43 protein-coding genes and 14 pseudogenes are annotated in these 56579 nt (G+C 65.5%); 26 read left to right on the forward strand and 31 right to left on the reverse strand.

Annotated features, from left to right (window positions below; genetic code table 11):
* Positions 1-116: 116 nt before the first annotated feature.
* Positions 117-965: an IS5 family transposase gene (locus tag AC07DI_RS36100; protein ID WP_478909121.1), complete on the reverse strand. Its 849-nt coding sequence runs from the start codon at positions 963-965 to the stop codon at positions 117-119.
* A 65-nt stretch (positions 966-1030) separates the two neighbouring features.
* Positions 1031-1186 (reverse strand): annotated as a pseudogene (locus tag AC07DI_RS36105) (ATP-binding protein); the annotation flags it as partial.
* Positions 1187-1688: 502 nt separating this feature from the next.
* Between AC07DI_RS36105 and AC07DI_RS36110 the strand changes: the two are divergent.
* Entirely contained in the window at positions 1689-2102 is a 414-nt protein-coding gene (locus AC07DI_RS36110) for an SsgA family sporulation/cell division regulator (protein ID WP_384259486.1), read from the forward strand.
* Between the two features lie 160 nt (positions 2103-2262).
* Positions 2263-2557: pseudogene (locus tag AC07DI_RS36115) on the forward strand (helix-turn-helix domain-containing protein); the annotation flags it as partial.
* Positions 2558-3219: 662 nt separating this feature from the next.
* Here AC07DI_RS36115 and AC07DI_RS36120 read toward each other — a convergent pair.
* Positions 3220-3474 (reverse strand): annotated as a pseudogene (locus AC07DI_RS36120) (IS630 family transposase); the annotation flags it as partial.
* Positions 3475-3535: 61 nt separating this feature from the next.
* On the opposite strand from AC07DI_RS36120, the gene AC07DI_RS36125 reads away from it, so the two are divergent.
* The gene (locus AC07DI_RS36125; RefSeq protein WP_478909062.1) at positions 3536-5128 is read left to right on the forward strand and encodes an ISL3 family transposase; all 1593 of its coding nucleotides are present in this window, start codon (positions 3536-3538) and stop codon (positions 5126-5128) included.
* Positions 5129-5277: 149 nt separating this feature from the next.
* On the opposite strand, the pseudogene AC07DI_RS36130 reads toward AC07DI_RS36125, so the two are convergent.
* The 4 genes and pseudogenes from AC07DI_RS36130 to AC07DI_RS36145 all read right to left on the reverse strand — a co-directional run.
* Positions 5278-5581 (reverse strand): annotated as a pseudogene (locus tag AC07DI_RS36130) (helix-turn-helix domain-containing protein); the annotation flags it as partial.
* Between the two features lie 231 nt (positions 5582-5812).
* Positions 5813-5941: a hypothetical protein gene (locus AC07DI_RS36135; protein ID WP_478909064.1), complete on the reverse strand. Its 129-nt coding sequence runs from the start codon at positions 5939-5941 to the stop codon at positions 5813-5815.
* Positions 5942-5978: 37 nt separating this feature from the next.
* A pseudogene (locus AC07DI_RS36140) lies at positions 5979-6152 on the reverse strand (IS630 family transposase); the annotation flags it as partial.
* A 317-nt stretch (positions 6153-6469) separates the two neighbouring features.
* Positions 6470-7255 carry a GntR family transcriptional regulator gene (locus AC07DI_RS36145; RefSeq protein ID WP_384259497.1) on the reverse strand — a complete coding sequence of 262 codons (786 nt, stop codon included), beginning with the start codon at positions 7253-7255 and terminating at the stop codon, positions 6470-6472.
* A 122-nt stretch (positions 7256-7377) separates the two neighbouring features.
* On the opposite strand from AC07DI_RS36145, the gene AC07DI_RS36150 reads away from it, so the two are divergent.
* From AC07DI_RS36150 to AC07DI_RS36160, 3 genes are all read left to right on the forward strand, one after another.
* A complete protein-coding gene (locus AC07DI_RS36150; RefSeq protein ID WP_478909066.1) occupies positions 7378-7620 on the forward strand; it encodes a hypothetical protein in 243 nt (80 codons plus the stop codon).
* Between the two features lie 132 nt (positions 7621-7752).
* Entirely contained in the window at positions 7753-7881 is a 129-nt protein-coding gene (locus AC07DI_RS36155; RefSeq protein ID WP_384259502.1) for a hypothetical protein, read from the forward strand.
* A gap of 423 nt (positions 7882-8304) precedes the next feature.
* A complete protein-coding gene (locus tag AC07DI_RS36160) occupies positions 8305-8637 on the forward strand; it encodes a hypothetical protein (protein ID WP_384259504.1) in 333 nt (110 codons plus the stop codon).
* 60 nt (positions 8638-8697) lie between these two features.
* Here the strand turns inward: AC07DI_RS36160 and AC07DI_RS36165 are convergent.
* Both AC07DI_RS36165 and AC07DI_RS36170 read right to left on the reverse strand, forming a co-directional pair.
* Positions 8698-9611 (reverse strand): annotated as a pseudogene (locus tag AC07DI_RS36165) (transposase).
* Positions 9612-9849: 238 nt separating this feature from the next.
* Positions 9850-11024, reverse strand: a pseudogene (locus tag AC07DI_RS36170) (IS701 family transposase); the annotation flags it as partial.
* A gap of 182 nt (positions 11025-11206) precedes the next feature.
* On the opposite strand from AC07DI_RS36170, the gene AC07DI_RS36175 reads away from it, so the two are divergent.
* The 5 genes and pseudogenes from AC07DI_RS36175 (at position 11207) to AC07DI_RS36195 (ending at position 15086) form a co-directional block, all read left to right on the forward strand.
* A complete protein-coding gene (locus tag AC07DI_RS36175; RefSeq protein ID WP_478909068.1) occupies positions 11207-11638 on the forward strand; it encodes a hypothetical protein in 432 nt (143 codons plus the stop codon).
* A gap of 218 nt (positions 11639-11856) precedes the next feature.
* A pseudogene (gene tgmA, locus AC07DI_RS36180) lies at positions 11857-12075 on the forward strand (putative ATP-grasp-modified RiPP); the annotation flags it as partial.
* A 3-nt stretch (positions 12076-12078) separates the two neighbouring features.
* Positions 12079-13026: pseudogene (tgmB, locus tag AC07DI_RS36185) on the forward strand (ATP-grasp ribosomal peptide maturase).
* A pseudogene (gene tgmC, locus AC07DI_RS36190) lies at positions 13023-14223 on the forward strand (ATP-grasp peptide maturase system methyltransferase). Before tgmB ends, tgmC begins: the two co-directional pseudogenes overlap by 4 nt.
* Positions 14224-14636: 413 nt before the next feature.
* Positions 14637-15086, forward strand: a complete 450-nt coding sequence (locus tag AC07DI_RS36195) for an SMI1/KNR4 family protein (protein ID WP_478909069.1) — start codon at positions 14637-14639, stop codon at positions 15084-15086.
* Positions 15087-15413: 327 nt separating this feature from the next.
* On the opposite strand, the gene AC07DI_RS36200 is transcribed toward AC07DI_RS36195, so the two are convergent.
* A complete protein-coding gene (locus tag AC07DI_RS36200; protein WP_478909071.1) occupies positions 15414-15635 on the reverse strand; it encodes a helix-turn-helix domain-containing protein in 222 nt (73 codons plus the stop codon).
* 252 nt (positions 15636-15887) lie between these two features.
* Positions 15888-16537: pseudogene (locus AC07DI_RS36205) on the reverse strand (IS3 family transposase); the annotation flags it as partial.
* A 378-nt stretch (positions 16538-16915) separates the two neighbouring features.
* Here AC07DI_RS36205 and AC07DI_RS36210 point away from each other — a divergent pair.
* The 6 genes and pseudogenes from AC07DI_RS36210 to AC07DI_RS36235 form a co-directional block, all read left to right on the forward strand.
* Complete coding sequence (locus tag AC07DI_RS36210) at positions 16916-17002, forward strand: putative leader peptide (RefSeq protein WP_361161080.1); 87 nt, start codon at positions 16916-16918, stop codon at positions 17000-17002.
* A gap of 267 nt (positions 17003-17269) precedes the next feature.
* The gene (gene sfnG / locus AC07DI_RS36215) at positions 17270-18406 is read left to right on the forward strand and encodes a dimethylsulfone monooxygenase SfnG (RefSeq protein WP_384258741.1); all 1137 of its coding nucleotides are present in this window, start codon (positions 17270-17272) and stop codon (positions 18404-18406) included.
* Between the two features lie 67 nt (positions 18407-18473).
* Positions 18474-19028 (forward strand): NADPH-dependent FMN reductase, encoded by a 555-nt coding sequence (gene ssuE / locus AC07DI_RS36220; protein ID WP_478909073.1) that lies wholly within the window; start codon positions 18474-18476, stop codon positions 19026-19028.
* A gap of 23 nt (positions 19029-19051) precedes the next feature.
* Positions 19052-20287, forward strand: a complete 1236-nt coding sequence (locus AC07DI_RS36225) for an SfnB family sulfur acquisition oxidoreductase (RefSeq protein WP_478909075.1) — start codon at positions 19052-19054, stop codon at positions 20285-20287.
* A gap of 49 nt (positions 20288-20336) precedes the next feature.
* Positions 20337-21491 (forward strand): LLM class flavin-dependent oxidoreductase, encoded by a 1155-nt coding sequence (locus AC07DI_RS36230; RefSeq protein WP_478909076.1) that lies wholly within the window; start codon positions 20337-20339, stop codon positions 21489-21491.
* Positions 21492-22735: 1244 nt separating this feature from the next.
* Positions 22736-22927 (forward strand): annotated as a pseudogene (locus AC07DI_RS36235) (helix-turn-helix domain-containing protein); the annotation flags it as partial.
* Between the two features lie 4 nt (positions 22928-22931).
* Here AC07DI_RS36235 and AC07DI_RS36240 read toward each other — a convergent pair.
* Positions 22932-23681: a transposase gene (locus AC07DI_RS36240; protein ID WP_478909078.1), complete on the reverse strand. Its 750-nt coding sequence runs from the start codon at positions 23679-23681 to the stop codon at positions 22932-22934.
* 127 nt (positions 23682-23808) lie between these two features.
* Between AC07DI_RS36240 and AC07DI_RS36245 the strand changes: the two are divergent.
* Positions 23809-24686, forward strand: a pseudogene (locus tag AC07DI_RS36245) (IS630 family transposase); the annotation flags it as partial.
* Between the two features lie 19 nt (positions 24687-24705).
* On the opposite strand, the gene AC07DI_RS36250 reads toward AC07DI_RS36245, so the two are convergent.
* A complete protein-coding gene (locus AC07DI_RS36250; RefSeq protein WP_478909079.1) occupies positions 24706-25179 on the reverse strand; it encodes an ATP-binding protein in 474 nt (157 codons plus the stop codon).
* Positions 25180-25509: 330 nt separating this feature from the next.
* Positions 25510-25734 carry a PLD nuclease N-terminal domain-containing protein gene (locus AC07DI_RS36255; protein ID WP_478909123.1) on the reverse strand — a complete coding sequence of 75 codons (225 nt, stop codon included), beginning with the start codon at positions 25732-25734 and terminating at the stop codon, positions 25510-25512.
* Positions 25735-26100: 366 nt separating this feature from the next.
* Here AC07DI_RS36255 and AC07DI_RS36260 point away from each other — a divergent pair, with 366 nt between their 5' ends.
* Positions 26101-27033, forward strand: a complete 933-nt coding sequence (locus AC07DI_RS36260; protein ID WP_478909081.1) for a LysR family transcriptional regulator — start codon at positions 26101-26103, stop codon at positions 27031-27033.
* 60 nt (positions 27034-27093) lie between these two features.
* On the opposite strand, the gene AC07DI_RS36265 is transcribed toward AC07DI_RS36260, so the two are convergent.
* Positions 27094-27264 (reverse strand): hypothetical protein, encoded by a 171-nt coding sequence (locus tag AC07DI_RS36265; protein ID WP_478909083.1) that lies wholly within the window; start codon positions 27262-27264, stop codon positions 27094-27096.
* 170 nt (positions 27265-27434) lie between these two features.
* Here AC07DI_RS36265 and AC07DI_RS36270 point away from each other — a divergent pair, with 170 nt between their 5' ends.
* Positions 27435-27734, forward strand: a complete 300-nt coding sequence (locus AC07DI_RS36270; RefSeq protein ID WP_478909085.1) for a NucA/NucB deoxyribonuclease domain-containing protein — start codon at positions 27435-27437, stop codon at positions 27732-27734.
* A 12-nt stretch (positions 27735-27746) separates the two neighbouring features.
* A complete protein-coding gene (locus AC07DI_RS36275; protein ID WP_478909087.1) occupies positions 27747-27956 on the forward strand; it encodes a hypothetical protein in 210 nt (69 codons plus the stop codon).
* 138 nt (positions 27957-28094) lie between these two features.
* On the opposite strand, the gene AC07DI_RS36280 is transcribed toward AC07DI_RS36275, so the two are convergent.
* The gene (locus AC07DI_RS36280; RefSeq protein ID WP_478909089.1) at positions 28095-28481 is read right to left on the reverse strand and encodes a DoxX family protein; all 387 of its coding nucleotides are present in this window, start codon (positions 28479-28481) and stop codon (positions 28095-28097) included.
* Positions 28482-28661: 180 nt separating this feature from the next.
* On the opposite strand from AC07DI_RS36280, the gene AC07DI_RS36285 reads away from it, so the two are divergent.
* Together AC07DI_RS36285 and AC07DI_RS36290 are read left to right on the forward strand one after the other, a co-directional pair.
* A complete protein-coding gene (locus tag AC07DI_RS36285) occupies positions 28662-29135 on the forward strand; it encodes a carboxymuconolactone decarboxylase family protein (protein WP_478909091.1) in 474 nt (157 codons plus the stop codon).
* A 143-nt stretch (positions 29136-29278) separates the two neighbouring features.
* Positions 29279-30202 carry an RNA polymerase sigma-70 factor gene (locus AC07DI_RS36290; protein WP_478909093.1) on the forward strand — a complete coding sequence of 308 codons (924 nt, stop codon included), beginning with the start codon at positions 29279-29281 and terminating at the stop codon, positions 30200-30202.
* A 33-nt stretch (positions 30203-30235) separates the two neighbouring features.
* On the opposite strand, the gene AC07DI_RS36295 is transcribed toward AC07DI_RS36290, so the two are convergent.
* On the reverse strand, positions 30236-31003 hold the full coding sequence (locus tag AC07DI_RS36295; RefSeq protein WP_478909095.1) for a transposase: 768 nt from the start codon (positions 31001-31003) through the stop codon (positions 30236-30238).
* Between the two features lie 63 nt (positions 31004-31066).
* On the opposite strand from AC07DI_RS36295, the gene AC07DI_RS36300 reads away from it, so the two are divergent.
* Entirely contained in the window at positions 31067-31237 is a 171-nt protein-coding gene (locus AC07DI_RS36300; RefSeq protein WP_478909096.1) for a hypothetical protein, read from the forward strand.
* A 47-nt stretch (positions 31238-31284) separates the two neighbouring features.
* On the opposite strand, the gene AC07DI_RS36305 is transcribed toward AC07DI_RS36300, so the two are convergent.
* The 13 genes from AC07DI_RS36305 to AC07DI_RS36365 all read right to left on the reverse strand — a co-directional run bounded on the left by AC07DI_RS36305 (position 31285) and on the right by AC07DI_RS36365 (position 53807).
* Positions 31285-32052 (reverse strand): thioesterase II family protein, encoded by a 768-nt coding sequence (locus AC07DI_RS36305; protein WP_478909098.1) that lies wholly within the window; start codon positions 32050-32052, stop codon positions 31285-31287.
* A 2-nt stretch (positions 32053-32054) separates the two neighbouring features.
* Entirely contained in the window at positions 32055-33959 is a 1905-nt protein-coding gene (locus AC07DI_RS36310; RefSeq protein ID WP_478909099.1) for a type I polyketide synthase, read from the reverse strand.
* A 5-nt stretch (positions 33960-33964) separates the two neighbouring features.
* Positions 33965-38734: an amino acid adenylation domain-containing protein gene (locus AC07DI_RS36315; protein WP_478909101.1), complete on the reverse strand. Its 4770-nt coding sequence runs from the start codon at positions 38732-38734 to the stop codon at positions 33965-33967.
* A gap of 29 nt (positions 38735-38763) precedes the next feature.
* Positions 38764-42369 carry an SDR family oxidoreductase gene (locus AC07DI_RS36320; protein ID WP_478909103.1) on the reverse strand — a complete coding sequence of 1202 codons (3606 nt, stop codon included), beginning with the start codon at positions 42367-42369 and terminating at the stop codon, positions 38764-38766.
* Positions 42370-42573: 204 nt separating this feature from the next.
* On the reverse strand, positions 42574-46932 hold the full coding sequence (locus tag AC07DI_RS36325; protein WP_478909104.1) for a type I polyketide synthase: 4359 nt from the start codon (positions 46930-46932) through the stop codon (positions 42574-42576).
* Positions 46933-47080: 148 nt separating this feature from the next.
* Positions 47081-47920, reverse strand: coding sequence for a TauD/TfdA dioxygenase family protein (locus AC07DI_RS36330; RefSeq protein WP_478909106.1), 840 nt, complete (start codon positions 47918-47920; stop codon positions 47081-47083).
* Positions 47904-49094 (reverse strand): MFS transporter, encoded by a 1191-nt coding sequence (locus tag AC07DI_RS36335; protein ID WP_478909107.1) that lies wholly within the window; start codon positions 49092-49094, stop codon positions 47904-47906. The genes AC07DI_RS36330 and AC07DI_RS36335 overlap by 17 nt, the downstream gene beginning before the upstream one ends.
* Positions 49091-50233, reverse strand: coding sequence for a M20/M25/M40 family metallo-hydrolase (locus AC07DI_RS36340; RefSeq protein ID WP_478909109.1), 1143 nt, complete (start codon positions 50231-50233; stop codon positions 49091-49093). The genes AC07DI_RS36335 and AC07DI_RS36340 overlap by 4 nt, the downstream gene beginning before the upstream one ends.
* Positions 50234-50245: 12 nt before the next feature.
* Complete coding sequence (locus AC07DI_RS36345) at positions 50246-51139, reverse strand: GNAT family N-acetyltransferase (protein ID WP_478909110.1); 894 nt, start codon at positions 51137-51139, stop codon at positions 50246-50248.
* A gap of 27 nt (positions 51140-51166) precedes the next feature.
* The gene (locus AC07DI_RS36350; RefSeq protein ID WP_478909112.1) at positions 51167-51598 is read right to left on the reverse strand and encodes a lasso peptide biosynthesis B2 protein; all 432 of its coding nucleotides are present in this window, start codon (positions 51596-51598) and stop codon (positions 51167-51169) included.
* The gene (locus tag AC07DI_RS36355; RefSeq protein WP_478909114.1) at positions 51595-51861 is read right to left on the reverse strand and encodes a lasso peptide biosynthesis PqqD family chaperone; all 267 of its coding nucleotides are present in this window, start codon (positions 51859-51861) and stop codon (positions 51595-51597) included. Before AC07DI_RS36355 ends, AC07DI_RS36350 begins: the two co-directional genes overlap by 4 nt.
* A gap of 15 nt (positions 51862-51876) precedes the next feature.
* Entirely contained in the window at positions 51877-53505 is a 1629-nt protein-coding gene (locus AC07DI_RS36360; RefSeq protein WP_478909115.1) for an asparagine synthase-related protein, read from the reverse strand.
* 173 nt (positions 53506-53678) lie between these two features.
* Positions 53679-53807: a lasso RiPP family leader peptide-containing protein gene (locus AC07DI_RS36365; RefSeq protein ID WP_478909117.1), complete on the reverse strand. Its 129-nt coding sequence runs from the start codon at positions 53805-53807 to the stop codon at positions 53679-53681.
* Positions 53808-54000: 193 nt separating this feature from the next.
* Between AC07DI_RS36365 and AC07DI_RS36370 the strand changes: the two are divergent.
* Positions 54001-54772 (forward strand): annotated as a pseudogene (locus AC07DI_RS36370) (transposase).
* Positions 54773-54923: 151 nt separating this feature from the next.
* On the opposite strand, the gene AC07DI_RS36375 reads toward AC07DI_RS36370, so the two are convergent.
* Positions 54924-56204: an IS701 family transposase gene (locus AC07DI_RS36375; RefSeq protein WP_478909119.1), complete on the reverse strand. Its 1281-nt coding sequence runs from the start codon at positions 56202-56204 to the stop codon at positions 54924-54926.
* 225 nt (positions 56205-56429) lie between these two features.
* Here AC07DI_RS36375 and AC07DI_RS36380 point away from each other — a divergent pair.
* A partial coding sequence (locus tag AC07DI_RS36380; protein WP_478909125.1) for a helix-turn-helix domain-containing protein occupies positions 56430-56579 on the forward strand: 150 nt, incomplete at its 3' end.

Consider the following 56579-nt stretch of genomic DNA (forward strand, 5'->3'; position numbering starts at 1 on the left):
CAACTCCCTATCCACCGACCTACCCACCCCTCCCACGACTTCCGGGCAAAGTACCACCGAGGCACCCTACGGGTGATCGCCAGGACAGCTCCTAGTGGGTGTCTGAGAAGCCCCGTTCAGGGCTGGGTTCTTGCCGCTGTGCGGTGTAGTAGCAGCATGACTGTTGCCAGGTAGATCGCGTTCTCCTGGCTGCTCGCCAGGTACTCGTAGTCCTTGGAGAGCCGTCGGTATCGGCCCAGCCAGGCGAAACTCCGCTCGATGACCCACCGGCGCGGGACCACTGTGAACATCGGCACCACGCGCGGCGGCGCGTCCGCCTTGGCCCAGGTGTGCCGGAACCCACCGTCCTTCCGTTGCACGATCTGGATGGTGATCCCGGTTTCCTCACGGACCCAGTCCAGGAAGTCCCGGCCGCGATACCCCTGATCTGCCCACACGTGCCGGAGCTGCGGGAACTTGCCTGCGCACCGGGCCAGCAGCACGGCGGCACCGTCGCGGTCGCTGACGTTCGCGGGGCTGACACAGACCGCCAGAACCAGGCCGAACGTGTCGACGAGGAGGTGGCGCTTGATGCCCAGCACCTTCTTGCCGCCGTCGTATCCGTGCCAGCCGCCGCGTTCAGTGGCCTTGACGCTCTGGCTGTCCACCACTCCGGCGCTCGGGGTGGGTTCACGGCCCTGGCCAGTACGTTCCCTGGCTCGCAGTGCGGCGAGGATTTCTTCCCAGCGGCTCTCGATCCGCCACTGCCGCCAGTAGTGGTAGACGGTCTGGTACGGCGGAAAGTCGTGCGGCAGCAGTCGCCATGCACAGCCGGCCCGCATCCAGTAGGCCAGGGCGTCGATGATCTCGCGGCGGGGGTGCTTCGACGGTCTCCCGCCTGGTTTGGGCGGCGGCACAAGCGGTGCCAGCACTGCCCACTCCACGTCGGACAGGTCGGTCGGATACGCGCGCCGTTCCCCGGCCATCTCGGTCTCCATCAGCGCAGCGACTACCAACCCGCTTGCCCTGAACGGGGCTTCTCAGACACCCACTAGGCCACTTCGGTTTCCCGCTCGATGGCCTGGAGGCGGTTCTTGAGCCGATAGCTGTTGCCGTTGATCGGAACGACCTCGCAGTGGTGCAGGAGACGGTCAAGGATCGCGGTGGCCAGCACCTCGTCCCCGAAGACCTGGCCCCGCGCCGTGAAAGGTATTACCTATCGCGATATTTGATGTTCGCGGTAGCCCCTGATCGAAAGGCCGCTTAGGATCAGGTTTCGAAAGGCCTGACTGGCCGCCATGGCCCCCTCATCTGCGGCCGGGCCTTCGTTGGCTTGCTCAGAATTAACTAAGTTGACGTGTGGAAGCTGGCGTAGGCCCTGCTCTTGAATCGAGATCGGCGTCCATGTCCTCCGCTCGCTTCTTTGTGGATTCCTTTGGGGTCTCGGCTGCTTGACGATTCGCTCGGTCCGTATCAGTGGAGGCAAGGAATTATTGACGAGGCAGTATGGTGCAGCGCCTTCTTGATTCCACTTCGAGAGTCCCCAACTCTAAGAAGCGAATGTCCAAGTGAAGATCGATGACTGGCGGAAGTCGCATACGTATCTCGGGAAGTCGGTGTAATGCCCCCCCTTTACCGGGGGTCATGAGGCACAGGAGTCACTGCATCCGCATACCGAGTGTAGAAGAGCCAGAAGTGGAGCCCCGCTCATGGTCGTCACCCTCGAACAGCCCGCACGTGCCCGTCTCATCACCCCCGCGGGTCGCGAACGTGCCCTGCCCGTCACCCTGCGCTACTCAGCGGAGGACCCAGTGGCCATCCAGATGGTCTTCCCCTCGCAGGCGTCGCTCGACGGTGCGGAGGTCACCTGGATGTTCGCCCGGCAGCTCCTGGAGGAGGGGATGAGTGCGCCGGCGGGCGGCGGTGACGTGCACATCTGGCCGTGCGGGCGGGCGCGGACGGTCATTGAGTTCCGCTCGCACCAGGGGCTGGCCCTGGTGCAGTTCGACAAGATGGTGCTGTGCCGGTTTCTGGCGCAGTCGTACGCCGTGATGCCCGCAGGTGGCCAGGAGGAGAGCCTCGCCCTCGACCAGGGACTCTCGCGCCTGCTCGGCGGCGCCTGAGGCGGCAGCGACCTGAGCGACCAGCAGCGACAGGGAAGGCAACGGTGAGCACTTGCCAAGTTGGCTGCGCTGATCGCGAGTTGGATCGTCCTGCGTAACGACGAAGCTCCTGGTAGTCGGGTTCTAGACCAAGATCACCCGTGTCCGCCAAGAGCTTCGCATGCGTGCCTACCCGTCCTCGATTGATCTGCCCAGCCACATCTGGCGATTCCTGACTCAGGCAACTGACAGCCCGGCGGCAAGAGATCGGGACGCGGTGGTGGCATCTTCCCGCCGCACGTCAGGTCTTGCTCGCCCTGGCCCACCTAGGGTGCGGTGACACCTACGCCCATCTCGCCGCCGGGTTCGGCATCGGGATCGCGACCGTGTACCGCTACATACGTGCACCCGTCGAGGCCCCGGCCGCCCTCGCCGCTTCCTTGGACGAGGCGATGACGGCGATCCGGGCGAAGTCCCAGACCCTGTGGAGCGCACCCCGGCTGATCTGCGTGGCCGACGACTTCACCCGCTACGACGCGCATGCCGTGCGCGAGCACCGGCGCTCGATCGACCTGGTCCGCTACCGGCACTTCGGCAGCGACCACTTCGGCCTTGAGACCGTGGGTTCCGTGTCGGAGCACCCACCCCGGCAAAGCCGGTACGCCTCCGTGCGGCCGGGGTGCCGGTGCGGAAGCAGGACGGTGCGATGGCCAAGCTGGCCCAGGCGGTCGACGAGGTCCTGGTCGGGCTCGGGGACGGCCTCGCCCGGGTCCAGCGCAAGCAGTACGGTGCCTACCGACGGCTGCGGAACTTCGCCAGCGTCTGTCCGCCGCAGCAGACCAAGATCCTCGTCTACCTCAAGGCCGACCCCAAACGAAGTCGACCTCATCCTTGGCTTCACCCGGGACGTGACGTGGCTCGGCCACCACGGCCCGGGAGACCTGGAACTGCAGCTGCGCACGGAGCGGGACCTGGAGCGCACTCAGGATCTCCTCCTCAGCTACGCCGCGGCATAGAGGTCTCGCCTGGAGGCGCCAACCTCCGCGGGGTGTTGGAGTTGTGGGCTGTCGTCGTGATGCTGCCTTTCGATGCGACGGGCAGGGAATGGCGGTGAACTACTACTGAGATTGAACTCGCAGACGAGCACGATCCGGCCGCCGAGTTGGTGGTGGGCGGCGATCAGCAGGTCGCGGTAGTCGGTCAAGGCGAAGCTCTTGTGTCCGTCGTGCCGACCCTCGTCACGGCGGGGCCGGTAGATCAGCCTGGAGCATTCGCCGGGGTTGTAGCAGGTCAGCGCCGTTATGGAGATGTTGCATCGGGAGCGTCCGCGGGCCCCGATCACGAAGGTGTGCCCGCGCCGGGCCCAGGTGCGGGAGGCGGGCGGCGTCATCGAGCGGCTCTGCCAAGATTTCCGTGAGAGATGACATTGGGTCACTTCGCTGGCATCGTCGAGTGTGTGCGACAACTTGCTTCGTGTGTTGTTCCCGCATCTGGCTGCGGTGCTGGTGGGGAGGGTGTCGTTAGTCGGGTGCGTAGTACGGGTCGATGCGCGTGCCCGTGAAGTTGCGCGTCCATGTCCAGACTGCGGTGCGAATTCCGTTCGTGTGCACAGCTGGTATCAACGAAGTCTGGATGACGCTCCCGTAGGCGGACGCTCCGTGGTTGTTCAACTATCCGTGCGCCGACTTTCCTGCGATGCACTTGAGTGCAGACGCCGGTCCTTTACTGAACAGATTGACGGCCTGACTGTTCCTTACGGACGGCGCACTACCACACTGGCTGCCATGCTTCACGAAATAGCTTTGGCCCTCGCCGGCCGGGCTGGCGCCAGACTGGCAGCGGCACTCCACGTCACCGTCAGCCGAACCACCTTGCTCAACATGGTGATTGCATTGCCTGATCCTCCCTTGCTGGAGCCAAGAGTTCTGGGGGTAGACGATTTCGCGACCAAACGCGGCAGGAAGTACGGGACCGTCCTGGTCAACGCCGAAAGTCACGAGGTCGTGGATCTGCTGCCAGGGCGGGAGAAAGAACTGGTAGCCAGTTGGCTGTCCGAGCATCCGGGTGTCGAAATACTCTGCAGGGACCGGGCAGGCGGCTACGCTGAAGCGGCGAAAGCGGGTGCGCCTCAAGCACTACAAGTAGCTGATCGCTGGCATTTTTGGGACAACCTCGCGCACGCTGTCGAGAGAACCGTCATCGCCCATCGCGCCTGCCTCGTCCCACCGGCGCTGACCGCCCCCTCTACCAGACGCTTGGCCACCGCTCCTCCATCCACGGTCGACCCTGACACCGGCCGTGAGAAGTGGCTCGCGACTCGAACCCGTCAACGCCACCGAGAGGTTCAGCGACTGTTCGCACGGGGCCGTTCAATCAGCGATATCAGCCGGGAACTTGGAATGGGCCGGTCAACAGCACGGCGCTATGCCCGCGCAGAGGTACCGGATGGACTCATCGACGGGGCGATGCGCACAACACCACTGGACGACTACAAGCCTTATCTAATTCGCCGTTGGAACGAAGGCTGCACCAACGCCTCACTCCTGTATCGCGAAATATGCGAGCTAGGCTACCCAGGGCGTACTGCACAAGCAGTTCGGCACTACCTGCATCCCCTTCGGACATCTCTGGGATCGATCCGTTCACCAATACCCGTCCTCAAGCCGCAACAGGTGACCAACTGGATCATGTGGCATCCAGATCGTTTGAACCCGACAGAGAAACAACAACTCGATGAAGCCCTGCACCGCTGCCCGGAGTTGGCAACTGTCCGCGACCACGTCCATACCTTCGCCCGCATGCTTTGCAATCTGTCCGGCGAGAACCTTAAAGAATGGCTCAGTGCCGTCAGTTCCAGCGGGCTTCCCACAATGGTCGCCCTGGCTGACGGATTACGGCGTGACGAGAAAGCTGTCGTTGCTGGACTGGCTCTCTCCTGGAGTTCTGGGCCCGTCGAAGGACACGTAAATCGGATCAAGATGCTCAAGCGTCAGATGTACGGACGAGCCAGCTTCGCGCTGCTCCGGAAGCGGGTACTGCTCGCTTGAGCAAGTGACCCAATGTCACCTCTCACGGAAATCTTGGCAGAGCCCATCGAGCAACCGGACTCGTCCTCAAAGACGATCCGGGCGTCGAGCGCCGCCGCGGTGCTTCCACCTGCGGTCAGGTCTCCTTCCCCCCCAGCCGGTGATGGCCGCCTCGTCACGTTCGACGGCCCGTCTGGCCGGCACCTGGCAGGAAGTACCGTTCCTGATCAACAGCTTGGGCACACCCTGCAGGGTGTAACTCTTATGGCAGCGCCGCCCGATCACGGTCTTGACCCGCGAGAGTGTCCAGCGCTGGGCAGGCCAGCCGTGCGCGACGGGCCCCTTGGCCAGTTCCCGCTCCAATTGGGTGAAATGCACCGCAGCCAGCCGCGGCGTTGAGACCGAGCCGGTCGACTGCAGGGCCCGTGGACCGTCCTTGTCCCACGCCCGTCGCCACCGCTGCACCGACCGGACGATCCGACGCTTGCGCAGTTCGCGGTGGGGGCAGCCCGGGAGTCGCCACCCGATCTACGATGGACGCGGCATCACGCTCGCCGGACGTCCGGTCCACCCCACCGTCGCTCCGAGTCCCTCCTGGGCGACAAGGCGTACAGCCGTCTTGCACGTGCGAGTCCAGTCGAGGTCGCTGGCCGCTCTCAGGTTCGCGAGCAGGACGCGGTGCGACTCGTCGAACACGCCTGCCTGTTACTGGCGTTCCAGATGTCGCCAGCATGTCTGTGCGGAGCCGAAGCCGGGCTTCAAGGGCAACAGTTGCCAGGCGATGTCCTGGTGCCGGACGTACAGGATGCCCTGCAGGCACAGCCGGTCGGCCACAGACTTCGGCCCGGGTGACCGCTCGGGCCAGGGCGGCAGCAACGGAGGGCAGCGGGTAGACGGTGAGCCAGTCGCGGTCGGCGGTGTAGCGGCGCAGGTCGGCTGGCAGGTGAGTGTTGAGGTTGTCCCAGATGAGCACGATCGGGCCGCCGAGCTGCTGGTGGGCGGCCTGGAGCAGGTCTCTGTAGTCGGTCCAGGTGAAGCTTTTGCGTCCGTCGGTGCGGGTGTCGGGGCGCGGTCGACCAAGGAACAGCGGCCACCGAAAGCAGCGAGCGGGGAACCTCTGCACACGGGCACCGAAGGTATCTATTACGTACTTGAGGGAACGAGAAGCTCCTGTTCGCCCCTGTTGCTGAGTTTCGGCGACGTATGCCTCACCCACGTTCCGACTGGGGGTGCCGCGTTCTGGGGCGATGCGATCACCTACTGCCCGCACTGTGTACCGGGCCCAAACGACACCTGGCGCAACTGGTCCGCCGTCCCCCATCGACGTCGGGGGTGGCTGCGCCTCATTGAATGGTGTTTGGTCTATGGCGCGAAGAGCTTGGAGTCCAGCGGGTCGATACTGATCTCGTACGCGACTTCCCAGCGGACGTCTGCGACAGTGATGTCCGCCGTTTCGACCGCGCGTCCGGTGTCGTCGTAGTACGTGCGCTCGATGCTCAGGACCAGGTCACCGAGGTTGATACCCAATAGATTTGCCTGCTCCTGGCTGGCTCGGCACGGACGGGGCACTTCAACGGCTCGCACGATGGTGACGCCGATCGACTGCATTCGCTCCACGATGCCTTTGCCGGCCAGCGGCCCCATCTCAGGGAGAATAATGGGGGATTGGCCGGTGATGGCCATGGGTTCCCAGCTGACCGAGAGCTGGGCGGGGCGCCCGTCGGCGAGGAACTCGTAATCGGTGCGTACGCACAGATCACCTGTCGCGATCCCCAGACGGCGGGCAATGTCGTTGGGGGCCGGCGTACGTACCTTGGTATGGGCTTCCCACGCACCACTGCGGCTGCCTTTGTCCATCTCGGCGAGGAAGGGGCTTCCGCCGCGGTGCTCGCGAGGCCGGGAGCGGACCATGCGGCGCCGCTCGCGCAGCGGAGCGGCGTAGGTGCCCGATCCGGCCCGCCCTTCCAGGACCCCTTCGGTGATCAGGCGTTCCACGGCCTTCTGCAACACGTTGGTACCGACACCGTACTGCTGGGCGAGATGAGCCCGGGACGGCAGGCGGTCGCCGGGCCGCCATTCTGCGGCGGCGAGTCGACGGCGCAGGTCGTCAGCGACTTGCTGGTGCTGCGGCGGCTCGACGAGGCCCATGCGGACTCCCTGTACGGGTGATTCAAGTTCCCTTTCACGCATATCGGTTGACAACCTAATGCATCAGCCCCAATCTAATGCATTAGAAATACGTTGAGTGATGCGACGTGGGTGGGAGAACCGTGAACTCGAAGGCCACCGACATCGTCGCCATGCTCACGGCCACCCTCAACACGCCGCCAAGCCAGAACCGGACCGGTGGGCGGATCCGCATCGAGGCCGAGCTGCCCGCCTCCCTCGCGGACCCCGACCGTCTCAGGCTTCTTCGATTACTCGTCGAAACCGGTGAACAGTTTGGCCACAGCATCCACAAAGACGGCACCGAGACCATATGGGCTGAAGTCGACCTGGTGAGTGAACCGTGACGCCTTCCCGGAAAACGGGGGCCATGTCTTCTCGCCCCGCCACACCCACCGCAACCCCGCAGCGCCGCTCCATCCTGTTCCGCGATTGCCTGCCTGCGTTCGTCCCGGCCCAGCTCGCGCACGGTGAGCGAAGTGCGCACCCACGTCGCCAGCGACATCACCGACTGGGGCATCCCCGATGCTGCACGCACCGACAGGCAGCTCATCGTCAGCAAACTCGCGGCCAACTCCGTGCTCCACGCCCTAGGCAAGACCCGGTAAGTCGAGATCGTCCTCACCGTGACGCACTCCGAGGGCGCACTGCGGCTCCCATCCCCCCTCGCAGACACACAAGGCCGGACGGGACGACAGCGTGGACGAGGCATGCAACTCGTCGCCCCTTGCCGGCCTGTTGTTGCCGCCGTCCGGCCGACGACGACACCACCTCGAAGCTTTGCCACCCTGCCGAGCACCGGGAGCTGCCAGCCTCCCCGCCCTGTGAGGACATCGCCGATGACCCCCGACAGCACCCCTGAAGGCCGCGCGCTCCACGCGGAGTTGTCCCCCAGCTTAGAGCGCCCCTGGCCGCCCGACCTGGTAAGGCTGCCGCCACACGGCCGCCTGCGCCCCGTCCGGAAACCCATGCAGACAATCTGGACGCTGCCCGCTGCAGACGCCGAACTCCCGCTACAGGTCCGTCTGACTGTGCAGCAGTCTCTGATCGGGTGGGGTGTCAGCCTGCCCGACGCTGTCCTGGCCGGCTCCAAGGCGCGTTGGCTCTGCGAGGCCGCCACCGTGTACTGCGGCGCGCGACGGGCCGTTGTCCTCGCACTGAACGGAGTCCGGCTCACCCTCGGCGTCCTCACCCTCACCCAACAGATCCTTGACCGCCACGGCGACCTCCAGGACCCCGGCCTCACGGATGCCGTGTGCGACCGTCCCACCGGCTCAGGCATCCTTCGACTGCCCGCCGGACCCGCCCTGTACGCCGTGAGAACGGTGGCTCTTACGGCGTCCGTCCCCGTTGGACAGAGCTGAGGCTAACGAGTTGGTGCGTGATAGCGGGTGAGGTGTGTTCGGCTGTGCCGTGGCCGGTTTTCAGATGTTGGCGGTGCGGTCGGAGACGAGACCGGTGATGGCGCGGTAGGTGTCGGGCAGGACATCTCGCTGGTGTGTCCAGCGGGTCAGTTGCTTCCAGCGTTTGTGATCGGCAAGGGCGTGTTCGACGGTGATGCGGTCGGACGAGTGCCCGTGGCGGTCCCGTTCCCACTGCTCGGCTCTGCCGGGCAATGCTCCCGGCCACGGTTTTCTGGGCGGTGCGATCGCCTGGCCACGGTGGTCGCGGCTCAGGCCGAGGTAGCCTCGTCCGGGAGGACTTCGACGTCGGGGAAGTGCCGGAAGCAGACGCAGATGCCTTCGTCGCGGGCGGCCGTGGCGTCGTGCATACGCCCAGGTCGCAGGGCATCGGCCCATAACGTGCGGCCTCGCCAGTCGGCAATCACGGTGGCCTTCATCGTGTTCTGCTTCTTCTTGCCCGAGACGAAGGCACGACGTCCGCCGCGGCCGGCCGGTGGTCGGCGGACCTGGATCTCGGTGGCGTCCAGCCGCAGCTCGATGCCTTCGGCCTGGGTAGAGGCAAATACATCCGTCAGCGTCCGAAGCCGCAGGCCGGGACGGTCGGGAACCGCGCACCCCCGCTCCGCCAGGAGCGTGCGCACCTCTCCGATCGCCCGGGTGACCGTGGAACGGTCGACACCGAACAGCAAGCCCAGCACCGAGTGCGGCAGGTCGTGCCGCAGATGGATCAGTGTGGCCACCAGCCTGTCGACGAACACCAGCTGATGGCGGGCGCCGGCACCCGCGGCCCGCTTCCTGGCCCCGCCCCGCGTCGCATGCCGACGACCTTCGACCCCGGCCTGCCACGGCTCGGCCAACTCTTCGACCAGACAGGCAAGATGAGACCGAGAGATCCCCGTGAACAGCCGATGCGCCAGCACCGCCCGATTGACCATGATCGCCACAGCGGGATCATGCCATCCACCTGGCACGACACCTCACCCGCTATCACGCACCAACTCGTAATACTGCAACGGTGCTTGTTCTGATTGCTGGGCAGTTGTCATGGTCTGTGTCCGCGTCGTTTGTAGTGACTGATGCGGGCTTGGTGTCGTCGTCTGCGGCGCCATGTCGACCAGTGCAGGATGTGGTGGGTCGGGGTGGGTCGGCGGTTGGTGAGGCGGGTGATCGGGCGTCGGATTTCGGCGAGGCTGAGGTGGATGAGCTGGGAGGATCCGTTTCTGCTTTCTCCGTGTCCATCTGGCGGGCCCGCAGGACACTCAGGCAGGCGTGGGCGGCTATGGCGAGGGTCATGTGGCGGTGCCAGCCTGGGTAGCGGCGGACTTGGTAGTCGTCCAGGCCACACTCCTGTTTTGCACACTGGAAGCACTCTTCGACCGCCCAGCGGCTGTCTGCGATGCGGATGAGCTCGTCCAGCGTGGTGTCGGCGGGGCAGTAGGCGATGTGGTTGGAGATCTCCTCGGGGCGGCTCACACTGCGGCCAGCACCCAGTGCCGACGGTCGGGCCGGTGCCAGGGACGGACTTCGACGCGGGCCCAGTCGTAGATCCGCCGGCCGTGGGCTCCCTCACCGCAGGAACGCCGTTTCCACTTCTGCCGTTGCAGGCCGGGAAACAGGTCGTGGACGGGGTGGTCGATCGCCCAGCGGGTGACGACGGTGTCGTGCCGGGTGGTGGCCATGACGTGGAAGACGTCGGCCTGCTCGAGCTCGAAACGCCAGCCTTTACTGAAGCCGTAAGCGGCATCTGCAGTCACCCAGCCGAACGGAATCCGGTCGTCGATCGCTCGGCGGACCATCACCTTGGCCATCGCTACTTTCGTGGCGAAGGCGACCGTGTCGTCGATGCCTGCCCCTCGGCACCGCTCGCGGTCGTCCGTCCAGGACGTGGGCAGATACAACCTGCGGTCGATCAGTGTGCGGCCGCGGTCGGTTGCGTAGGCGAGGAAGACTCCGATCTGGCTGTTCTCAGTGCGGCCCGCGGTGCCGGAGTACTGCCGCTGGACCCCGGCCGAGCGGATGCCCTTCTTCAAAAAGCCGGTGTCATCGATGATCACAACGGCGTCCGGGTCACCGAGGTGTTCCACGACGTAGTCACGCACGTCGTCCAGGACCTCATCGGCGTCCCACTCGATCCGGTTCAGCAGCCGGTGGATGCGATCAGGACCTCTATGCCCGGCTTCCTCCGCCAGCGTCCAGCCGTTCTTGCGCCCCAGCGGAGCAACCAGGCCCCGCATATAGGCCAGCGTCGACTGGCGCGGCTCCTCCCGGTTGAACCGGTGCACGAACTGCTCGTGCACCGCTTCGAGTTCACCCGCCCACAACCTGACATCAGCAAGGTCCCCACCCATACCCAGACCAACGACCGAACTGGCCAGCAGTCACGGCAAGCACCGTTGTAGTACTAAAGCTCGGTGCCCCCGACTCGTTCCACGGCCAGGCCCGCCTCGACCTGGTCGACGCCGGCACCGCGAAGGCAGCGACCCATGTCGCCTACGACGGGGGCGAGGGCCACCCCTGGTATCCGCCGGAGGTGGTGCTGATCGGCAACCGCGCCGCCGTCACGCCCCACGAGGCGGTGGCCGGACCCGGGTCCGGCCCGGACGGCGAATACCGCACTGAGCCCGAGGCGACCGCGGCAGCCGAGGACGACGCCGACGTCCACGCCGCCCTGGAGACCCGCTGGCTGGCCCAGCCCGCCCACATCGAGGCGCTCCTCGACGGCGCCACCGGCGTGCGCGCCGAACAGGACGGCGGCACCCGCACCCTCACCGGCAGCACCCCGCTGCGCGCCCTGGCAGCCGACCCGGCCGTCGGCGCCCTCTACCTCCCCTACGCGACCGACCGCCCAGCAGCACCGTCCGCTTCACCCTGGTCGTCACCGCGCGTGACCTGCCCAAGAGCCTCAAGACCCGGGTGCCTACGGCGGCCGACACGGCGACCAGCGACGAGTCCTTCCAGGTGAAGTACCACGACTGGGCCGAAGGCGAGCCGATCACCACCCGCCCCGGCCCCACACCTGCACCCCAGTGGACCGCCACCGACTGAGGCGGGCCGACTCGTGCGGCTGCGAGCCGCACGAGCAGGACGTCAGCTCGGCCAGACAGCGGTTCTCGCGCGTGTCATCAGCAGCGTCGACGCACCCGCACCACAAGGCCCCGGGAGACCGCCGTCCGTCCCTGGGGCGCTGGTCGGCTCGCTCCGTACCCGGCCGTCACACACCGGCCCCATACGTTGGTCACGTTCGACCCCGCCACTCAGCTCGGCGTCTACACCGACCGCACCGGCCAGGTGATCGAGATGGGCAAGCACGGCACCAGCAGTGCCACCGAGACGCAAACGACCACGAACTCCGACTCCGCGCCTGACCAGGGGCACGACCAGGACGACGAGCAGGACTGACCTGTGGCCGGAGACAAGTCGGCGCTCGTGGCCACTGAAGCGGACGATGCCACCGCCGACATGGTGATCACCGGGCTGAACCGGCGAAACGTGCCGGTGGCCAAGTTCAATCCCGCCGGCATCGGCGAGAACCTGACGCTGTCGGTTCGGTACCTCCGTGGCCGGATGGCTCCGCACCCCATCGCGGGCCGTGGACCTGACCCAGATCCGGTCGGTGTACTGGCGCCGCCCGGTGTGGCCCGCCTTCGACCAGCTCGCTCCTGACGATGCGCGTTTTGCAACCGCCCAGGTCCGCTACGGGCTCGGCGGCACCCTGTATGTTCTCGACGGCCCGCTGTGGGTCAACCACCCGCTGCACAACGCCGCCGCCAACTACAAGCCCGCCCAGCTCGCCGTTGCTCAGCGGCTGGGCTTCACGCTGCCAGCGACCCTGGTGACGAATGACCCGGACGAGGCGCGCGCCTTCATCGACTGCCACGATCGAATGCTCTTTAAGACGCTCCGGTGGACGCCTTACCAGCGAGAGGGCGTTCCCGTTACGGGATGGGCCGACCCGGTCGCCGCGGCAGAGATCGACGAAAGCGTGCAAATGGTGCCGCACCTGTTCCAGGCCGTGGTGGACAAGGTGGCCGACCTGCGCGTCCTGGTGGTCGGCCGCAACGTGTTCACCGTACGGATCGACTCGGGGATGCTGGACTGGCGCAAGGACTACTCGGCCCTGTCCTACAGCGTGGTGGACCTGCCCGACCGCATGAAGAAGGCCCTCTGCGCGTACCTGGACCACTTCGGGCTGGCCTCGGGGAGCTTCGCGACCTCGCCGTGGATGGGGCCGGCGGCCTGTGGTGGCTGGAGCTGAACCCCAATGGACAGTGGGGCTGGCTGGAGGAGGCCACCGGTCTTGCCATGTCCACCGCATTCGCTGAACTGCTGAGGCAAGGAGCCACCCCATGACCGACACCGCCACACAGCGGCGCGCCCTCGCCGAGCGACTCACGCAAGCCGGCGTGCTCACCAGTCCCCACTGGCGGGCAGCGGTCGAGGCCGTCCCCCGAGAGCTGTTCCTGCACCCCGGGGTCTTCCTGCCCGCAGAGGGCAGCCGGTGGAAGCCCGTCACGGCCGAGGCGAGCGACCCCGATGAATGGATGGAGATCGCCTACCGCGATGAGTCTTTGACCACCCAGCTCGACGGGTACCTCACTGCGGATCAGACCAGTGACCTGGTGTCGGGTTCCCCGACATCGTCGTCCACCACACCGGTCACCGTTGTGGACATGCTGGAAAAGCTGGAGGTCGAAGACGGTCACCAGGTGCTGGAAATCGGTACAGGCACCGGCTACTCCGCTGCCTTGCTGTGCTTCCGGCTCGGGGAGGACAACGTCACCACGATCGAGGTGGACCCAAACGTCTCGGCCCGTGCGGATGCGGCGCTGGAGAGGGCCGGGTTCTCGACGTGGACCGTCACCGCAGACGGCCTGCTCGGCCACCCCCGCCGCGCCCCCCTACGACCGCGTCATCTCTACCTGCGCGGTGCGCCGCATCCCGTACGCCTGGATCAGACAGACCAAGCCGGGCGGTATCGTCCTTGCCACGGTCGGCGGGTCCTGGCACTACGGCACCGGCCTGGCGCAGGTCACCGTCGGCGAAGACGGCACCGCCGAAGGGCGGATCATCGGCCGCTCCTCGTTCATGCAGGCCCGCTCCCAGGCGGAAGTACCGATCACCGGTGACTTGTCCGCCCGTACCGCCTACGCCGACAGCGAGCGCGCCTGCAAGATGTCACCGCTGCTGCTGCAGGAGTAGATGCCGGCCTTCATCGCACAACTTGCCGCTCCCAGAGCCCAGTTCCTCCGCGCCACGTCGCTGGACGGGAAGCGGCTGCTGCACCTCTTCGACCCGGACCGCGAGTCATTCGCGAGTTTCACGGAGACCAGTGGAACCTGGGCAGTCCGCCAAGGCGGCCCGCTGCCCCTGTGGGACACCATCGAACAGGCCCTCACCGCCTGGCAGGACGCAGGCACCCCCGACATCACCACAGTGCAGCTGCGCATCACGAAAGAGACCCACACCTACTGGATCGACAGTCACCCCCCGCTCCGCTGGCAACACCACCTCCTGAGAGGTGTCAGTGTCACATCCCTTGATCGGTGACGTGCTGTAACGGATGGGTGTGCCGGTTCGTTGAGTACCGGGACAGCTTAGAGTGGCAACGTGGGGGGGGAGGCCCGCCGCCGCCATGCGCTTCTTGAGAGATGTGCTCGACCTCGTCGTCCAGAAGGTCTGTGCCGGAGCCGTGGTGGCGGTGTCGCCGTCCTTGTGGACGCGTCGCGAGCAGTGGCCGGAGGGTGGAGCTGGCGCTTTGGACCAGGCATCAATACCGCCTGACCGGGAACGGACTGTGCTTCAAGTGCTGGTGGCGCGAGGCAGGGGACTACATCCGCGCCTGCGAGGGCGGCGGGTGCCCCAACTTCGGCCGGCTCCTCGAAGAGCCGTCGCCGCGGCTGTGACCTGATGGGCTCGTGCCTGTGAGCCCGTCCAGAGGCCTGGGCTGGAATGATTCCCGGATGACTTCGTCGGTGGCCCAGTCCTGGACCCGTATCGAGATGTGGCTCGTCCGGCACGTTCGCGGCTCTGGAGCCTCCGGCGCAAGTCTCAGCCATCGCAGCGGCTGGGGAGGTCTCATCGCCCAGTCGCTTCCCGAGCCGCTGCTGCGGCACATCGGCACGGGCGATGACGATCTGCTGCCCCCGTTCTGGAGGCTGCTCAGCGTGCGGAACATCGCCAGCGAATGGCAGCTGGGCCTGAGGATCTACCGCGATGTATTCGAAGGCACCGAGGAGAACGACCCCGACCAGGACTTCGGACCGTGGTGGCACTGCCACTGGATCCACTTCGCCGGTGACGGCGGCGGCGACAGTCTCATCATCGACCAGCGTCCGCACCATCACCGCCGCGGACGGATCGGCGAGGCCGACCACGAGCAGGGGACCCGCTTCGGCTCACACTCCATGTGACCGTCACTGCCGGCGCTCCTGGACGCGACAGTCACGGCCCTGGAGACAGGTATGGCGGTCGATGGTTACTGCTAGATTCCTCAAACGGTGTACGTATATCGGCGCCGTAGTTGGCGGGTTGGAGGTGCGGGTCTGCCCCAGACCCAGGGGCTGGCACGGGAATTGAGCTGGCTGGTTGCGAGGGCGGTGGCGTATGCAATGTCGTCGGGGTTGGCGAACGACCGGCCGGCGAGGGCGGCCTTGCGGAAGATGCGCCACCAGCCTTCTTGCAGGTTGAGCCAACAAGCGCCGACGGGGATGAAGACGTGGTGGATGCGGGGATGGTCTTCAAGCCAGGTCGCCTTTGACCAGGGAGATGATTCTCGACCGCTCCTCCTCGGTGATCCGCCGCTTGCGGCCCTGCCCGCCCAGATCGTCCAGTCCCTGCAGGCCTGAGCGGTTGAAGCGGTGCAGCCAGCAACGGACCGTCCTCTGGCTGCAGTCCAGCTCCGCGGCGATGGCAGGCACCCGCAGCCCCGACCAGCTCAGCTCGATCATCCGGGCCCGCATGACCGCATCACGCGGAGCCCTCCGTGCCCGCGACAACCGGCGAACGACGGTCCGCTCATCCTCGTCACGCCCCGCTCGCGCCCGTAAAACCATCGTCCAGCACCCGCCCCCGAGTACCACCAACGTCCCCGCCACCCGGACATATACCCAGCGAAAGAGGAATCCAGCAGTAACTGCCTGTCATGGTCGACGAGACCGAACTGGGATGGGAGATCGGGCCTTCCCCCGTGAAGGTGGGCACGCGGTTATTGATCACGCGGCGAGCGTGAGTTCAGCGGTGTGGTGTCGGTGTTCGTATTCGTTGGGGCTGAGGTGGCTGTTGGCGGAATGCCGGCGACGGGTGTTGTAGCGGGTCAGCCAGGCGAAGACGGTCCTGCGGCAGGTGGCGGCGTCACCGTAGTCGCGGGCGCCCTGGAGAGTCTCGCGTTTCAGGGACGCGTGGAAGCTCTCGCAGGCCGCGTTGTCGGCGCTGGTGCCGACCGCGCCCATCGACCGGGTGACCCCGAACTGGTCGCAGAGATCGGCGAAGGGCCGGGATCCGTACTGGGCCCCGTGGTCGGAGTGGAACACAGCGCCGTCCAGGCCGCCGCGGGTTGCGGCTGCCATCTGCAGGGCGTCGGCGACCAGTCCGGTGCGCATGTGGTCGGCGATGGACCAGCCGACGGCCTTGCGGCTGAAGCAGTCCAGCACGGTCGCGAGATAGAGGAACTCCACGTTTTCCAGGGGGAGATAGGTGATATCGCCCATGTATTTCAGGCCGGTTAGGTGGCGGTGAAGTCCCGCTGGAACAGGTCCGCAACCGGTGAGGTGGCCGGGTCCGGGAGGGTGGTACGCACGCGTCTGCGCAGGCGGATTCCGGTGATGGAGAACGCCCGCATAACGCGGGCGACGCGTTTCTCGTGTGGACTCGTACAGGGCCACGGCATCGGCCCTGAACTCGTCCGAGTAGTCCTTCATCGCCATCGGCGGTCTTCTCGCTTCCTCCGGATCAATCAGATCCAGCATCAGCGTGTCTACCACCCACAGGGGAGGCCCATTCCCGCCAACGAGTTCATCATATCGCTTTCCTCGCCCGGCATCCATCCAACCAAGATCACAGATATTTCGGGCGGGGTCCGGTGCATTCCCCGCTCACGCACGGTGGAAGGGGAACCCTATCGCCGTATCGTGAACGAGTTGCCCACCTGGGAGGCATTCTGGGTAAGCTCCTCCTTCGTGGCGGGTAACAGCTGACCAGAAGTGCCCGCAGTGCCCAATTGTTGCGAGGAGGTGACGTGTTGATGAAGAAGCCCGAACGGCTCACGCAACGGCGTCATGTGGACCTCGTACGTGTCTCCAGCGCCCTGTGTCGGCGCGCCGGCCGGTAGCTACGTCACCGACCCCGCTTTTCCCGAGAAACCTGGTTTCTCCTTTTCTGGCTCGCCCATTGCCTGACGCAATCCCGCTGCCTCAGCTTCGGAAGGGTTGTCTCAAGGCTTGGCCCGTGCGCTGCTTTCGTGTGCTGGTTTCTCCGATCCCGGAGGTGTGCCGAACATGCGTGGACAGGTGCCGTATTCGCTTGTTCTTTCCGCGGAAGCGGCCGTGTGCCCCTACGGGCGTCGGCCCCGTTCTCACAGACCCACTGGGAGCACCTCATGCCCGTCTCCTCCCCCTCTGATCCGCTGCGCTTCGCCTACTGGGTGCCCAACGTCAGTGGCGGCCTGGTCACCAGCGCCGTCGAGCAGCGCACCGACTGGGGCTACGACTACAACCGCGAACTCGCTGTCATGGCCGAGAACAACGGTTTCGACTACGCGCTCACCCAGGTCCGTTACATGGCCAGTTACGGCGCCGAGTACCAGCACGAATCCACCTCCTTCAGTCTGGCGCTGCTGCTTGCCACCGAGCGGCTGAAGGTCATCGCCGCCGTCCTCCCCGGCCTCTGGAACCCCGGCGTGCTGGCCAAATTCGGAGCCACTGCGGACCAGCTGTCCGGCGGCCGGTTCGCGGTCAACGTCGTCAGCGGCTGGTTCAAGGGTGAGTTCACCGCGCTCGGTGAGCCCTGGCTGGAGCACGACGAACGCTACCGGCGGGCCGAGGAATTCATCACCGCACTGCGCAGCATCTGGACTGAGGACCATGCGCGGTTGGCCGGCGACTTCTACCGGATCCGCGACTTCTCGCTCAAGCCAAAGCCGGTCACCTCTCCACTGCGCCTGCACCCGGAAATCTTCCAAGGCGGCAACTCCACCGCCGCCCGCGCCATGGCCGGACGGGTCTCCGATTGGTACTTCAGCAACGGCAAAGACTTCGACGGGGTCACCGAACAGCTCACTGACGTGAGGGCCTCGGCCGAGTCGGCCGGGCGGCCCGCGCCCCGCTTCGGACTGAACGGCTTCCTGATCGCACGGGACACCGAGGCAGAAGCACGCGAGGTGCTGCGGGAGATCGTCGCCAAGGCGGATACCGAGGCCGTAAGCGGCTTCGGGGCAGCCGTGAAGCAGGCGGGCCAGTCCACCGCCGACGGCAAGGGAATGTGGCAGGACTCCTCGTTCGAGGACCTCATCCAGTACAACGACGGATTCCGTACGGGGTTGATCGGCACTCCGGAGCAGATCGCCGAACGCATCGTCGCCTATAAACGTCTCGGCGTGGACCTCTTCCTCCTTGGGTTCCTGCACTACCTGGAAGAGGTCGAGTATTTCGGCAAGCGCGTGCTGCCGCTCGTACGCGAGCTGGAGGCCCAATTGCCCAACGAACAGACGCGGCCCTCAGCCCCGGCTGTGGTCTGAACCGAGCGGCCTGGCCCGCTGGCCAATCCGCCTTGCACCGCCGCCCCTTCGAACCAAGGTCACCGCCATGCCCACCATTCTGTCCGTCTCCGGAAGCCCGTCCGCCACCTCCCGTACCGCCCGCTTGCTGCGACACCTGGACACCAGGCTCACTGCTGAGGGCCACCGAGTCGTGGAACTCGACGTCCGCACGCTGTCCGCCCAGGCGCTGCTCGGCGCCGACTTCCAGCACCCCGACATCGTCACCGTCACCGAGCTGTTCGCGCAGGCCGACGGCGTGATCATCGGCACGCCCGTCTACAAGGCCGCCTACTCCGGACTCCTGAAGTCATTGCTCGACCTGCTGCCCCAGCACGCGCTGGCGGGCAAGACAGTGCTGCCACTGGCCACCGGCGGCAGCACGGCCCACGTGCTGGCCATCGACTACGCGCTGCGACCGGTGCTCTCCTCCATGGGCGCCGCGCACATCGTCCAGGGCTGGTTCGTCCTGGACCGACACCTAGGCCTGCGCGAGGACGGCTCGCTCGTCATCGACTCGGGTACCGACGAAGCCCTCCACCGGGTCCTCGACCACTTCTCCGGCGCCCTCGACCGGGCCCCGCTACTCGCTGCGGCGAACTGAGGCCACCACCGTAAGGAACCTCCATGACCACCTCCTCCCCCACTACAGCAGCGCAACCGGACCAGCCCACACCCGACCACGTCCACGTCATCGCCGACGACGCCGAAGCACTCGCAGTGGCGGCCGCACTGGCGGATGCCTTCCGCCCTGGTGCGGCGGAACGGGACGCCCGGCGCCAGCTGCCACACGCCGAAATCGACCAGCTCTCGTCAAGCGGCCTCCTCGGCATCACCGTGCCTCGCGCACACGGTGGCGCCGACGTCACCGCCGGAACGCTGGCCGAAGTCTTCCGACTGCTGGCCACCGCCGACCCCAGCATCGCCCAAATTCCGCAGAGCCACTTCGTGTATGTCAACGTCTTGCGCGCCCAAGGGAGCTCGGGCCAGCAGGAGTTCTTGTTCCGCGAGGTGCTGACCGGGCGCCGCCTCGGCAACGCGCAGGCGGAGGCGGGCACCCGGCATGCCCAGGACATCCGCACCCGCCTGGAGCCGGACGGCAACGGCGGCTACACGCTGACCGGAACCAAGCACTACTGCACCGGTGCTCTGTTCGCCCACTGGATCCCGGTGCTGGCCCGCGGCGCCGAGGACAAGCTGTACGTCGCGTACGTACCCCGTGGTGCGCCCGGCGTGGCGGTCGTCGACGACTGGGACGGTATGGGGCAGCGCACCACCGCCAGCGGCACGGTGCGCCTGCAGGGAGTCGCCGTACCGGCCGACCTCGTCGTGCCGCACCACCGCACCTTCGAGGGCCCGCAACTGCACGGTGCATTTGCCCAGTTGTTGCACGGGGCCATCGACAGCGGTGTGGCTCGGGCTGCGCTGGCCGAAGCGGCCGAGTTCGTCCGGACGAAGAGCCGCCCCTGGTTCGAGAGCGGCTCCGCGACGGCCTCCGAGGACCCGCTGCTCGTCCAGCGGTTCGGCGCGCTCGAACTGCGGGTCCGGGCGGCGCAGGCCCTCCTGGAAGCCGCTGCCCGGGCCGTGGACACCGCCACCGCCCACCTCACTGACGACACGGCTGCCGAAGCGTCGATCGCGGTCGCCGCGGCGAAGGCGTACGCGGCGGAGACGGCCGTGGATGTGGGGAGTGCGCTCTTCGAAGTGGCCGGCACCCGGGCCGCTCTGGACGGCCTCAACCTGCACCGGCATTGGCGCGACGCGCGCACCCACACGCTGCACGACCCGGTGCGCTGGAAGGTGCAGCATCTCGGTCGGTACGTCCTCAACGGCACCAGGCCGCCCCGGCACGGCCTCCTGTGACCCCAGCTTCTCCTCCCTCCCCTGCTACTTCCCTGTTTCCGGAGATTCCGTGAGTCTTACCTTCCACTGGTTCCTGCCGACCTACGGCGACAGTCGGCACATCGTCGGCGGCGGCCACGGCCTGCCCGCCGGCGCTGCGGGCGGGCAGCGCCCCGCCACCCTCGGCTATCTCACCCAAATCGCCCGTGCCGCCGAACAACTCGGCTTCGAAGGCGCCCTGACCCCTACCGGGGCCTGGTGCGAGGACGCCTGGCTCACCACGGCGATGCTCGCCCGGGAGACCGAGCGCCTGAAATTCCTCATCGCTCTCCGGCCCGGCATCATCGCCCCCACCCTCGCCGCCCAGATGGCGGCCACCTTTCAGCGGCACGCACCCGGTCGGCTGCTCCTCAACATCGTCACCGGGGGCGAGAGCCACGAGCAGCGCGGGTACGGCGACTTCCTGGACAAGGAGGCGCGTTACGCCCGTACCGGCGAGTTCCTGAGCGTCGTGCGGGATCTGTGGCGGGGGCGGTCCGTCGACTTCGACGGGGAGCACTTGCGTGTCGAGCAGGCGCGGCTGGCCCGCGTGCCCGACCCGGTACCGCCCGTCTACTTCGGCGGATCCTCGGCAGCGGCGGGGGAGGTCGCCGCCCGCTTCAGCGACGTGTACCTGACCTGGGGCGAACCGCCCGCGCAGGTGGCCGAAAAGATCGCCTGGATCCGGAACCTGGCCGCCGACGCGGGGCGCACGGTTCGTTTCGGTATCCGGCTGCACGTGATCACACGGGACACCGCCGACCAGGCGTGGGCCGAGGCCCGACGCCTCCTGGACGGCTTCTCGCCAGAGGCGATCCGCACCGTACAGGAAGGGCTGGCCCGCAGTGAGTCCGAGGGCCAGCGGCGCATGCTGGCGCTGCACGGCGGCAGCATGAACGAGTTGGAGGTCGCTCCCAACCTCTGGGCCGGCATCGGCCTGGTCCGCGGCGGCGCGGGCACCGCCTTGGTGGGCAGCCACGCCGAGGTGGCCGAACGGATCGTCGAATACCAGCGGCTCGGCATCGAAGAGTTCGTCTTGTCCGGCCACCCGCACATCGAGGAGGCGTACTGGTTCGGAGAGGGAGTGCTACCTCGCCTGGCGGAGGCGAAGTTGTGGCGGCGGCCGGGGGTGACGGAGCCGGTGATGGAATCTGAGGTGCAAATCCCGTTCGCGGGACGCGGCTGAGCGGCTCCGCGAAACCTGGCCGACCGGCCCCGATGCCGTGGGAGTGCCGCGCCTCGCTGCGGCCTCCGGCGGGGATCGTCGCGCCGCTAGAGAGTGGGCCAGCCGACAACATATTCGTGCTGCTGCTCGGCGGTTGCTGATCGGCGCGGGACTTGCATCTGGAACTCGGTCTCCAAGATCTCGAGCCCTAGAGGACCCATGCTGGTGGACGGCGGTCGGCCTCTCCGTCGGCGTCGTATCAGCCAGCACCACCCCCTACGGCAGCTACGCGCTCACCGACGTGGCTGTGACGCCCTGAGAGCACCGCCGTCGGGCAAGGCCAGCGTGCCGAGATGAGCACGCAGTCTGTGCCCTCGACGGCCTCCGGCTCAGGCAGTGGCCAGGGCGGTCCAGTCGGACACGGCCGGCAACGCCACTTCGGTGCCAGTGAGCCGCCGCTCCCCCGACGCGACCAGTGCTTGCGACCGGTCGAGCCCGAGACTGCAGCAGCCGTGTCGGACGCTGCTCCCTGGTCCGCATGGGCCAGGGAGCAGCTCGACCAGCTGTGCCCGCCCGCCGGGCCGACCGGAACTACCTGCCGCCGACCGGGTCGTGCAGCACGGCCGCCCCCCCTCGTCGAACAGCACCAACGGCGTTTCGGCTCCGGCGAGTTGCAGATCGACTGCGTGGCAGTGCTCGTCGCAGGCGAGGGCCAGGCGGCTCGCGAACGTGGAAGGGCGCATGTTGAGCAGGCCGCGAGCCGCCGCCGGCCGCAGTGCGTGCCGAAGATAGCCGGCCATGCGCGTAGAACAGTTGACCACCTGGAGGCGGTCATCCCCCTTGGGGTCACCTACGTCGTGTTGCGCAAGAACTGCACGGTCCCAGCCGGTTGAGTGAGACGCTGCGCAAACTGGAGCGGAGCTGGGCGTGTGGAGCTCCTGGAACGCGAGTGGTCCGGATCGGATGATCAGTCACGAAAGACACGAGCTACTGCCGCATACCGCCGTGGCGCTGGACCCGTCGAGCTGCTGCGTCAGGCGGCGTACGAGCGAGCGACACATCGGCTGCACGCTGAGACCCGGCAAAGCAACGCCGCCAATGTGATGATCCTGAATACGGCCATCCGCAACAGAGAACCCTCGGCAAGACCGATATCCGTGTCCAGGAGCCAAGTCGGACCAGCCACGTGTCCTCAGTACTACTGACCTTCAAAGGGTGATGTCGTGAGGGCTGACGGTTGTTGATCGTCGCGGTATGCCGGTGTCATGAGGTATGCGCAGGGTGGGGGCCTGTCCGCGGAGCGGCGGGCGTTTGGTGAACGGTTGCGGCTGGAGGCCGCGGCAGGCTTCGTTCGTGGCGACGACAACGCGGCCATCGCCCGCCAGCTGCGGGTGCATCTGCGTTCGGTGCAGCGGTGGCGCCTCGCCTGGAGCCAAGGCGGGGAGCGGTCACTGAGCGTTTTCAGCGTTGCTTCTCCAGGGTGAGGACAGCTTTGGTGATGACGCTCATGCGGTTGGGGCTGATGCGGGATCTGCGGAAGATCTGCCAGGACTTCAGCCGTGCCATGCCTCGTTCGACGGGTGCCCGGGCCTCGGACAGGGCCCGATTCTCGGTTCGCTCGGTGAGGGTGAGTTCACCGCCTGGCGGGCGGCGCTTGGCGGTGGTGACCCAGTCGCCCGCACCGATGTAGGCCATGTCGGCGAGGACCGGCACGCCCTGGCGTGCGCAGATCCGGAGGATCTTGTGGGCGCGGGCCGCCGTCAGATCGTGGGTCCGGCCCGGCAGTGCCGGCGACAGCCACAGAATCTGCCCGGCCGGGTCCGTGATGACCTGCACGTTCACCCCGTGCCGTTTGTGTTTCGACGAGTAGTCGGCACTGCCGTCGCCGACGCGGTCGCACTTTGCGAGCGTGCCGTCCAGGAGAACGAAGTCCGGGTCGTGCGCGCGCAGCGTCTTCAGCAGACCTGGCGCCTGCTTGGCGAGGAGATCGATGACCCCGGTGACGTAGGCGTGGGCGGTACCGACGGATATCCCGAAGGCCGTGGCGATACGGGCGAGGGTGTCGTGGCGGCGCAGGTACACGAGTGCGACGAGCGCACGGCGGTGCGGCGGGAGTTTGCACCGCCGGTCATCCTCGCGGGTGACGATGAGCATCGTGACCCACTCGACCAGGGCGTGGGGCAGGTCAAGTGCGGCAGGATACGGAACCAACAGGGCTCCTGTGCTGCTGAGTTGAGACGTCGAACACCTCCCTCAACGGCACGGGAGCCCTGTCCGTTGCGCACGCTGACCCAACACCGCCCCATCACCCGATCGGTGGCCACGCTGAAAACGCTCACTGGCCACGAAGGGTCCGGCCTCGTATCCGCTGTTGAGCGATGAGCTGTTCGCGGTGCTGGAGCGGGAGTTGGGCAAGGGGCCAGTCGCGCATGGCTGGCCGGATCAGACCTGGACCCTGGCGCGGATCAAGACCCTGATCGGCCGTCGGTTCCATAAGACGTACACGGTGCAGAGGGTGGCCGCGCTACTCAAGGGGCACGGCTGGTCGGCCCAGGTGCCCGCGCGCCGTGCCGTCGAGCGCGACGAGGCAGCGGTGGCGGGCTGGGTGAAGGACACGTGGCCGCAGGTGGAAGCGCCGCGGCGGCGCTCGGGGCCTGGCTCGTGTTCGAAGACGAAGCCGACTTTGCGATGACGCCGCCGACCAAGCACACCTGGGCCCGCCGCGGCCGCACCCCGGTCATCCGCGTCCGGGGCCGCTCGAGGCGGCGTCTGACGATCGCCGCTCTGGCCTGCTACAAGCCCGAACACCGGTCCCGGCTGATCTACCGGCGCCGCATGGATGACGGCAACCGCGACGGCCGCAAGAGCTTCGCCTGGACCGACTACCGCGACCTGTTGCAGGCCGCACATGCCCAGCTCGGCGGCCCGATCGTCCTGGTCTGGGACAACCTCAACACCCACCTGGCCGCCGGGATGCGCACCTACATCGCCGCCCGGGACTGGCTGACCGTCTACCAACTCCCCTCCTACGCACCCGACCTGAACCCCGTCGAGGGGATCTGGTCAGTGCTGCGACGCACCACGCAGGCCAACACCGCCTTCACCGACCCCGACCACCTGATCCACAGCGGCCTCCACGAGATCCAATACCGCAGCGATCTAATCGACGGCTGCCTCGCCGGAACCGGACTCACTCCGCCCAGCGGATCACCCTGACGACATCACGCTTTCAAGGTCAGTAAGCCTGTCCGGAGGAAAGGGTGAACCAGACGCCTTTGCCCCCTTCGCTGAGGCTGCACCCGGCTGATGAGCTGAGCTCTCGAACAAGAAGGAGGCCGCGTCCGCCCTCACTCCGCAGGTCGGGCCCGTGGTGAGGTATCCCATCAGTCATCAGCTCTTCCACAGGGCCTGCATCATGGTCCCGAACTTCGACACGGAATCCCGAATTCTGAACTTCCAGAAGTAGTTCAAGGGGGGCTTGTGCCGTGGTGTGCTCAACTGCATTCGTCACCAATTCCGAAGTGAGCAATTCAGCCACGTCATGGTCCACGGCAGCTGGTGCACATGCCGGAGCTTGACGGGTCTGTGTCGAATGCCCAGCAGGGCGCATCAGAGCCGCACGAACAAGGGTTCGAGCTATCGAGGCGGCGACAGGTACAGGAGGCAGAGGTACACGCCATGCAATCGGCGCCTGTGCCGTGTTAGGCATTTCCCTTTTCCATTTCGCAGAAAACTCGTCTACCTCACCCCAACCTCACAAAGCTTGATGTTTCAACGGTAGGGTCCAAGGCCTTGCACCTTACGGGACTTCCGGACAGGCACTTAGGGGCTTTCGTCCCCTCTGTGCGGCCATCTGGCATGACGCCAGTTCAAGAAAGTCTCGCATTTGACAACCGCGAGACTGTGCTAAGACCGCATTTCGCGACTTAGATGAAAGGCGAGGGATGAACTCGCAGGGCGCGGCCCGAAGGATGCGCCAGTCCAGCAGAAAGTGTTTCCGTTTTGCAGTGCAGGCAGGACCAGGTCCGGGTAAGTTGCCTTACACGGCACGGCCTCGGTGAAGAGAACCACGGCGACCCACAGCGAACCAGAGCAGGCTCCCCAGGAAGGGGAGCGCAAAAGTAAGTACAAGCCAGACGAGCTTCATCCTGCGAGAGCGCCTATGACGCCGGCGGAGGCGATGCCGTGCTCCGTGTTGCTCACAGCTGCTAGAGCCACGTGGGGTGTGTGCTGCCAGAACATTTATATCTCGTTTCTGGGTGATCTCTGCGTTGAGAGCAAGTTCTTACAACATTAAGGAAGAGAGAGGAACCAAGCCCCCCAACGGTTACGGGTGAACCTCATCACTAAACGGGAAGCCATGCCGGAAGTGCAAAAAGATGCACCACACCTGCCACTACCGCCCACCCCTACAGGTCGGGCATCATGCCAGCAATTAGCGGCATGCCCCAGAAGGCCTGGCTCGCCGCCGGTGAGGGGATTCAGAGAGGCCAGCCAGACCTTCTGAACCCGAGCATAAACAGCGTTCAGACCGCGGGTCCAGCGCGAATTTCAGATATGGCGATAGGGAAGACCTCTCACCTCGCCCTCCGTGCGGACGGCTTACTATGCGGGTCGGAGGTATCTCGCCATGCGTGTAGAACAGTTGGAATATCTGGCGGCAGTCACACGGCTCGGATCACTACGCCGCGCTGCAGAGGCACTGCATCTGTCTCAGCCAGCGTTGGGCGAGACACTGCGCAAACTGGAGCGCGAACTGGGAGTAGAGCTCCTGGAGCGCAAGCACTCCGGAGCCAAGATCAGTCACGAGGGACGAGAACTGCTGCCGCACATCGCCGCAGTGCTGGACGCAGTTGATCGTCTGCGCCAAGCAGCCGACGAACAGCACCACACCAACCGCGCGCTACGACTGGGCACGGTCAATGCCGCCACCGTCACCCTCCTGACACCAGCCATCCGCGAGTTCCGCACCACCCACCCATCGACCCAGGTGGAAGTTATCGCGGACCGGCATGACGGCATCCAACAACACCTCACCGAGGGCGGATTCGATCTGGGGATCGTCAGCTACCTACGCGACGACGACCTCCCGCCCGGCCTGCATACTACGGAACTACTCCGCGGACGACCCGTTGTATGCATCCGCCAGGACAGTCCCCTAGCCGCACGCTCAGCGATCACCGTCGCCGAGCTGCTGGCCCACCCGCTGATTACGATGCGGGCCGGCTACGTCATGCACCGCTACATCCACCGCCTCCTCAGCGGCAGCACACCGCTCTTCTCCTACTCGGCCGACGGCGCCGAAATGGGGAAACTCATGGTCGCAGAAGGGCTCGGCGCTGCCGTTCTACCTGACTACAGCGTGCACGGCGACCCACTAGAACGAAGCGGCGCCATCACCTACCGCCCTCTCGCCGATGACAACACCGAATTCCGCGTCATGCTCCAACGACGCAACGGACACACGGGACGCACAGCGGCACGCGCCCTGCACAGCATCCTTGTATGCCAGGCCGAAAAGCGACGCGCGAACCAGCCTGGACGAAGGGAAAAACGACTATGAGACAGAGCCTGGCCCCCGCTACCTGCTGTGGTCGGGTCTCGAGCTATAGCGCCACCCCTGTCAGGACATCGCATAGCCGCCCTGACCCACCACGCCCCAATCGACACCGTCGTGGATTCGCTCCCCCGCCGCGTAGAGGTACGAACGGATGCCGTTTCTCAAACCCGACACACCCCCGAAGAACAGGTAGGAGTCGAAAAGCCCCACCATCTCCTCCTGGGTGCCTTCCAAACCGTCTTCAAAGCCCGGGTCTGCGTCGCATTTGAGGCAGAGTCCCCCCCACCCCCCGGCTGGGGCACTACGCAGAAGGCCCCCCGTGACTCAATCCCGCACACACCGTGATCCGCTACGACGCGCAATAGCGCCCCGACCGGACCTTCCCCTCCTTCGTCGGCAAGAGCGTGCCAGGCGAGAAGGAGCCCCTGCACCGGCTCGTCGACAAAGACAAGCAGGACAAGAACCGGACCAAGTCCATCAGCGAGTGCAAGAAGGTCTGGGGCAACTACACCGGTAGCGGCCTGGAGTGCGACGAGTACCCCTTCGCCTCCACCCGGGAAGGGTCCACCAAGGGCGACAACCGCTTCTCCGTCCGCCTCATCGACGGCAAGGACAACGGTGCACGCGGGAAACGGATAAACAAGACGTACACACAAAACCGCGTCCTTGACGGCGACCCCTTCTACGTGAAGATCACCGACTAGCCGGGAAATGCCATGCCGCTCCTTCACGAGTACACCTGCACGGCCACACCAGGCCGCCGCGTCCTGGAGGTGTACGACGCCGACACCTACCTCGACGGCACAGCAACCCTGCACACCGCCGAAGAACAGGTAGTAGCCGGAGAGCGCCACCACCTCCACCTGGTCAGCCTCCAGCCCGCCATCAAAGCCCAAATCAGCATCCGCATCTGGGACACCGTCTAAGGGCTGTCCCGCAAGTGATCTTGATTGCGACATCTCGGATTGTGGTTGGTGTGATCACGGCACCGGAGCCGTGCTGGAGTCCGTGCACCGGGGTGGGCCCGCGCGCCTTCGGCAACCGGCTCACGCCGACCTGGGTGGTCAGCCGGTGAAGGACTCGGGGCCGAAGCGACCCCACGCCAGGAAGAGGGCCAAGGCGAGGTAGACCAGGTCGCCCGCGATCGTGACTCTCTCGCCACGGCGGAGGCGCATGGTCAGCGCGCCGGCGAACAGCAGCACCAGTCCGGTGGCGGCCAGCGGTACCAGGACCGGTGCGATGTCGAGCGCGGCGGGCAGGATCAGGCCCGCCGCGGCCAGGATCCCGATGGCGCCGATGGCTTTGAGGGCGCCGGGGCTGAAGTCCTCGACCCATCGGGTGGCGGTGCCGCCCATGGCAGCCAGTTTCTCCTTGGGCACGAACATTTTGGAGCTGCCCGTCAGGCAGACGGCGGCCATCAGTCCGGCGATGATCCAAAGTGCGAAGTTCACCAGCAGCTCCTTGATCGAGGATTGCCTGCTTCCCCTGGGACGAGGCAGCACCCTCGCATGTGACATCTCCGAACATCCGAGTTCGAGGAGACGTGGAGCACACGCGTCCGTGTCACAGGGCGTCGGGCTGTCTCGTCTCAGGGGGGGTGTAGCCATCGACGAGCACGGAGGAGCACACACATGGACGCGCGACTGAACTACTTCGCCAGCCCGACCGCCGCTAAAGCCCTCAAGCACCTCATGTCGGCGGGCAAGACGCTCAAGGACTCGCCGCTGGCGGCTGCGACACAGGAGCTCGTGGCCCTGCGTGTGAGCCAGATCAACGGCTGCGTCGTCTGCATCGACATGCACACCAAGGAGGCCGCTGCGGCCGGCGAGGACTCGGTGCGGCTGAACCTGGTGGCGGCGTGGCGGGAGGCCACGGTTTTCACGGAGGCCGAGCGTGCCGCGCTGGAGCTGGCGGAGCAGGGGACCCGGGTTGCGGACGCGGCCGGCGGGGTCAGTGACGAGGTCTGGGCGCGTGCCGCGAAGCACTTCGACGAGGAGCAGCTCACCGCCCTGGTGGTCCTGGTCTCTTTCATGAACACGGCGACTCGGCTGAACATCATCGCCCAGCAGCAGGGCGGCGACTACGAGGTCGGGCAGTTCCACTGAGGGGTCATCGATGAGCCGCCCGGGGCACTGTCGCCCCGGGCGTGGGGGGTGTTGCACAGTCCCGCTGAGGGGCCGGAAGATCACCAGAACTGGCCCGCGCCGGGAGATACGGCCGGGCGGGAAGACCTCAGGGGGGATGTGGCGTGAACAAGGTCGACGAGTTCGAGGAGCTGCGGCCCCTGCTGTTCTCGATCGCTTACCGGATTCTGGGCAGCGTGAGCGAGGCTGAGGACGCGGTGCAGGAGACATGGTTGCGCTTCGATGGCTCGACGACCCTTCCCAGGTCGGTCAAGGCGTTTCTGTCCGCCACGGTGACGCGGATTTCGATCGACGTGCTGCGCTCCGCGCGGGTGCGGCGGGAGGAGTACGTGGGCCCGTGGTTCCCCGAGCCACTGCTGAGTGATCCGTATCAGGATCCGGCGCGCTCGGCGGAGCTGGCCGACTGGGTGTCGATGGCGGCGCTGCTGCTTCTGGAGCGGCTGAGCCCGCTGGAGCGGTCGGTGTTCGTGCTGCGGGAGGTGTTCGGTTTCGGGTTCGCCGACGTCGCCTCGGCGGTGGGGCGTTCGGAGGCGGCGTGCCGGCAGTTGCTGGTGCGGGCGCGGCGGCGCATGGAGGCCGGGCGGCCGCGGTTCGAAGCGGACCGCCAAGAGCGGCAGGAGCTGGCAACGCGGTTCTTCGACGCCCTTCGCGAAGGTGATGTCGCCGGTCTGAGGGATCTGCTGGCCGCCGACGTGCAGATGGTGGGGGACGGTGGCGGCAAGGCCCCGCAGCTGGCCAGGGCTGTCGTCGGCGCCGAGAGCGTGGCCCGGCTGCTGGCCTCCGTTTTCCCGCTGATGGCCCGGATCGACGTGACGTTCGAGCCGCACGAGGTCAACGGCCAGCCCGGCGCCGTTTTCCGGGACCGGGACGGCAAGGTCCTCCATGCCCTGGCCCTCGACGTGCTCGACGGCCAGATCCAGACCATCCGCTCGGTGATCAACCCTGACAAGCTCGGCCACCTCGGACCGGTTACCGACGCCTGGGCCATCGATGGCGAGGTGAAACAAGCCCGCCGGCAGACGAAGTGAGCCCGGGGACCGGCCGTGGGCCGGCTCGTTCGCCTATCCGGTGACGTTGAGGTTGTGAAGGCGGGCGATGCCGCGCATCGCATGGTGCACGCCGTCGCCGCGGAGACGGCAGTCACGCAGGATCTTCCAGGTCTTCATGCGGGCGAAGACGTGCTCGACGCGGGCCCGGACCTGTTTGTGGCTTTTGTTGTGCACCTGCTTCCAGTCGGGGAGTTTTTCGTCGGCGCTGCGGCGATGAGGGATGGCCAGTCCCGTTCCGCGGTAGCCGCCGTCGGCGATCGTTACGGTCTTCCCGACGGCGTCCTTCGCGCCGGACTCGGCCCAGGCACGGCAGTCGTTGCGGTTGCCCGGCAGTGGCCGGCCGATCACGACCACCAGCCGGGTGTCGGCGTCGACGACCACCGGATGGTTCGTCGAGTACCGATAGTTTTTTGACTGCTCTGCCACGCTGTGATCGCGGGTCGGCACCAGGGTGCCGTCCACGATCAGCACGGCGTTCGCACGAAATAGGCACCGCGGCGGGAGCGCGAGCTTCGGTCCGAGGTGGTCGATGACCCGGTCCGCCGCCGACTTCGACACCCCGAACAACGGCGCCAGCTGCCTCAGTGTCAGGTTGGTGCGCCAGTAAGCGGCCACCAGCAGCACCCGGTCCTGAAGAGGGAGCTTCCAGGGCCGACCACGACCCGGCGCGTCAGCACCATCTCGGCGCAGCTGAGTCACCAACTTGCCGAAGGTGCGCGGGCTCAGCCCGGTGAACGGAGCTATCCAAGACGGCTCCGACGCCGTGATCACACCAGCCACAGCCCAAGACCATCGCACATCAAGATCACTTACAGGACAGCCCTAAGTGCCCCGGAGGCTGCTATGTCAGAGCAACTGTTACTGGCGCTGCAGGTGTTGTCCTACCTGATAGCGCTATTCGATCTCGGCCCATATGTGGGGGTCACTCAGGTATTTCACTACCTGCTGATGTCCTTGCATGTTGGTCGGCTGGGCTGGCTGCTCTGGAAGCAGTTCCGCCGGCCAAGGAAGTAGTGCATCCACGTAACCCACCAGTACCACCGCGCCGTCTTACCCCGCGCTCACCGGAGCCAGTCCGCCCACCCTCGGGCCTGGATCGCAGGATCCAGGCCCAGAGCGTGCTGCATCACCGCTCTCACGCTATCTGGCTGCGCTTGGTGGTAGAAGTGATCCCCTGGGTGGGGATGGAACCAGACGCGTCCATCTCGGGACAGCTCACGCCACGCCATGATCATCTCCTCGGTGAGCGAGCGGTCTTGCGTGCCCCAGAGGATGTGCAGCGGAGCCCGTAGCGGCCGGAGGTCCCGCGCCACGTAGTTCTCGGCGAGCACGATGTCCTGGCGCAACGCGGGTAGGAAGAGTTCGCGCACATCCGCTCGCTCGAGCACCGATGGGCTGGCGCCACCGAGACCGGCAAGTTTCTCGATCAATGCCTCGTCGCTGAGGCCGGAGAGCTGGTACATCACGGGCCGGGATGGCGCGCGGCAACCGGAGAAGAACAGTCTCTCGGCCGGTGTGTCCCAGACGGTCTCCATCCTCTGGCCGAGCTCGAACGCGATGAGAGCGCCCATGCTGTGGCCGAAGATCGAGATCCTCTTGTCGTGGAGACCGGACAACTCGTCCAGGACCTCTTCCGCGAGATCGCCCAGGCTGTCCGGCATGCTTTCACCCATCCGCCTGCCTCGCCCCGGCAGTTGGAGATAGCGACAATCCACGCCCGCGGGAAAGGACCTGAACCACGGCAGAAACGCCTCACCATTGCCGCCCGCATGAGGGATGAACACGACGACAGAGGACGCATCGGGGTCACGCGACTCACTCAAGTACACGGTTATAACTCCACAATTCCGTCGTCGGCGTCGTCATCCACTGATTCCACCTCGCGCACATCCCGTAGGACCCGCCGTACGAAATCTCCAAGCCGAGGCGCCTCGTAGAGGTCGGCGACGGAGCACGAGCTGACCCCTCTCTGCGTCAACGCCTGCACCAGTTGTACCGACAGCAACGAGTCCCCGCCCTCTTCGAAGAAGTGGGAGTCGGCATGGGGCACCGTGCTCACGCCGAGGCTCCTCTGCCATTCTGCGGCGATCACCTCCGCCAGCGACCCGTTCTCCGCTCTCACCGGGGGAGTGGGGGCCACCGTCGTCTTGATGTCCGTACCGTGCAGCGGGCGGCTGTTCAGGGGCGTGGCCGGCAACGGAACCCGGTACAAAGCAGGTGAGGCCTCGAGCGGCGTGGGCGGGGCCGGGCAGTGCACCTCATCCAGCGGTACGCCCGCGCACAGCTGCTCGAGCTGCCGCCGCAGCTGGTCCCAGCTCTCCGCCTGAAGATGACACTGGCACAGCTGCTTGTCCTGCCGATAACGGTGCTGCAGCGTCCAGGCGTGGTGGGGCAGGGCGTCCCGGCCGCCGTCCTCCGTCACCTCGAGCAGGTGCCGGGCCAGAAGCCGGAGCCCATCTTCGCTGGCGGCGGCCAAGGGGAACCAGAACGGCCCGGCGAGCGCTGCGGCCGGGCGCGACGGTGGCGGTGCCAGCAGCATGTGCACGTTCGTGCCCCCCACCCCCAGCGACGTGACGGCGGCCAGCTCGTCCGGCCTCTGCCACGGTGACGGTTGCGCATGCACCTGGAATGACGTCTGCACGCGAGCACCGTCCATGCCGGGCTGAGGATAGATCACGCGGTGGTGCAGCGCGAGCACACACTTCACCACACCCACCAGACCGCTGGCAGCATCGAGATGGCCGATGTTGGCCTTGATGCTGCCCAGCGACGGCATCGGGCCCTGCCTCTGCCCGTACACCTCCATCAGTGCCGCCAGCTCGAGGCTGTCTCCCAGCACGGTGCCCGTTCCATGCCCTTCTATGTATCCGACCCTCGCTGGATCCACATCGGCCTTGGCCAGAGCACGGTTCATGACCGCGCTCTGCTGGTCGATGCTCGGTGCGGTGAAGCTGACCTTCTTCCGGCCGTCGTTGTTGACAGCGCTGCCCTTGATCACGCCCCAGCACGGGCCGCCCTCCCGCAGCACCTGGTCCAGCGGCTCCAGCACCAGGACCACGGCACCGGTGCCACCCACCGTTCCGTCCGCCTTGTCCGTGTACGGGTTGCACTGGCCCGAGAGGGAGAAGATCATCCCCTCGGTGACTGGGGAGCCTTCCTGAAGGGGCAGAGTGAGAGATGCCGCCGCGACCAGCGCGATCGAGCAGTCCCCGTTGCGTAGCGCCTGGCATGCCTGGTGCAGCGCCACCAGACTGCTCGAGCAGCCGCTCTGCACGGACATCGCAGGGCCGGTGAGATCCAGATGCCAGGACAACCGCGTGGCGAGAAAGTCCTTATCGTTTCCCAGCAGTACGTTGTAGCGGGCGATGGGATTGTCCGCCGCTTCTTCCTGGCGTGTTGTCCAGTGGTTGATGCTGGCCGAACAACTCGCGAAGGCCCCGCATTCCAGCGGATGTTCCCCGACGGCATGACCGGCGCTCTCCATCGCTCGCACAGCCTCCTCCAGCACCAGACGGTGCTGTGGGTCCATGCGTGTCGCCTCCGCCTCCGCGATGTTGAAGCGTTGCGTATCGAACCAGTCATGCCGGTCGATCAGGCCACGCGCACCGACCAGATCCGAGTGCTTCGCATCGAAATGGTCGATAGCTGACTCCGCCCTGAGGAGAAGGCGATGGAGCTCCCAGGGGGTGTCGCTGGCGGGGACGCGCACGCTCATCCCCGTGATGGCTATATCCATGACCCTCATGTCCTCTCGGCCCTCAGGAGTTCATCCACCATCTCTTTCTGGTCCTGGATGCACGGATGCCGGAATACATCGACCAGAGACACCGCGGGCTCCCGCAGCAGGGAGTTGAGACGCTGCACCAGCAACGCTGCCTTGATCGACGAGCCGCCCGCCTCGAAGAAGGGCAGATCTTCCGGCAGTTGCCCCGCACCGAGGATCTCCCGCCATATTTCGTGGACGGGATGCTCGCCGGAGGGCTGCGGCGCGGCTTCGGCCTGCAGGGGATCGGGAAGTCGGCTCTCGTCGATCTTTCCGTTAACGGTCATCGGCAGGACCGGAACGGGCAGCAGTCTCTCCGGCACCGCCCAGGCCGGCAGCACCCGCGATACCTGCTCGGCCAGCTCCTGCGGCTGGACATCCCGGTCCGAGACGTACCAGGCCACCAGCATCCGGGCGTCGCTGTCGATCGCCACCGCGCGCACCACGGCGGCGGTGACACCGGGCGCCTGTCGTAGCGCACCGGTGACTTCGTCCAGCTCGACCCGGTGACCGTTTACCTTGACCTGGCTGTCCTGCCGTCCTAGGTAGCGGAGCCGACCCGTGCGGTCGACGACGGCCACGTCACCGCTGAAGTAGTAGCGCCGCTCGACGCCCTGTGCGCTGAGGAAGCCGAACCGCTGTTCGTTGAGCTCCGGCGCGTCGTAGTACCCCAGGCTGACCCCGTCCCCGGTGATGCACATCTCGCCCGGCACCCCGATCGGGCACGGCAGGCCGCGGGCGTCGCGGAGCAGGATTCCGGTGTCGGCCAGCGGTGTGCCGATGCACGACGTCGTATCCTCCGGCGTCATCTCGTGCGCTGTGGCGTGCACCGTGACCTCGGTGATGCCGTACATGTTGACGAGACGGGTCGCTTGTGTGCCGTAGCGCCGCCACCAGGGTTGCAGATCGGAAGGGTGCAGTTCTTCGCCGCCGAAGACCACCAGCCGTGGCAGCTCGGACAGGGCGGCGTCCGTGGCACTGGTGAAGTTCCGGAACGCCGTCGGCGTCAGGCTCACCACGCTGATCCGCTCGCGCTCCAGCAACTCGGCGAAGCGCAGCATGTTCGTCGCTTCCGCGTGGTGCACCATCACCGCGCACCCGCCGTACAGCAACGGCCCGAATATTTCCCACACCGAGAAGTCGAACGCGTAGGAGTGGAACAGTGTCCACCGGTCGTTCTCGTCGAACTGCCCCCACGTGGCGCAGGCGGAGAAAAGGCGGCACACGTTGTGATGGGAGATGGTGACGCCCTTCGGGCGCCCGGTGGTGCCGGAGGTGAAGATGACGTACGCGAGGTCGTGCGCCGCGACCGGTACGGGGGTGAACCCGTCGCCGGACCGCGCCAGCGCCTTGTAGCTCTCCGTCGGGAAGCCGGCCGCCTCGTCGCTGTCGGTGACAGCGAACCGGATGCGGCTGTGCTGCGCTATATAGAGGTTGCGTTCTGTGGGGTTACGCGGATCGAGCGGGACATAGAAGGCGCCCGCTCGCAGCACCGCCAACAGCGCGGCAACCAGGCGCCAGCCCTTCACCATGTGCACGCCGATCGCATCGCCCGCTCGCACGCCGTGTGCCTGAAGGCCGGCCGCGAGATCCTCCGACTCCCGCCAGAGCCGCGCGTAGGTCACGGAGACATCGCCGTCCTGGAGGGCGACGCGGGGGCCGAAGCGCGCCACGCTGTCCGAAAGCCAGTCGACCAGTGACGCGGCCGTCTCGACGGGCCTCGGCGTGAGCAGTTCTCGCAGAACCGGCAACTGTGCCGGTGGGACCGGATCCAGTCGGTCCAGCGTCCCACCGTCAAGGACACTGCGTTGCTCCAGGAGATGCCCGTACATGTCGGAGATCGTGGTCACCCAGTCCGCCGGGACCCGGTCCCCCTGATACTCGAACATCAGCCGCAGGCCGTCGTCGGCCGTCACGATGGCGGAGACGACCAAGGGCGCCTTGGCGCTCCCGGTGTGGCAGAGGTCGACGCGCGCCGGTACGTCCGGCAGACCGAGGTCATCCGGAAGGAAGTCCATGTAGCTGAAGATGATGTCGAAGAGCGCTTCCTTGGCGACTTCGTCCGACAAGCGGTCGACCACCTCGTCGATCGCGACGTCCTGCCACTGCAATCCGTCCGCGAGCTGCCGATGCACCTGTGTCACCGCCTCACGGACCGTGCTCCCCTCGTGCAGGACGCACCGCACCGGCAACGAGTTCGTCATGTTCGCCACCACCGACTGGGCCCCGGCTCCCTCTCGATTGGCCACCGGAGTGGCGATCACGAGATCCCGGGAGCCACTCACCCGTTGCAGGGCAACGAACAGCGTGGCCATCAGCATCACGGGCAGGGTCAGGCCATGGTCTCGGCTCGCGACCGCGAGCCGCTCACGCACATCGGCATCCACCGTCCACGACACAACGCCGTCGGGAGCATGCTCGAGGCTTTGGGGCCACGGGTGTTCAGCTCCATACCCCCCGAGTTCGTGCTGCCAGTGCCTCACCGCCTCCCAAGTGCGCACATCGGACGCCGTGGTGAACCTGGGTTTCACCGACGGTGGCCGAGCGTCTCCTCGGTAGACGGAGCTGATGTCACGCAGCAGCGCGTTCAGCCCCACCCCGTCCACGGCGGTGTGAGCGAACGAGAGCAGGAGACGGGAGCACCCATCGGGCTGCGTCAACAGCAGCGCCCGAACAGGAGGCTCCTGCTCCAGTGCGAACGGCCGGGCGAAGAACTCCCGCTGCCGCCCCTCGTCGCACTCCTCCGCGGGCAGCTCACACCAGACGCCGCTCATGTCGGCCGGACGGTAGTGCGCACCGTCGCGATCCAGCTCGACGGTCGAGGCCAGAGAGCGGCTCTGCGCCAGCACCGTCATGATGGCCCGGCGCATACGGTCGGTCTCCACCACACCGTCGAAACGGACCACAAGACCGATGTTGTAACTCCCGGGCGAACGGTGCGTCTTGTAGACCTTCACCATGCGATATTCCAGCGCGCTGAGGCGGCCGTCCTTCAGGGGCACCGCGTCGGCCTTTGCCACGTTGTCGGGGAGCTCCTCGATCCGGCGTACCAGGGCGGAGAGCGGCTCGGTGGCCGACAGGATGGAACGCACATCCACGGATTTGCCTGCCCGGTCGCGCAGCAGCGTCCTGAGCCTGACCGCTGCCAGGGAGTCACCGCCCAGCGAGAGGAAGGTGTCGTCCGCTTCCGGCACTCGCCCGAGAGTCTCCGCGACGAGGGCCATCACCGGTGACGACGGCACCGCCTGATCTTGCCGCACCTCGTGATCTGCGGAGAGTGCCCGGCGGTCGATCTTTCCGCTGGTCGTGCGCGGCAGCGCGGCGGCTCGCACCTGCAAGCCGTGCGGCATCATGTACGCCGGAAGTGTCCGCTGTAAATGCTGTCGGCACTGCCCGATCAATTCGTCGTCGCTTTGGTCGTGACGGCTCTTCGTCACGATCGCGAGCAGTTTGTGCTCTTCCTGACGGCTCTGGACGATGACGGCCGCTTCGCGGACCGCGTCCAACGTCAGCAGGGCCTGCTCCAGCTCCTCCAGCTCGATGCGGTGCCCGCGTATCTTGACCTGGAAATCGATCCGGCCGTGAAAGTGCAGGAGCCCACTCGGGTCTCGGTGTCCCCAGTCGCCCGTGCGGTAGACGCGCCGCTCCTCGCCGTCTGGGCCAGTGAACTGCGGGAACCGCTCCGCCGTCAGTTCGGGGTTGTCGTGGTACCCCTCCGCCAGGCCCACACCCGCCAGTAAGATCTCACCCTTCTGTCCCGGCGCCACGGTGCGCAGCTGCTCATCCACGACGAACACCTCGGTGCCTGACACCGGGAAGCCGATCGGTACGGGCCCCGAGCCCGGGCGTTCGTCCGCGCGACGGCTGCGGAACGCCGTGGAGTAGGTGGTGTCCTCCGAGGGCCCCCACAGGTTGTTGACCGTGTTGACGCGGCTGCTCTCATAGATGTCATCGACCAGCCTCCAGTTCAGCGCCTCACCCGCGAGGTTAACCGTGTTCACGCTGGTAGGGATCGCGCGGGCGCGCACCAGCTCGCGCGCGGCCGACGGCACCGTGTTGATCAGCGTCGGAGCAGCGCTACCCGCCTCCTCGTCCAGCAGGTCCAGCACGGACTCCACCAACCAGATCGCCTGTCCCGTGACCAGCGGAACGAAGATCTCGAACACGGCCAGGTCGAAGGTGATCGTCGTGGAGGCCAGGACGCAGCGCAGTTGATCCGGTTCGTAGTACTCCTGTGCCCAGTCCATGAGGGCTCGTACACTGCGGTGAGCGATGGCGATGCCCTTGGGCTTGCCGGTAGAACCCGAGGTATAGAGCAGGTACGCCGTGTCCTCCGCCGGTTCCACCGGCGTTGCCGTGCGAGACACCGCTGCCGTCCCCAAGTCCCGGATGTCCCACTGAGGCAGGCCCGGCACGTCGAAGGTCAGCGGATCGTCGTAAACGAGCACAGCCGGCCGGCTCTCCGCGAGGATCGCTTGCTGCCGTCGCGGCGGATGCCGAGGATCGAGGGCGACGAAGGCACGCCCCGAGTACCACGACGCCAGCAGCGCGGCGATCAGCTTGGGAGTCCGCGACAGGTGGAGCGCCACCGGTCCCTCACTCCTGTGCTCCCGGAGCGCCGCCGCCAGGACCTCAACCCTGTCCAGGAGTTCTCGGTAGGTAAGGCCCCCTTGCCGCCAATAGACGGCCGGCGCTTCGGGGTTCTGTTCGGCGTGGCGCACGAACCGGTTGATCACAGAATCCGTCATCAGCTCTTCGCCTCTCGTTCGCCCCGCAGTCAGGAGATCTGGGACTTGTCAAGGGTTTCGGTCACCAACTGCTCGATGTGGGAGCCGAACTCCTTGACGGTGGGATGCTCGTAGATCGCCATGGCGTGCATCCGGATGGGGAAGTCGTCCTTGATGAGCTCGATCGCCTGTAAGACGATGAGCGAATTGCCGCCCAGTTCGAAGAAGTTGTCGTCATTGCCCACGCGGTCGATGCCCAGCAAGGTCTGCCAATGCCGCGCAACGGAGATCTCGTACGGCGTCGTCGGCTCGTCCCAGTCGGTCCCTACAAACTCCTCGCGCTTTCCCGCAGCCGACGTCACGTTCCTGGCGAGCGCTTCGATGGAGCCGACCCGCGACCAGTTCTCGATCACCTTGTTGAAATCGAGGGTGGAGACCACGAGACGGGAGCCGAAGGAGGAGGAGAACAGTCGGCGGTAGACCTCGAAGATCTCCTCCTGGGTCATCTTGTTCCTGACGTGCTCCTCGCTGAGCTCCTTGAACTGCGGCAGGCTGGCGTAGTTCCTCGCCCGCGCCTCGTTAACCGCGCCCCAGTTGATCGCGAGCACCTGCGTCTTCCCGATTTGATGGCAATGCTCCGCCCACGCATCGACGAAAGCGTTGGCCGCCGTGTTATCAAGCTGGCCTAGGCCGCCGATAATCGAGTTCATGCTGGAGCACAGGAGCATGAAGGCCGGGTCCTGCGGCAGGAAGACGTCACAGAGATTGATGGTTCCGTCGATTTTTGCAGCGAATACCTGCTCCAGAGATTCCGGTGTTCTCGTGCGGATCATTCCGCTGTCCACCGTGCCCGCGGCATGAATCACGCCGCAGATCCGCTCGTTGTGCTCGTCGAGGTGTTGCTTGACCCGCTCGACGTCCGTACGCCGGGTGACGTCGGCCGTCAGGACGTCGACCCTTCCTCCCGACGCCTCAAGGCTCCGTAGCCGACGGATCTTTTGGCTGATGGTGTTGTCGTCACTGTGCTCCTCCAACCAGGAGGTCCAACGCTCCCGGGCCGGAAAGTTCGTGCGGGTGGTGAGGTAGACGTGCGCGTCGTAGTGCGACGTGACGAACTCCGCCAATTCCAGTCCGAAGTTGCCCAGGCCGCCGAAGATCACGATGGCGCCGCCGCCCTGCAGCAAGCTGTCGCCCACGCGGTCCGCCGGCAGGGTGTAGCGCACGTAGTCCTTCACAAAACGGTGAGCCCCGCGCAGGGCCACCTCGCTGCTCGCACCGCTCCCCATCTCCGCAAGGAGCAGCCGACCCGTCTCCTCGCGCTGGAACTCGGGGTCGATGTCAACGAGATTGCACTGCGTGCCCTGGTACTCCTTCGGCAGTACCTGCGAGATGCCGATCAACGTGGATTTGATCGGCTCGATCTCCTCCGTGCCGACGATGCTCACCGAACGGTCGGTCACCAGGATCGTGTCGAAGCCGACCGTCAAGCCCAGCAGGTCGTACGCCTTGCACAGCGCCACCATCGTGTAGAGGCCCTGCGCCTGGACGCTCTCCCGAGGCTGCCCGGCCTGTCCCAGACACCAGAAGTGCGTGATCCAGTCAGGGAGTTCATCGTTGTCGCGCAGACTCGCCAACAGTTCAGCCATCTGCCGTTCGTCGCCGGGGGTGACTTGATAGTGGCCTTCGGACAGGCGCGTGTACTCGGTCCCGGGAGACACCTGCACCACGGTGGCGCCACGCTGCCGCAGCAGGTCGGCGAAGTAGGCCGAGATCGCATCCTGATGCCGGAACATCAGCACCGTTCGACCGCTCAGGTCGGGCGCTGGGGCAGCGATCCGTTGTTTCTTCCATGTCGGCGTGTAGAACCACTGGGCGATGTCGCTGTTCTTCCCGTCGGACGCGTCCCCCTGCCCGGTCAGCTCTTCCGGGGCGATCCAGTGCTCACGACGCTCGAACGGGTAACCGGGGAGCGGGAGACGCCGGCACCCGGAGGGCAGTCCTTCCGCCGTCTCGATGGTCCCGCCGCCGAGCCAGAACGTGGCGAGCTGCTCGGGGCTCGCCTCCTGCGCACTCTTCAGTGACCAGCGCCCCGCCACGCTCACGTTCACGAAATCGTCGGGGACGGCGGCGGCCAGGTGGACCTGCAACTCCGCCACCGATGCCACCGGGCGACCCCAGCGATACCTGAATGTGCTGCGTCCCAAGAGCAGCGTCCACGCGATATCGTGGAGATCGTCGTCGGGGTGCGCCGCCAACCACGCCGCCAACTGCTCGATCTGCTCGGACAACGCTTCTGGGGTCCGTGCGCTCAGACCGGCGAAGCAGGTTTCCTGCGGACGTGCCGGACGCTCGGCTCGCACCAGGGCCTCTTCGAGGACCACTACGCTGTTCGTACCACCCACTCCGAATGAGCTCACGGTGGCGATGCGTGGCCCTTGCGCGCTGCTTTCCCAGTCCATCAGGCGTTGCGGGATGGTGAACGGCGAGCGGTCGAGGTCTATCGCCTGGTTCGGCTTGTCGTAGTTCGCCTGCGGCGAGATGGTCCGGTGCTGGAGGTCTCCGATCACCTTCAGGACACCGGCGAGGCCGGACAAGGCATCCAGGTGGCCGATGTTGGCTTTGACCGTGGACAGGGCGATGCTGCCGCGCGGCAGACCGCCGTACACTTTCATCAGCGCTTCGAACTCGATCGGGTCGCCCATTTTGGTGCCGGTGCCGTGCGCTTCGATGTAGCCGACGTCCCCCGGCTCGATCTCGGCGTCAGCCAGAGCGTTCTGAATGGCCTTCACTTGCCCGGACACGGACGGGGCCATGTAGCCGACCTTGTCGCTCCCGTCGTTGTTCACCGCGGAAGCGGCCACGACAGCGTGGATGGTGTCGTTCGATTCCACGGCGTCCTCGTACCGCCTGAGGACGAGGAAGCCGGCGCCGTTGGTGAACACCGTGCCGTCGGCGCTGTCCGAGAATGGCGAGCAGTGCCCCACGTCGGACTGGATGCCGTCATGCTCGTAGTGGTATCCGTACTGGTACCGCGGTTTGATCACGGCTCCGCCGACCAGGGCAATGTCGACGTCGTAGTTCAGGAGGCTCTTGGACGCCTCGTGAACGGCCACCAGTGAGCTCGAGCAGCCGCAGCGCAGATTGACCGCGACACCTTGCCAGTTGAAGTGGTAGGCGATACGGGAGGCGATGAAGTCGGACTCATTGAGGTAGAGCAGCTGGGTCTGCACGCTCGGGTCGGCCCGCTGATGGTAGAGAGCCGCCAGGTTTTCGTTGAAGTAACTGTTTACCGCCGATACGGAGTAGACACCCACACGCTCGGACAGGCTGTCGGGGGCGTAGCCGGCGTGCTCGCATGCGAGCCACGCGTACTCCAGTGACTTCCGGATCTGAGGGTCGAGATAGCTCGCCTCCTTCGGGCTGTAGCCGAAGAAGCCAGCGTCGAAACAGCGGTAGTCTTCAGGACCTCCCCCGACCGCACGGAACGCTGGCGACCGAGAGAACGACTCAGGGAGTTCCGCGCTGATCTCCTCCTGCCGGTAGTGCCTGATTCCCTCCTTCTTCTGGGATGTCAGCTGCCACAGCGATTCCGGCCCGGAGCACCCGGGCAGTGAGGCGGCATAGCCGATGATGGCGATCTTGTTGTCGTCAGGCATACGGAGAGCCCTCCGGTGTCGGTGGAAGTGTTGATGTCCGTACTCGGTGCCGTGGGCGGCTCGTTCGCGCCAGCATGTGCCCGGCCGGAGGCGGCTCGGGGCTGCCGCGGCGGAGGCAGAGGCGGCCGGTCCGAGGTGAAGTCCCGACGGCGTGCGCGGGCGTCGTCGGGGCATGCCCCGCCTATGTCGTGCCTACGTCACGTCTTACGACGGCTCGCGCCCCGATGCCGCGCTGGGGCTGCCGGCTCGCCGACGCTGCCTCTGCCGCCGCCTCCGTGCACGTGACGCCGCGTCCTCACGGACGGCATCGAAACCGGCAAGGTCATCGGGACCCTGTATCCCGGAGGCCAGCTTGCGAATCGTCGGATACTCGAAGATGTCCACCATCGACAGCGAGCAGCCGACCGCCTTGTTGACGTCCCCGGTCATCCTCAGCGCCAGGAGGGAGTGCCCGCCCAGCTCGAAGAAGTTGTCGTCGATACCGATGCCAGTCAATCCCAGAAGTGACTCCCAAACGGCGGTGATCTTCCGCTCTATGTCGTTCTCGGCCGGATGGTACTCACCGCTCATCTCAGGGCGGGGCGCCCTGTCTGCGGGCTCGTCGACCGATGGTTCGGACGAACCGCCTTGGCTTCCCACCCATTCCTCGTAGCGCTGCTGCAGATCGACGCTGGAGACGATCTGCTGACCGGCCAGCCCGCTCCAGCCGCCCCAGAGGACGCGCCGCCCCTCGGCAGGGCGCATGGCGTAGCGGTCGAGCTGCGAGCCGAACGCGCCTTGACGGAACTGCGAGGGGACTTCCTCGTCCTCGCCGAACTCCCATGCCTCCCAGCTCAACACCGTCCAGCGCGAAGGGTGGTGCGGACGCAGCTGCGCCACTGCGGCGTCCAGCCAGGCGTGCAACGAGCCGTAGACATACATGCCGATGCCGCCCAGGGTGGCGGAGATCGACGAGATCACATGGCAGTGCTCGACCTGCAGGCTCGCTGCCACTGCCGCCATGTTGTGCAGTCCACGGCTCTTCGCGGCGAAGCTGGTGCGGCAGAACGCCTCGTCCACGTCCTTGATCAGTTGGTAGTGCATGGATGCGTCCACGCCCGCCGTGTGGACCAGCGTGTCCAGGCCGCCCATCGCCTCTCGGGCGTCACGGCACGCCTCAAGCAGCGAAGCCTGCGACTCGACGTCGGCCTCCCGGATCGTCAGTCGGCCGGGCCACCGCTGCATCAGGGACTCGATACGCGCGGCCCGCTGCCGGCCGGCTTCGTCGTCGCGCGCTTTCAGGTGCGCCAGTGAACTCCGCTGGACCAGGCAGACATTCGCCTCGCTGTTCTCCAGGAACGTTCTCGCGTACTGCAGGCCAACCTGGCCGCCGCCACCGAGGATCACCACAGACCGCGGCGTGCGGTCACGGTCGATCCGCCCCTGTGCCGGCAGGGGAAGGAACCCTTCGGTCAGGCGGTCGGAGTGGCGCAGCACGACGAGCGCCGGCGCGTCGCTGCCCAGCTCTCGCGCCAGAAGCGCTCCGTCCCGGCCGTCGACATCGATCAGGCGGGTAGACAGCGCCGGATACTCCTGGTTGAGCGACTTCACCGCCGTGGACAGGGCGGCGAGGGCTGGGCAGGGTTCCGTCATCACATCGGCGGCCGAGCGGGTGATGATGGTCAGCTTGCGTGGCCCTGCGGCATCCCACTCCTTTACCAGGAAGAGGACGGTCATCAAGGGCCCGAAGGCCTCATTGCCTGCCGAGTCCGGGTGGAACAGCAGCGCGATGTTGGCCGGACCATCCTTCAGCGCCGCAGCACATGACGCACGGTCGCCCTCGACGACGCGGCCGCTCCCGCCGTGGCGGCGCAGGTCGGCGTCCAGCTCTCGCGCGAGTTTCGCAGACGCTCCGGCTCCGTCCGGTATCAGCAGCCAGTCTCCGACGGATCCGCCGGCCGCAGTTGCCTGCTCATCCAGCGGCACCCAGCACTTGCGATAGGCCCGCAGTCCGTCCGCCCGGCTCTGCCTTCGCGGCGTCGTCCAGCACTCCGTCAGCTGGAAGGGATAGTTCGGCAGCGGCGGGGAGGACGGCAGAACGTCCTGATCCCGCGTCTCCCGCCAGCCCACGCGCACGCCCTGCTCCCACATCTCACCGAAGCCGGTGTAGAGCGTCCTCCATGCGTTGTCCTGGTCTGCCGGATTCGGCAGGAGGTTGACGCAGGGATGGCTCGTGGTCTGTGAGGCGAGATTCTTGAGGGTGCGGCCCGGGCCGACCTCGAGGAAGCAGAGGCGGTCCGCATGACGCTCCGCACTGCGGACCGCGTCCGCGAACGCGACCGGTTCGCGCATCTGACGCAGCCAGTAGTCCGGATCGCCGTACTGCTCCAGACCGATCTCGTGCCCGGTCAGCGTCGAGACCACGGGGATCCGAGACTCCGCGAACCGCACGCTTTGCAACGCTTCTCGGAAGAGCGGCAGGATCGGGTCCAGCAGACCGGAGTGGAAGGCGCGGTCTACTTTCAGCGGCTGGCCGTGCAGACCGCTCTGCCGCGCACGCTCCGTGAAGCGGCGGATCTCCTCGACGGATCCGGACACGACGCTCATCGTGCTCGTGTTGAACGCCGCGACGCTGAGGTCGGTTCCGTCCAGGAGCGGGGCGAGGCTCTCGGCTCCCGCCATCACGCTGTACATCGCGCCCGGGGCCGTCCCCTGGACGAGCTCCGCCCGCCGCAGTATCAGCCGGGCCGCGTCCCTGAAGCACAGCGCCTGCCCCACCACCATCGCGGAATACTCCCCCAGGCTGTGGCCCAGCATGAGGTGGGCGTGGACACCGCAGTGCTCCAGGTACTCGGCCAGCGCCACCTCCAGCGCGAGCAGGGCGGGTTGGGTGTGCTGGGGCTCGTTGACGACGTCGTTCCGCACAAACAGAATGTCGTGGTAACTCTGGCCGGAGAGCTCCTCCAGGACGGCGAGCTTCTCGTCGAGCGCGTCACGGAAGAAGGCGGAGTGCTCGTACAGGTGCCGGCCCATGCCGGTGTACTGGGAGCCCTGCCCGGTGAACATCAGCACGACGGCTGGTTCGCCCTGGACGGTCCTGGCACGGCCGCGCCGCTTCTTCAGGCTGGTCCGCAACTCCTCGACGCTGTCTGCCCACACGCTCTGGCGCACCCGGAGGGCGGTGCGCCCCCGTTGGGTGATCTGTGCCGACCTCGCTATCGCATCATCGCTGCCGTCCCACCGCAACCACGCTTGCTGCAACTCCCCGAATGCCTTCTGGTTGGCGGCGGACAGCAGCAACAGTCCGCCCGCCTGCGCCGTCGGGGGCACAGGGGCCTCCAGTGCGCCACCGATGACGACGTGAGCATTCGTGCCGCCGATGCCGAGCGCACTGACGGTGGCGAAGCACTCCTCGTCGGGGAGCTTTCGAGGCTCGGTGTTCACAAAGAACACCGAACTTTCCAGGGCAATATGGGGGTTGGGCTCCCGGAAATTCGCCTGCGGCGGCAGGAGACGATTCCTCAGCACCAGACAGGCCTTGAGCACACCCGCCAGCCCGCTGACCGTGTCGAGATGGCCGAGGTTGGCCTTGACCGATTGCAGGGCGCATGTGGATTGCGCGGCCGTCGAACCTGCCCACGCCTCGGTAGCCGCCGCGAACTCGATGGGGTCACCGAGCTGGGTTCCGGTGCCGTGCGCTTCGTACAACGCGACGCGTTCGGGTGGGATCCCGGACACGCGCAAAGCATGGCGGATGGCTCGCCGCTGCCCGGAGACCGAGGGCGCCGTGAAGCCAGCCTTGTCTCCCCCGTCATTGTTCAGGGCGCTGCCCTCGATCACCCCGAGGATGTCATCGCCGTGGGCGAGGGCCTTTTGCAGAGGCTTCAGCACCAAAGCGGCGACGCCGTTGGTGAAGACAGTGCCGCTGGCCTTGTGGTCGAAAGGCCGTACTGTTCCGTCTGCTGATCGAATCCCGCTGGGGAGATACTCGTAACCCTCTTCATGGGGTGCGGCGAGCGAGACCGCACCCACCAGGGCCATCTCCGCCTGCCCGGTCAAGAGAGCCACGCGAGCGTGATGCAGTCCAGCGAGGCCTGAGCTGCATCCGCTCTGCAACGTCAGTGCCTGCCCCGTTGCGCCCAGCTTCCAGGCAATACGGGTGGCCAGGAAGTCCGGCAGGTTCCCCAGCAGTGCCTCGTTCTCGGTGCCGGCCCGTATCTCGTCGGCGAGATTCGTCCACAGATAGTGGTTCTCGCTTGCCGAGGCGAATACGGCAGTGGTGGGAAGCGCCTGCTTGTCCATGTAGCCCGCGTTCTCCATGGCCCACCAGCAGTGCTGGAGCAGGTGCCGGTGCTGCGGGTCGAGTCGGCAGGCTTCGTTGTAGGAGAAGCCGAAGAAGGTGTAGTCGAAGCCCTTCAGGTTGTCGACGCTGCCCCATGCCTCGACGCGCTCGGCACCTTCTTCGTACGTGTTGTGGTAGAAGCATCGCTTGCTCATCAGACCAGCCCAAAGCTGGTCCAATTCCCGAACGTTCGGGAACTCGAAGGAGCATCCGATGATGGCGATCCTGTTCTTACGCATCATGCAACCACCCCCGACTCTTCTTCTGGTGCACGGTATGAGCCGAACCCATCGGCCGTTCGTCTGGACGAAATCCGTTGACGAGACCCTCCAGAAAGTCGCCGCCTGCTGCCGGAGAATCTGCGACTCAGGTCATGAGGTCAGAACCCATTTAATTGATCACGACGCGACGCATAATCCGGGCCTGCCCCTCGGGCACGGCACCGTCTCCGGTGTGCAGGGTCGCTCGGTTGTCCCAGATCACCAGATCCCCTTCCCTGTAAGAATGGGCATAGATGTATGCCGGGTCTTCACAGTGAGCGAAGATGGTGTTGAGATACTGGTCACTCTGCTCCTGCGACATTCCGTCGATGGCGTCAGTGTGTGTCCAATTGGCGTAGACCGCCTTTCGTCCGGTCGGCGGATGCGGCCGGAAGACCGGGTGCAAGGTGTCCGGGCGCTGGTCTTCTGGATCGATCTGCAGCATGTGCCCGCGGGCCTGGCATCGCTCCATCAGCTTCTGGGAAAAGCCGAACACCGCCTGCTTCCCCTCTAGGGCCTCCTTGATCTCCGCCGGCAGACCGTCGTAGGCGGCCAGAGTGTCGCAGAAGAGCGTGTCACCGCCCTCCTCCGGCACTCTTTCCGCGTAAAACGTGGTGAAGCGCGGCGGAGTCGACTCATAGCACATATCGGAATGCCAGATGTGAAAGCCCGGTCCGGGGTATCCGCGCGCCTTGCCGTTCTCCGCGACGTTCGTCACATACGTCATCTCTGGCCACTGGCAGGTGTTCTTCTTGAGGGGATGAGGGTATATCGTGCCCGCCTTTCCGCAGAAGTCAATCTGCTCCTGTGGCGTCAGCTGCTGGCCAGACACGACGAGAACCTGGTGCGTCGCGGCGAGATCGATAAGCGCCTGCGCGTCGTCCTGGTCGGCCTCCCTCAGATCGAGCCCGTTCACTCGCAGGCCGAACTCCGACGAGGTGAGCGGTTCGGTCTCACATCGTAGCTTCAACTCCGTACCTCCTCTTAATGAACAATCCGATACAAGCCGACAGGGCCGTGACGATCAGTAGCATGACGCCAAGATCCGTCACCGTACGCCCGAATACGATCAGCACCCCGCCGGCGATAAGGAATGTGGACGCGTACTGCTGGAATCCTTGGAGTGCTGTGGCTGCGACCGGCGACTCCGAGAACCCCTGTAGGGCGGTCGAGATAGATGGCCCGAAGTAGACTCCACAATTCAGTTGCATCAACATGATCCAACCGATGAAGACCGGGAACGGCACCGGGAGAGTGCGGGCGGTCAGCAGCAGGACCGCCGACAGTGATAGCTGGATGATGATGCACCGGTCAAACAGCCGTCCCTGCGAGATACGACGAAGGAAGTGAGTGCTCAGGAAGCCTCCGGCCAGAAAACACACCGAAGCCGCCAGGAAAACCAGCGAAAGCGCCCACACGCCCTGATCGTAAATAGAGTAGACGATGAACGGCATTGAGGAGAAGAAGATGAATATCCACCACATCCCGGTGGACGCGTAGATGGCATAGCGCCAGAAGTAGGGAGAGGCCGCAATCTTGCCGTAACCCTGCTGCGGCGCCTCCTCCTCAGCGTGCCAGCGAAACACTGCACCGCGACGGATGAAAAGGATGAGTACCGCACATCCCGCGAGTCCGAGCGTGAAGAATATGCTTCGCCAACTACCGCCTGCCGTGATGATTGCTGCGCCCGCTATCGGGGCGAGCAGCGGCCCCAGACTGGTGACACCGGAGAGGATGGTGTGTCCCCTGGTGACATACGAGGAGTGAAACGTCTGCGTAATCAGCGCCATGGAGAGGACCAGAGTCGTGCACGCGGCCAAAGCCTGTACGACACGCAAGAACAGTATGAGTGCGTACGAAGAGCTTAGTCCGATGCAGACGGAACTCGCGGCGTACCCGACGGCGGCGGCGACGAACAGGAAGTAAACACCCATACGGTCCGCCATGGGATCGACGAGTAAATGGCACAGCGCAAAACTCAGGACGAAGAGATTTAAAATCCATTGGATCTGGCCCGGCGTCAGGCTCAATGCCCTAGCCATCTCCGGTAATACGGGAAGCACCATGTCCATTGAGAAAGCTCCGAGGGACACTGGTAACGCCAGGCTCAGGATGGCGAGTACCAGACGTTTCTGAAGGGTCACAGGGCCTCTGCGCTCAGCTCACGCAGCGTGGCTGCGAACAGCTTCAGCATGAGGTCGTAGTCCTGACGGTCCATGATCCCCCAGTGACTGTGGCCGTAACGCACCGGCAGTCCGATATTGATGGCGTGGACTCCCCTACCGCTCAACTGCAACGACGAGGCGTCATGGCCGTACTGGACCTCGCTTTCCCATTGCGTTGGGATGTTCTCCCGCTGAGCCAGCTTGTAGATGAAGTCGACTAGCCTCGGACTCGGCAGCATGCTCCCGTCGTAGGCGAACAGCGCCGGCCCCTTACCAAGCTCGGGAGTGTCGTCCGTGGTGAACTGCGTGGGGTAGTCCTTCGCGACCCCCATCTCCGCGTTCAAGATGACATCCGGGTCGACATCACCGGCAAGGGCGGTCGCTCCGCGCATGCCGACTTCTTCCTGCACGGTGGCGGCAAACACCACGTTCAGGTTCCGATACGGCTCCGGATTCCGCTTAATCTCACCCAACAGCTCCGTCATCATAGCCAGCGGCGCTCGGTCATCGAGTGCCTTGGCGGCGTAGCGCCTTCCGGAATCGAGTACCCGGAAATTCGCTGCCGGAGTGATAGGCAGACCCGGCCGGACCCCCAGCTCCAGCAGTCGTTCACGTGATAGTCCGGTATCAAAGAAGAGCTGAGCGGACGAAACCGCTGGAGGCGAGTCGAAGTCCGTCAAGACGTGGGGGGCATCCATGCCCGTAATCGCCTCGATCGTCCTGTCCCCGACGGTGATGTGCCACAGGTGCCCCCAGAGGACGTGATCGATCCAGCCACCCAGAGGCCTGGCCCTGATGAACCCATTTTCATCAATCTTGGAGACGATAAATCCGGTTTCGTCCATATGGGCCATGATGAGAACAGTGAGCCGGTCCTTGTCCGGTTCCCCGGGCTTTATCTCGGCCACAACATTTCCCACCCGGTCAACAGTGATACTGCCAATACTTTCTTTCCAGAGCTCGATGACCTTGCCCCTGACCGAGGCCTCGAAGCTGCTCGCACCGGGTAAGTTCGTCAAAGTTTCGATCAGCTGCTCAGTTGCGTCCTGTGCTTTATTCCCAGCAGGCATGTTTTCCCTCTCGTTTATCAACATTACTGACCCGGCGCCGTCAGGCACTGCGCAAATTCCTCATGGCTGGCAGGGCAGGTTCCACACCGCAAAGCTTCCCGAAGGAACGAAACCCTGCTTCCTATAAATGTTCAGCCCGTCGGGCGAAGCCTGCAAGACACACGTGCTTGCTCCCCGCTGGTGAGCCACCCGTAGCGCTTGCTGAAAGATCTCGGTTCCGAATCCGCGGTTTCGCCGGTGCTTGGGCGTGGCGATATCGAAGATGCCCGCCACGTTGCCCGTCAGGTAAACGGTCGCCACGGACACGGGTTCCTCGTCGGCGTAACCGACTATCTGGATCAGGTCACCCGGGAGCTCTTCGCGATGTTCGCCCGCCAGTAGATAGATGGCCCTGACGTTCTCCGCTTCAACAGGGTTTTCGGGTTCAAAAATGGAAGACAGCGTCCGGCCGAAATCCTGGAAGCGCTCCGCGGTGTCACAGTACTCGACCCTCGAGTGGGCCGATAGTTGCCCTGGCAATGGCACCAAGTGCTCGAGGTACATCCCGACGTCGTATTCTTCGTGTACCCACCCGGCTCGCTGCAACTTCTCCTCGGTCTCGGGGGATGAACCGGAGAGCCACCATGCGGCAGGGTTGCCTTGCTCCCGATAATGGCGTGTCACTGTTTCGATGTCATCCACATCGGTTGGCCAACCGAACACGGTATTGAAGGTATCGGACTGCAGGCCACAGTCTATGTATTGAATCCCAGCCAGCCGGTAGACGGAGAAATTGGGAACCCGCCCGGCAAATGCCGCGAACTTCGCCATCATGTTGCCAGGAATGATCTGCGCCAGGTAAGGGTCATGCGAATTTCTCATAGAGCTTCCCTTGAATCTATTACCTAGAGGATGCGGCAGGAAAGTATCACAGAGGGAAAGGTAGGTGCGGTCCTCGACCAGCGCACCACTCAAGTCCCTTCGACACCAAGAAGGTGACAGTCAGTCATCATCAGGTGCCGTAAATGGGGGGACGATCAGCAGGCGCTGAAAATGGCCAGATGGGAGATTCTCGCCGATAGGTTGGTTATCGACCTCGACCCAGGCATGGGCTGCGAATGGATTTGTTCGCACGCCAGTACACCACGTGGGCCACGCACCTCGGGCGCGGCACAGCAACGCGACGGCAATGGAACGCTGCAAACACCCCTGCCCTGCACAACGCAAACTCACCGTAGTGACAGCATGTCGGGCGGAAAGAGCTTGCTCGGCGGTCGCCGGTGGGACATTCCTCCGGATGAACTCCAGCGTCACCCGCAGTCGGGCCGGTGACATCCTGGCCATAAGCCGGGCGACGCCCACAGCGGCAATCGGAACGATGCGTCTGCGTACAGGAAGTCGGCGCTTTTCGGGCAGGGAGACCGGAGAGCTCATACTCCTGACTCCAGCAGTTCTGCTGAGCGAAGTTGGCACGTAAGACGCGAGATGTCGGTTTGAGCCTGATCGAGATCGATGCCGTGCCGAGACGTCAACTCTATGGCGACGGCATCAGGTGTCGCTCCTGCCAGAAGCTGATCCAGAATGGCAGTTCCCGTACGGTTCAATTGCCAGTATCGGCCGGTGCGTTGGTGGAGAAGTACCATTCCGTCGTCGGTACGGGCAAGAACAGTATCCTGGTTTAGACGTATGGGCATCATTCCTCCTCGGCGATGCTACTTGGTCGTGGCGCGAAGCCATGTCTCGCAGCCCAGAAGGTGCTCAAGCGCAATATGTCGCGAAGTGTCAGCCTGGGGCTCCAGCAATTGTCTGCGCAGCACCTTGGTATCGATCAGCCCGCGGGCGGCCAAGGCGGAATGTGTGAAGACATCCAGCACTGCGGGAAGATTCTGGCGCAGGCCAATACGAACGTCCTCGCTAAACTCGCCTTTCGTGGAGCGTCGCAGTATCTCGTCCGGCACGATGCCACGCATCGATGTGGCTAGGAGAGGCTTATAGGCTCTAGGGGTGGCTCGCTCGTCCAGCCGCACCGCCAACGCTGCCTCCACCGTGCGGTCATCGAGGTAGGGGAGCTGGAGTTGGATGCCGGCTTCCGCAAACACACGCGCCATCTGTCCGTACGCGGGCCCATTGGTGCGCAGGGCCTGCAAGAACTGGTGCTGTCCCCGGTCAGCAGCCAGGGGCTGTGCCATTTCAGATGCACGGCGCAGTGCGGCCTGTGCGGCCGACACCGCTTCATCGGACACCCATGCCTGGCTCCGCAGAGGCACGAAGTTCCATTCCAGCGGTGGGAAGCGGCGGGGAACAGTTGCCCCGGTGAGCCCGCTGGCCTGGTCACGCCACCACTGAGCGATGTCTCTAGAGCACGTCAGTTCGGAGATCGACGCCGCCAGCGGCCAGCGACTCAGTGACCGATGGCTACGAAGATGCTGGATTGCCGTCCATGGGCGGCGCCGCAGTAATCGGTGCAGGTAGCCGGGAAACTTGTAGAAAAGTTCGTCCGCGCCATGACCTGCCAGATGCCATCGCGAGCCCTTGTCGGCCAAGCGGCGGGCGCTGAACCTGGTCCGGGCGAGTGTGCGGCTGAACAGATAGGGATTTTCAGTGTCCACGTGATCTTCCGGATTGCTGAAGATCGTCGGCAATTCTCTCTGCGGGACGACGAGGTTCTCAGCATGTGGTAAAGAATGTGCAGCATGCGAGGCGTAGATTGCGTCATCATTTCCGGCCTCGGCCTCACCCCAACGGAATATGAGGAGATCCGGACTGCCACGTGCCGCCAGAAAGCTCAATGAAGTCGAGTCGAGTCCTCCCGAGAGGTCCGCACTGAGCCTCCCTTCGCGAGGGCGCCTGCCAGCCATGCCCGCCGTCAGCGCCTCCCGTACCGCAACGGCCCCGCGTTCCAAGGAATTCTCTGGAGCTGGTGGCTGCCACCAGCGGACCTCGCGAACGCGGTTCGGCGTCTGCACCACGTAATGATCCGGAGGTACTGCGGCGACACCGGTCCATAAGCTCTGTTCGCCCAACGGTGACGGCAGCATGTTTCCGCATGCCACCCGGGTAGCGAGCACCTCTTCATTGATCGATGCGCCGGTCATGGATGCGAGTACATCAGCCCTGTCGCTGACGACCGGTACACGTCCCAGATACGTGTAAAAGAGGCGACGGAGGCCGGTGAGGCTGCCTTGGGTGCGAGTTTTCCCGTTTACTGATACGGCGAGATGAAAGCTGCCGTGCAATGCCCGAGCAAGCCGGTCCGCATCGGACGGGGTATGGATCAGTCTGGCGAATTTGGCGAGTTGGGTGGTGGTGACCGGGCAATAGCCAATCACCACCACCCGCACTGGGCCTGCATCCGCTGACACGACTTCGTCAGGACCCCAGCAACCGACCACCCATGGACGACCCGAGGAGTGAGTGAGCACCCTCGGAATGTCGAATGGATGTGCATCGCCAGCTGGTTGCGCATCCAGAGTATCGGGCAGCACGACAAACCCAGTGCACACGGCGGCTCCCCTTAGGCGTTGAAAATCGCGGAAGAGTCCCAAATGGTGCCGAAGGAACCAAGGGTGTCTTTCGAGAACTCGCCGACTTCCATCACTATCGGTGTCTCGTAGAGCTCATACTCAAGAGCATGCTCCTCCATGACGACCTCCCATCCTAGAATTTCGTTATTCGGTTAGCGGGATCTCCATCTGAGATCCTTGCGCTACCCCGGGACACTACGCTCATTCCCATCCCGAGATCCACATGGATATTCCGATATAGCGATAGGGCAATCCTTTTAGCGTACTAACGGCTGTCCCGCAACTGCTGGTCAGGGGTGAGATGATCTTGCCGTGGCTGGTGTGATCACGGCGTCGGAGCCCTCCTGGATAGGCCCGTTCACCGGGCTGAGCCCTCGGCAGTTCAACAAGCTGATCACCGCGCTGCGGCGCGAGGGAGCCGATCCGGTCCGCAAGGGCCGGCCATGGTCGCTTCCCTTGGAGGACCGGGTGCTACTGGTGGCCGCGTACTGGCGTACCAACCTCACCTTGCGCCAGCTCGCCCCACTGTTCGGCATCTCCAAATCCGCGGCCGACCGGATCGTCGACCACCTCCGACCGGCCCTCGCCCTTCAGCCCCGGCGACGGTTCCGCAAGGACACCGTGCTGATCGTGGACGGGACGCTGGTCCCCACCCGGGGCCGGGCCGTGGCCGCCTCCAGCAAGAACTACCGCTACTCCACCAACCACCAGGTCGTCATCGACGCCGACACCCGCCTGGTCGTCGCCATCGGCCGGCCGCGGCCCGGCAACCACAACGACTGCCGGGCCTGGCAGGACTCCGGCGCCAAGGCCGTCGTCGGCACCAATCCCACGGTGATCGCCGACGGCAGCTACTGCGGCACCGGCCTGACCATCCCGCACTACGCCGGCACAAGAACGCGGAACTACCGGCCTGGAAGGAAGACCACAACGCCTCCCACCGCAAGGTCTGCGCCCGCGTCGAGCACACCTTCGCCCGCATGAAGAGCTGGAAGATCCTGCGCGACTGCCGTCTACAGGCGACGGCGTCCACCACGCGATGCTCGGCATCGCCCGCCTCCACAACCTCACCCTCGCCAGATGACCGGGGAACAATGCTGGTCAACCAGCACAACGTAGATCATTTACGGGACAACCTCTACTAGGACTCCGTTAGGTCTATCTTGATCTCGCGGCGGGGTGTGTTCGGGCGGGCAGGGCTTGATGGCAGGTGGTGCAGACGCCGGTCCAGCACCTCAGGATGTTCTGGAGAGTATCGAGGACCTGGTAGAAGGTGAGTCCGGCCCGGGTGTTTTTGGGGACATACGCAGTTCGGTGAGGAAGGCATGGGCCGCGGTCACCAGAGTGACGTGGTGGTGCCAGCCGGGCCAGGAACGACCCTCGAAGTGATCAAGGCCGAGGCCGTGTTTGAGTTCGCGGTAGTCGTGCTCGATGCGCCAGCGGACCTTGGCCAGCCGGACCAGATCAGCGATCGGGGTGTGGGCCGGCAGGTTGGACAGCCAGTAGTCCGTGGGAGCCTCGGCGCCCTCGGGCCATTCGACCAGTAGCCATGCATCGGGCAGGATCCCGTCCCGCCAGCCTTGTTCGGCGGAAGCTGCAGCTTTGATGGGACGCTCGACAGCTTTGCCGGCCGGCCGGACACGGACGGTGGCGAAGCGGGAACGTAACTCCCCTCGCGAGCCATGCCGCCAGGTGAGGGTGGTGAAGGCCTCTCGCTCGAGTCCGGCTGCAAGGGCCGCCACTTTGGGTGCGGGTTCGCGGTAGCGGGGCTGGGGCCAGCAGTCGACCGGCCCCTTGCGGGCCGGGGCGTGTGGCTCGGTGTCGAAGGGATGGGCGGTCGTGTCGGCCCGGATGGCGAGCACGTAGGGCAGGTGACGGTCGTTGAGAGCGGCCCGCAGTGGTGCGTTGGTGCCATAGGCGGCGTCGGCGACCAACGTCGGCGGGGTCATCCCCCAGCCGGGGAGAGTATCGAACATGTCCAGGGCAAACCGCCACTTCTCTTGGTGGGTGGCCTGCGGAGGGACGAGGGTCTTGGCCCGGCGGCCGTGGTCGTCGGCCCATTCCTGGGGCAGGAACAGCCGCCATTGCAGCGGACAGGAAGCGGTGTCGCTTGCCGCGTGGACACTGACGGCGACCTGGCAGTTGGCGCGTTTGCCCAGGGCCCCGCAGTACTGCGGGGCCGTCGCGACCGACATCCGGCCGTCCTTGGGCACCGACACGTCATCAATGACCCAGGCCGCCGGGCTGATCAGCGGCAGCAGTCGTTCGTTGACCCGGCGCTGCACCGGCAGCGGATCCCACGTCGACTGGTTCACAAACTGCTGCAGATTCTGCTCGTTGCCGTCTGGCAGCCGCGCAGCCATCGCCTGGATCGATTTGCTGCGGCCATCCAGCATCAGGCCCCGCAGATAGCAGTCGCCCTTGGCCCGCTGATTCTTACGCGGCACCGTGGCGAACACGTCCGCCACGAACAGCGCCAAAGCCGCCCGAACACGCTTCACTTCATGTGCATCCACACCTTCAACATGCTCTTGATCAGCAGAAACGGGAATACCTAACGGAGTCCTACTAGTGCTGGATTCCTCTTTCGCTGGGTATATGTCCGGGTGGCGGGGACGTTGGTGGTACTCGGGGGCGGGTGCTGGACGATGGTTTTACGGGCGCGACCGGGGCGTGACGAGGATGAGCGGACCGTCGTTCGCCGGTTGTCGCGGGCACGGAAGGCTCCGCGTGATGCAGTCATGCGGGCCCGGATGATCGAGCTGAGCTGGTCGGGGCTGCGGGTGCCTGCCATCGCCGCGGAGCTGGACTGCAGCCAGAAGACGGTCCGTTGCTGGCTGCACCGCTTCAACCGCTCAGGCCTGCAGGGACTGGACGATCTGGGCGGGCAG

This window comes from Streptomyces sp. NPDC044106 (genome assembly GCF_056433985.1).

Coding starts and splice junctions, on each gene's coding strand:
- AC07DI_RS36100 (WP_478909121.1), bottom strand. CDS start 965: ATGGCCGGGGAACGGCGCGCGTATCCGACCGACCTGTCCGACGTGGAG.
- AC07DI_RS36320 (WP_478909103.1), bottom strand. CDS start 42,369: ATGCCTGACGACAACAAGATCGCCATCATCGGCTATGCCGCCTCACTG.
- sfnG (WP_384258741.1), top strand. CDS start 17,270: ATGCCCGTCTCCTCCCCCTCTGATCCGCTGCGCTTCGCCTACTGGGTG.
- ssuE (WP_478909073.1), top strand. CDS start 18,474: ATGCCCACCATTCTGTCCGTCTCCGGAAGCCCGTCCGCCACCTCCCGT.
- AC07DI_RS36210 (WP_361161080.1), top strand. CDS start 16,916: ATGAAGAAGCCCGAACGGCTCACGCAACGGCGTCATGTGGACCTCGTA.
- AC07DI_RS36300 (WP_478909096.1), top strand. CDS start 31,067: ATGTCAGAGCAACTGTTACTGGCGCTGCAGGTGTTGTCCTACCTGATA.
- AC07DI_RS36145 (WP_384259497.1), bottom strand. CDS start 7,255: ATGGGCCTCGTCGAGCCGCCGCAGCACCAGCAAGTCGCTGACGACCTG.
- AC07DI_RS36355 (WP_478909114.1), bottom strand. CDS start 51,861: ATGATGCCCATACGTCTAAACCAGGATACTGTTCTTGCCCGTACCGAC.
- AC07DI_RS36325 (WP_478909104.1), bottom strand. CDS start 46,932: ATGATGCGTAAGAACAGGATCGCCATCATCGGATGCTCCTTCGAGTTC.
- AC07DI_RS36365 (WP_478909117.1), bottom strand. CDS start 53,807: ATGGAGGAGCATGCTCTTGAGTATGAGCTCTACGAGACACCGATAGTG.
- AC07DI_RS36200 (WP_478909071.1), bottom strand. CDS start 15,635: ATGCGGGCCCGGATGATCGAGCTGAGCTGGTCGGGGCTGCGGGTGCCT.
- AC07DI_RS36195 (WP_478909069.1), top strand. CDS start 14,637: ATGACTTCGTCGGTGGCCCAGTCCTGGACCCGTATCGAGATGTGGCTC.
- AC07DI_RS36250 (WP_478909079.1), bottom strand. CDS start 25,179: ATGCCTAACACGGCACAGGCGCCGATTGCATGGCGTGTACCTCTGCCT.
- AC07DI_RS36110 (WP_384259486.1), top strand. CDS start 1,689: ATGGTCGTCACCCTCGAACAGCCCGCACGTGCCCGTCTCATCACCCCC.
- AC07DI_RS36315 (WP_478909101.1), bottom strand. CDS start 38,734: ATGACGGATTCTGTGATCAACCGGTTCGTGCGCCACGCCGAACAGAAC.
- AC07DI_RS36275 (WP_478909087.1), top strand. CDS start 27,747: ATGCCGCTCCTTCACGAGTACACCTGCACGGCCACACCAGGCCGCCGC.
- AC07DI_RS36285 (WP_478909091.1), top strand. CDS start 28,662: ATGGACGCGCGACTGAACTACTTCGCCAGCCCGACCGCCGCTAAAGCC.
- AC07DI_RS36260 (WP_478909081.1), top strand. CDS start 26,101: ATGCGTGTAGAACAGTTGGAATATCTGGCGGCAGTCACACGGCTCGGA.
- AC07DI_RS36225 (WP_478909075.1), top strand. CDS start 19,052: ATGACCACCTCCTCCCCCACTACAGCAGCGCAACCGGACCAGCCCACA.
- AC07DI_RS36350 (WP_478909112.1), bottom strand. CDS start 51,598: ATGAGCTCTCCGGTCTCCCTGCCCGAAAAGCGCCGACTTCCTGTACGC.
- AC07DI_RS36310 (WP_478909099.1), bottom strand. CDS start 33,959: ATGGATATAGCCATCACGGGGATGAGCGTGCGCGTCCCCGCCAGCGAC.